General features: G+C 55.1%; 36 protein-coding genes, 2 pseudogenes and 2 riboswitches. Of the genes and pseudogenes, 17 read left to right on the top strand and 21 right to left on the bottom strand.

Annotated elements, in window-relative coordinates; all coding sequences use genetic code 11:
* The 8 genes from purF to DWZ82_RS07690 all read left to right on the top strand — a co-directional run.
* Positions 1-1,229, top strand: a 1,229-nt coding sequence (gene purF, locus DWZ82_RS07725) for an amidophosphoribosyltransferase (RefSeq protein ID WP_243022912.1), incomplete at its 5' end; no start/stop codon positions are given.
* A gap of 89 nt (positions 1,230-1,318) precedes the next feature.
* Positions 1,319-2,359 carry a phosphoribosylformylglycinamidine cyclo-ligase gene (purM, locus tag DWZ82_RS07720; RefSeq protein ID WP_117752103.1) on the top strand — a complete coding sequence of 347 codons (1,041 nt, stop codon included), beginning with the start codon at positions 1,319-1,321 and terminating at the stop codon, positions 2,357-2,359.
* 143 nt (positions 2,360-2,502) lie between these two features.
* Positions 2,503-3,126: a phosphoribosylglycinamide formyltransferase gene (purN, locus tag DWZ82_RS07715; protein WP_118360631.1), complete on the top strand. Its 624-nt coding sequence runs from the start codon at positions 2,503-2,505 to the stop codon at positions 3,124-3,126.
* 17 nt (positions 3,127-3,143) lie between these two features.
* Positions 3,144-3,857: an IMP cyclohydrolase gene (locus tag DWZ82_RS07710; RefSeq protein WP_117492078.1), complete on the top strand. Its 714-nt coding sequence runs from the start codon at positions 3,144-3,146 to the stop codon at positions 3,855-3,857.
* Between the two features lie 30 nt (positions 3,858-3,887).
* On the top strand, positions 3,888-5,063 hold the full coding sequence (locus tag DWZ82_RS07705; RefSeq protein WP_118360630.1) for a phosphoribosylaminoimidazolecarboxamide formyltransferase: 1,176 nt from the start codon (positions 3,888-3,890) through the stop codon (positions 5,061-5,063).
* Positions 5,063-5,596, top strand: coding sequence for a hypothetical protein (locus tag DWZ82_RS07700; RefSeq protein ID WP_118479925.1), 534 nt, complete (start codon positions 5,063-5,065; stop codon positions 5,594-5,596). Before DWZ82_RS07705 ends, DWZ82_RS07700 begins: the two co-directional genes overlap by 1 nt.
* Positions 5,597-6,847: a phosphoribosylamine--glycine ligase gene (gene purD, locus DWZ82_RS07695; RefSeq protein WP_118479923.1), complete on the top strand. Its 1,251-nt coding sequence runs from the start codon at positions 5,597-5,599 to the stop codon at positions 6,845-6,847.
* A 76-nt stretch (positions 6,848-6,923) separates the two neighbouring features.
* Positions 6,924-7,448: a hypothetical protein gene (locus DWZ82_RS07690; RefSeq protein ID WP_110435875.1), complete on the top strand. Its 525-nt coding sequence runs from the start codon at positions 6,924-6,926 to the stop codon at positions 7,446-7,448.
* A gap of 292 nt (positions 7,449-7,740) precedes the next feature.
* Here DWZ82_RS07690 and DWZ82_RS07680 read toward each other — a convergent pair.
* Both DWZ82_RS07680 and DWZ82_RS07675 read right to left on the bottom strand, forming a co-directional pair.
* Positions 7,741-8,058 (bottom strand): annotated as a pseudogene (locus DWZ82_RS07680) (MobA/MobL family protein); the annotation flags it as partial.
* A 17-nt stretch (positions 8,059-8,075) separates the two neighbouring features.
* Positions 8,076-8,789, bottom strand: a complete 714-nt coding sequence (locus tag DWZ82_RS07675; RefSeq protein ID WP_118479919.1) for a M23 family metallopeptidase — start codon at positions 8,787-8,789, stop codon at positions 8,076-8,078.
* Between the two features lie 357 nt (positions 8,790-9,146).
* On the opposite strand from DWZ82_RS07675, the gene DWZ82_RS07670 reads away from it, so the two are divergent.
* A complete protein-coding gene (locus tag DWZ82_RS07670) occupies positions 9,147-9,812 on the top strand; it encodes a GTP pyrophosphokinase (protein WP_118286174.1) in 666 nt (221 codons plus the stop codon).
* Between the two features lie 11 nt (positions 9,813-9,823).
* Positions 9,824-11,287, top strand: a complete 1,464-nt coding sequence (gene rmuC, locus DWZ82_RS07665; protein ID WP_243022911.1) for a DNA recombination protein RmuC — start codon at positions 9,824-9,826, stop codon at positions 11,285-11,287.
* Between the two features lie 663 nt (positions 11,288-11,950).
* Here the strand turns inward: rmuC and DWZ82_RS15610 are convergent.
* From DWZ82_RS15610 to DWZ82_RS07615, 12 genes and pseudogenes are all read right to left on the bottom strand, one after another.
* The gene (locus DWZ82_RS15610; protein ID WP_243022910.1) at positions 11,951-12,235 is read right to left on the bottom strand and encodes a hypothetical protein; all 285 of its coding nucleotides are present in this window, start codon (positions 12,233-12,235) and stop codon (positions 11,951-11,953) included.
* Positions 12,223-12,399 carry a hypothetical protein gene (locus tag DWZ82_RS15605; RefSeq protein ID WP_243022909.1) on the bottom strand — a complete coding sequence of 59 codons (177 nt, stop codon included), beginning with the start codon at positions 12,397-12,399 and terminating at the stop codon, positions 12,223-12,225. The genes DWZ82_RS15610 and DWZ82_RS15605 overlap by 13 nt, the downstream gene beginning before the upstream one ends.
* A complete protein-coding gene (locus tag DWZ82_RS15600; protein ID WP_243022908.1) occupies positions 12,396-12,554 on the bottom strand; it encodes an alcohol dehydrogenase catalytic domain-containing protein in 159 nt (52 codons plus the stop codon). Before DWZ82_RS15600 ends, DWZ82_RS15605 begins: the two co-directional genes overlap by 4 nt.
* Complete coding sequence (locus tag DWZ82_RS15370; RefSeq protein ID WP_199667423.1) at positions 12,539-12,700, bottom strand: hypothetical protein; 162 nt, start codon at positions 12,698-12,700, stop codon at positions 12,539-12,541. The genes DWZ82_RS15600 and DWZ82_RS15370 overlap by 16 nt, the downstream gene beginning before the upstream one ends.
* Positions 12,701-12,773: 73 nt before the next feature.
* The gene (gene pfkB / locus DWZ82_RS07655; RefSeq protein ID WP_118479917.1) at positions 12,774-13,703 is read right to left on the bottom strand and encodes a 1-phosphofructokinase; all 930 of its coding nucleotides are present in this window, start codon (positions 13,701-13,703) and stop codon (positions 12,774-12,776) included.
* A gap of 227 nt (positions 13,704-13,930) precedes the next feature.
* Positions 13,931-14,423: pseudogene (locus DWZ82_RS15595) on the bottom strand (IS3 family transposase); the annotation flags it as partial.
* Positions 14,424-14,662: 239 nt separating this feature from the next.
* Positions 14,663-18,253, bottom strand: a complete 3,591-nt coding sequence (locus DWZ82_RS07640; protein WP_118479911.1) for an S-layer homology domain-containing protein — start codon at positions 18,251-18,253, stop codon at positions 14,663-14,665.
* Between the two features lie 181 nt (positions 18,254-18,434).
* Positions 18,435-19,568 (bottom strand): ABC transporter substrate-binding protein, encoded by a 1,134-nt coding sequence (locus DWZ82_RS07635; RefSeq protein ID WP_118479909.1) that lies wholly within the window; start codon positions 19,566-19,568, stop codon positions 18,435-18,437.
* 149 nt (positions 19,569-19,717) lie between these two features.
* Positions 19,718-21,277 (bottom strand): response regulator, encoded by a 1,560-nt coding sequence (locus tag DWZ82_RS07630; RefSeq protein WP_118479907.1) that lies wholly within the window; start codon positions 21,275-21,277, stop codon positions 19,718-19,720.
* Positions 21,274-22,710, bottom strand: coding sequence for a sensor histidine kinase (locus DWZ82_RS07625; protein WP_118479905.1), 1,437 nt, complete (start codon positions 22,708-22,710; stop codon positions 21,274-21,276). Before DWZ82_RS07625 ends, DWZ82_RS07630 begins: the two co-directional genes overlap by 4 nt.
* Positions 22,703-23,647: a substrate-binding domain-containing protein gene (locus tag DWZ82_RS07620; RefSeq protein ID WP_118479903.1), complete on the bottom strand. Its 945-nt coding sequence runs from the start codon at positions 23,645-23,647 to the stop codon at positions 22,703-22,705. The genes DWZ82_RS07625 and DWZ82_RS07620 overlap by 8 nt, the downstream gene beginning before the upstream one ends.
* 534 nt (positions 23,648-24,181) lie before the next feature.
* Positions 24,182-25,087 (bottom strand): DUF4349 domain-containing protein, encoded by a 906-nt coding sequence (locus DWZ82_RS07615; RefSeq protein ID WP_118479901.1) that lies wholly within the window; start codon positions 25,085-25,087, stop codon positions 24,182-24,184.
* Between the two features lie 418 nt (positions 25,088-25,505).
* On the opposite strand from DWZ82_RS07615, the gene DWZ82_RS07610 reads away from it, so the two are divergent.
* The gene (locus tag DWZ82_RS07610) at positions 25,506-28,325 is read left to right on the top strand and encodes an ATP-binding protein (RefSeq protein WP_158575136.1); all 2,820 of its coding nucleotides are present in this window, start codon (positions 25,506-25,508) and stop codon (positions 28,323-28,325) included.
* A gap of 51 nt (positions 28,326-28,376) precedes the next feature.
* Here the strand turns inward: DWZ82_RS07610 and DWZ82_RS07605 are convergent, their stop codons facing one another.
* Positions 28,377-30,029 carry a putative manganese-dependent inorganic diphosphatase gene (locus tag DWZ82_RS07605; RefSeq protein WP_118479897.1) on the bottom strand — a complete coding sequence of 551 codons (1,653 nt, stop codon included), beginning with the start codon at positions 30,027-30,029 and terminating at the stop codon, positions 28,377-28,379.
* Between the two features lie 229 nt (positions 30,030-30,258).
* Complete coding sequence (locus DWZ82_RS07600; protein WP_158575134.1) at positions 30,259-30,738, bottom strand: L-2-amino-thiazoline-4-carboxylic acid hydrolase; 480 nt, start codon at positions 30,736-30,738, stop codon at positions 30,259-30,261.
* 362 nt (positions 30,739-31,100) lie between these two features.
* Here DWZ82_RS07600 and DWZ82_RS07595 point away from each other — a divergent pair, with 362 nt between their 5' ends.
* Together DWZ82_RS07595 and mgtE are read left to right on the top strand one after the other, a co-directional pair.
* On the top strand, positions 31,101-31,325 hold the full coding sequence (locus tag DWZ82_RS07595) for a hypothetical protein (RefSeq protein WP_118479893.1): 225 nt from the start codon (positions 31,101-31,103) through the stop codon (positions 31,323-31,325).
* Between the two features lie 386 nt (positions 31,326-31,711).
* A complete protein-coding gene (gene mgtE, locus DWZ82_RS07590; RefSeq protein WP_118479891.1) occupies positions 31,712-33,106 on the top strand; it encodes a magnesium transporter in 1,395 nt (464 codons plus the stop codon).
* 59 nt (positions 33,107-33,165) lie between these two features.
* Here the strand turns inward: mgtE and DWZ82_RS07585 are convergent, their stop codons facing one another.
* Positions 33,166-36,990 carry a leucine-rich repeat protein gene (locus tag DWZ82_RS07585; RefSeq protein ID WP_118479889.1) on the bottom strand — a complete coding sequence of 1,275 codons (3,825 nt, stop codon included), beginning with the start codon at positions 36,988-36,990 and terminating at the stop codon, positions 33,166-33,168.
* Positions 36,991-37,353: 363 nt separating this feature from the next.
* Between DWZ82_RS07585 and srtB the strand changes: the two genes are divergently transcribed.
* On the top strand, positions 37,354-38,157 hold the full coding sequence (gene srtB, locus DWZ82_RS07580; protein ID WP_118479887.1) for a class B sortase: 804 nt from the start codon (positions 37,354-37,356) through the stop codon (positions 38,155-38,157).
* A 50-nt stretch (positions 38,158-38,207) separates the two neighbouring features.
* Here srtB and DWZ82_RS07575 read toward each other — a convergent pair whose 3' ends face one another.
* On the bottom strand, positions 38,208-39,098 hold the full coding sequence (locus tag DWZ82_RS07575) for a LysR family transcriptional regulator (protein ID WP_118479885.1): 891 nt from the start codon (positions 39,096-39,098) through the stop codon (positions 38,208-38,210).
* Positions 39,099-39,480: 382 nt separating this feature from the next.
* Here DWZ82_RS07575 and DWZ82_RS07570 point away from each other — a divergent pair, with 382 nt between their 5' ends.
* Genes DWZ82_RS07570 through sdaAA form a run of 3 tightly spaced genes read left to right on the top strand, consistent with a single transcriptional unit; the run spans position 39,481 to position 42,267 of the window.
* Positions 39,481-40,701 (top strand): dicarboxylate/amino acid:cation symporter, encoded by a 1,221-nt coding sequence (locus DWZ82_RS07570; protein ID WP_118479883.1) that lies wholly within the window; start codon positions 39,481-39,483, stop codon positions 40,699-40,701.
* 12 nt (positions 40,702-40,713) lie between these two features.
* The gene (sdaAB, locus tag DWZ82_RS07565) at positions 40,714-41,382 is read left to right on the top strand and encodes an L-serine ammonia-lyase, iron-sulfur-dependent subunit beta (RefSeq protein ID WP_110435608.1); all 669 of its coding nucleotides are present in this window, start codon (positions 40,714-40,716) and stop codon (positions 41,380-41,382) included.
* A gap of 15 nt (positions 41,383-41,397) precedes the next feature.
* A complete protein-coding gene (sdaAA, locus tag DWZ82_RS07560; protein ID WP_118479881.1) occupies positions 41,398-42,267 on the top strand; it encodes an L-serine ammonia-lyase, iron-sulfur-dependent, subunit alpha in 870 nt (289 codons plus the stop codon).
* Between the two features lie 158 nt (positions 42,268-42,425).
* On the opposite strand, the gene DWZ82_RS07555 is transcribed toward sdaAA, so the two are convergent.
* The 3 genes from DWZ82_RS07555 to DWZ82_RS07545 form a co-directional block, all read right to left on the bottom strand.
* The gene (locus DWZ82_RS07555) at positions 42,426-43,433 is read right to left on the bottom strand and encodes an ATPase P (RefSeq protein ID WP_118479879.1); all 1,008 of its coding nucleotides are present in this window, start codon (positions 43,431-43,433) and stop codon (positions 42,426-42,428) included.
* Between the two features lie 83 nt (positions 43,434-43,516).
* On the bottom strand, positions 43,517-45,022 hold the full coding sequence (locus DWZ82_RS07550) for a carbon starvation CstA family protein (RefSeq protein ID WP_118479877.1): 1,506 nt from the start codon (positions 45,020-45,022) through the stop codon (positions 43,517-43,519).
* 257 nt (positions 45,023-45,279) lie between these two features.
* The gene (locus tag DWZ82_RS07545; protein ID WP_158575132.1) at positions 45,280-48,603 is read right to left on the bottom strand and encodes an S-layer homology domain-containing protein; all 3,324 of its coding nucleotides are present in this window, start codon (positions 48,601-48,603) and stop codon (positions 45,280-45,282) included.
* A 55-nt stretch (positions 48,604-48,658) separates the two neighbouring features.
* Positions 48,659-48,752: riboswitch (cyclic di-GMP riboswitch) on the bottom strand.
* A gap of 137 nt (positions 48,753-48,889) precedes the next feature.
* Positions 48,890-48,985: riboswitch (cyclic di-GMP riboswitch) on the bottom strand.
* Between the last annotated feature and the right edge of the window lie 251 nt (positions 48,986-49,236).

The raw sequence follows: 49,236 nt of genomic DNA, 5'->3' as shown, positions 1-49,236 counted from the left end.
TGGACAACATGCCCGGCTCGATGGCCATCGGTCATGTGCGCTACTCCACCACCGGCGATACCCGCCGCGAGAACGCGCAGCCGATCTCCATCACCCATGTAAAGGGCAATCTTGCGGTTGCACACAACGGCAACCTCGTAAACGCAGGCGAGCTGCGCCGCGAGATCGAGCTGGACGGCGGCATTTTCCGCTCCTCGAACGACACCGAGGTTCTGGTATACACCATTGTTAAGGAACGCCTCAAGTGCGGCTCTATTGAAGAAGCCGTTATGAACACTATGCGCCGCATTGAGGGTGCCTACTCTCTGGTCGTTATGTCTCCGCGCAAGCTGATCGCGGCACGTGACCCGCACGGCTTCCGTCCGCTGTGTATCGGCCTGTTGGACAACGACTGCTACATTTTCGCTTCCGAGACCTGCGCTTTGGACGCGCTCGGCGCAAAGTTCATCCGCGATGTAGACCCCGGTGAGGTCTGCGTTGTCGAAAACGGTGAGCTGCGCTCCATGCACTGCGGTATCGAGTGCAAGTCCTCCGCGTGCGTATTCGAGTACATTTACTTTGCCCGTCCGGACTCCATCATCGACGGTGCATCGGTTGAGCTGGCCCGTCAGGAGGCCGGCAAGTACCTGTCCATCGAGCATCCGGTCGGCGCTGACGTGGTTATCGGTGTACCGGATTCCGGTATTCCGGCAGCGATCGGCTACGCAAAGTTCTCCGGCATTCCGTACGGCGTGGGTCTCATCAAGAACCGCTATATCGCCCGCACCTTTATCCAGCCGGGTCAGGACAAGCGCGAGCGCTCGGTGCGTCTCAAGCTGAATGCCCTGCGCACCGCTATTGAGGGCAAGCGCGTGATCATGGTCGATGACTCCATCGTCCGCGGTACGACCTGCGGCCGTCTGGTAAAGCTGCTGCGCGACGCAGGCGCGGCTGAGGTTCACATGAGAATTTCGGCACCTCCGTTCCGTCATCCCTGCTTCTTCGGCACGGATATTCCGGAGCGCAACCAGCTGCTCGCCCACAACCGCACGGTTGAGGAAATGCGCGAGATCATCGGCGTGGATTCGCTCGGCTTCCTGTCGCTCGAAGCCTGCCGCAAGATTGCAGTCGGCTGCAAGCTGGGCTTCTGCGATGCATGCTTCTCCGGTGAGTACCCGATTCCGGTACCCGAGCAGGTGGATAAGAACATGTTCGAGATCGAGATTCCGCTCCCCTCTAACAAAGACTAAACCTGAATGGAAAATGATGATTGATAATGAAGGTCACACGCCTTCATTATCAATTTTCCATCTTTAATTATGAAAGTGAGATGTTAAGAATGAGTGTAAGCCGTTCTGAAAGCTACAAGGCTGCCGGCGTTGACGTTACCGCAGGCTACGAAGCGGTCAAGCTGATGAAGCCGATGGTAGAAAGCACCTTTACCAAGGGCGTTATGGGTACGCTCGGCGGCTTCGGCGGCCTGTTCCGTCCGGAGTTCAATGGCATGAAGGATCCGATCCTCGTTTCCGGTACGGATGGCGTCGGCACCAAGCTCAAGCTGGCGTTCCTGATGGACAAGCACGACACCGTTGGCATCGACTGCGTTGCCATGTGCGTAAACGACATCGCCTGCTGCGGTGCACAGCCGCTGTTCTTCCTCGACTATGTTGCAGTCGGCAAGAACCACCCGGAGAAGATCGCACAGATGGTTTCCGGTATCGCAGAGGGCTGCCGTCAGGCAGGCTGCGCGCTGATCGGCGGCGAGACCGCTGAAATGCCGGGCTTCTATCCGGAAAACGAGTACGATATGGCAGGCTTCTCTGTCGGCATGGTCGATAAGGAAAAGATGATCGACGGCACCGGCATCAAGGCCGGCGACGCGCTGATCGGTGTTGCCTCCTCCGGCGTACACTCCAACGGCTATTCTCTGGTTCGCAAGACGCTCGGCATCAACGAGAAGTCTGTCCGCCGCTACATCGACGAGTTCGGCAAGACTCTCGGCGAAGAGCTGCTGACCCCGACCAAGATCTACGTTAAGGCGATCCAGTCCCTGATGGGCAAGGTTGAGGTCAAGGGCATCAGCCACATCACCGGCGGCGGCTTCTATGAAAACGTACCGCGCATGCTGCCGGCAGGCATCGTTGCCAAGATCGAGAAGGCTGCTATGCCGGTTCCGCCGGTATTCGACCTGATCGCAAAGACCGGCAAGATTCCGGAGCGCGACATGTACAACACCTTCAACATGGGCGCCGGTCTGGTTCTGGCCGTTGCCGCTGAGGACGCTTCCCGCGCGGTTGCAGCAATTTCTGCTGCAGGCGAGCAGGCTTATGTGATCGGCGAGTGCGTAAACGGCGCCGAAAAGGGCGTAGAACTCGTTTAAGTAAATTGAAAATGGAGAATTGGCGCTATCCTTGCGCGGGTTTTGTCCGCGCTGCGTGGTTCAGTGCAAAGCGATGTGTTGAATAATCGCGTTCTGCACGAATCCGCAATTCTCCATTTCATTTGTTTTTTGGAGAAAAATAAATGACAAAAATTGCAGTTTTGGTTTCGGGCGGCGGCACGAACCTGCAGGCGCTCATTGACGCACAGCAGGCGGGCAAGATCGAAAACGGACAGATTTCGCTCGTGGTTTCGTCCAACCCGAAGGCGTATGCACTCGAGCGTGCCGCAAAAGCGGCTATTCCCTCCGAGGTGCTGCGCCGCAGGGACTTTTCCGACGCGGAAGAGTACGGCAAGGCGCTTACCGCTCTGCTGGAGAACGCAGACATCGGTCTGATCGTGCTCGCAGGCTTCATGACCGTCCTGCCGGACAGCTTCTGCCGCCATTTCGAAAACCGCATTATCAACGTACATCCCTCGCTCATCCCCTCCTTCTGCGGAGAGGGCTTCTACGGTCTGCGCGTGCATGAAGCCGCGTTGGCAAAAGGGGTAAAGGTTACCGGTGCGACCGTGCATTTTGTATCCGAAGTGGTAGACGGCGGCGCAATCATCGCGCAGAAGGCCGTTGAAGTGGAAGATGGCGACACACCGGAGACCTTGCAGAAACGCGTCATGCAGAACGCGGAGTGGATTCTTCTGCCGCAGGCAGTATCCGACTTCTGCGCAGGCAGACTGCGCGTGGACGGCGCTATCGTCCATAAAAACTGAACAGGAGTGACAGCATTATGAGCAAGAATGTTTTTGACATCAGCCAGGAGCTGATGAGCAACGCATATCCCGGCCGCGGCATTATTCTCGGCCGCACCCCGGATAATAAAAAGAATGTTATCGCCTACTTCATCATGGGCCGCTCGGAGAACAGCCGCAACCGCGTGTTCACCGAAACCGAGGACGGTATCCGCACGGAGGCATTTGACCCGTCCAAGATGGTCGATCCCTCGCTGATCATCTATCATCCGGTGCGCCTGTACAACGGCACCCTGGTCGTTACCAACGGCGACCAGACCGATACCATCGTGGACTATCTCAAGCAGGGCAAGAGCTACTTTGAGGCGCTCCGCACCCGCCAGTTTGAGCCGGACGCCCCCAACTACACCTCCCGCATTTCGGGCGTTGTCAATCCGGACGGCTCCTACAGCCTGTCCATCCTCAAGAACTTCACCTCGGACCGCACCGCCAACAAGCGTTTTTTCTATGAGTACGATAAGCCGGTTGCCGGTCTGGGCCATTTCATCCATACCTATCAGTGCGACGGCGATCCGCTGCCGCCGTTCCGCGGCGAGCCGAAGTGCATCCGCATCGAGCTGCCCATTCACGAGTTCACCAACCTGCTCTGGAACAGCCTGAACGAGCAGAACAAGGTTTCGCTGTTCGTGCGCTACGTCGATCTGGAGACCGGCGAAGTTGAGCAGGAAATCCGCAACAAGAACGCAGAATAACTGCGGCCTGATGAGCAGAAAGGACTATTTATGAAAGAATTAGCCTTAAAGTACGGCTGCAACCCCAACCAGAAGCCGGCCCGCATTTTTATGACCGAGGGCGAGCTTCCGATTGAGGTACTCAACGGCAAGCCGGGTTATATCAACTTCTGTGACGCATTCAACTCTTGGCAGCTCGTCCGTGCGCTGAAAAAGGCGACCGGCCTGCCCGCAGCTGCGTCCTTCAAGCACGTTTCTCCGGCCGGTGCCGCGCTCGGCAAGCCGCTGACCGATGTTGAGCGTCAGATGTACTTTGTTGACACCGACAAGGAGCTGTCCCCGATTGCATGCGCTTACATCCGTGCACGCGGCGCTGACCGTCTGTGCTCCTATGGTGACTGGGCGGCTCTGTCCGATACCTGCGACGCAGACACCGCTTCCTACCTCGCACACGAGGTTTCCGACGGCATCATCGCGCCGGACTTCACCGCTGAGGCCCTCGAGATCCTTAAGACCAAGCGCAAGGGCGGCTACAACGTTGTCAAGATCGACCCGAACTACGAGCCAAAGCCGATCGAGCAGCGCGACATTTTCGGCATCCGCTTTGAGCAGGGCTACAACAACTACGAGATTAACGAGAGCCTGCTCACCAACATCGTTACCGAGAACAAGAATCTGCCGGAGAGCGCAAAGCACGACATGATCCTTGCGCTCATCACCCTGAAGTACACCCAGTCTAACTCGGTCTGCTACGTCAAGGACGGCATGACCATCGGTGTCGGCGCAGGTCAGCAGAGCCGCATCCACTGCACGCGACTCGCCGGCAACAAGGCCGACAACTGGTTCGTTCGTCAGCATCCGAAGGTTCTCGGTCTGCAGTTTGTTGACGGCATCCGCCGCCCGGACCGCGACAACGCGATCGACGTTTACACCTCGGACGAGTACGAGGACGTACTGGCTGAAGGCGTATGGCAGAAGACCTTCAAGGTAAAGCCGGAGGTGCTCACCGCTGAGGAAAAGAAGGCGTGGATTGCAAAGAACACCGGCGTAACCGTTGGTTCGGACGCATTCTTCCCGTTCGGCGACAATGTAGAGCGCGCACGCAAGTCCGGCGTGGAGTACATCGTACAGCCGGGCGGCTCCATCCGTGACGACAACGTAATCGAGACCGCGAACAAGTACGGCATCACGATGGCGTTCACCGGCATGCGTCTGTTCCATCACTAATGAAACTGCTGAAAGGCTATTATGCCTACTTAGCCGTATCCGGCGGACTGCTGCTCAGTCTGGCCGCGCAGCACAACTGGGCACTGCAGATACTGGCGTTCGCGCTGGTGTCTGCCGGTGCGCTGTCCGTGCAGAATGCGTCCCGCTGGTATATGCGCGCGAGCATTGCCGCGGACGTGACGATGGCGTTCAAGCTCATCCTCGGTCCGGCAGTCATCCCGCCCTGTCTGCTGCGGATTGTGCTGCAGTATGCGGCGCTCGTGCCGCTGCTGCTCACCGGCTGCATGCTGCTGATGGGTGTCAAAGACCAGATGCACAAGATCGAGCACAGCACCCTGCCCGAATGGGTTTTGCTGGTGGTCTGGAGTGCGGGCTACATTCTCGTGCTCGTGAGCGCACCCGGCTGGCTAAACGACTATCTGTTTAACACCGTCTGGACACTGGCGAACAGCCTCATCTCCATCGGCACAGTAGCACTGATCGTAGAAATGTTCCGCGCACAGCGCATATACCTACAAACGGAGGAACAATAAATGAAAGTTTTGGTTATCGGCGGCGGCGGCCGTGAGCACGCCATCGTCCATACATTGAAGAAGAGCCCCAAGGTTGACCACATCTGGTGTGCACCGGGCAACGGCGGCATTGCCGCTGAGGCGGAGTGCGTTGCCATCAAGGCGACCGACATCGACGGCATGGTGGCTTTCGCCAAGGAGCACAAGCCGGATCTCGTTATGGTAGCACCGGACGACCCGCTTGCACTCGGCATGGTAGACGCGCTCGAGGCCGCAGGCATCCGTGCCTTCGGTCCGCGCAAGAACGCCGCTATTATTGAGGGCAGCAAGTCCTTTGCCAAGGATCTGATGCAGAAATACAGCATTCCGACCGCTGGCTACGCCGTTTTTGAGAACTCGGCGGATGCCATCGCGTACATCAAGAAGAACGGCGCGCCGATTGTTGTCAAGGCGGACGGTCTTGCACTCGGCAAGGGCGTTACCGTGGCTATGACCGAGGAAGAAGCCATCGAAGCAGTCAAGGACGCGATCGACGGCGGCGCATTCGGCGGTGCCGGTGCGCGTGTCGTTATCGAGGAGTTCCTCACCGGCCCGGAGGTTTCCGTGCTGGCATTCGTTGACGGCAAGCACCTCAAGACCATGCCGTCCGCGCAGGATCACAAGCGTGCCTACGACCATGACGAAGGCCCGAACACCGGCGGTATGGGCGCATTCTCGCCGTCCCGCTTCTATACCGACGACATTGCTGCCGAGTGCATGGAGACCATCTTCAAGCCGACTGTTGCAGCCATGGAAAAGGAAGGCCGTCCGTTCAAGGGCGTGCTGTACTTCGGCCTGATGCTGACCCCGAAGGGCCCGCGTGTTATCGAGTACAACGCTCGTTTCGGCGACCCGGAGACGCAGGCTGTCCTGTCCCGACTGGACACCGACCTGTTCGACATCTTCAATGCCGTTATCGACGAAAAGCTCGAGGATATCGACATCAAGTGGGCGGACAACGCCGCCTGCTGTGTCTGCATGGCGTCCGGCGGCTATCCGAAGGCCTACGAAAAGGGCAAGGAGATCACCGGTCTGGACGATGTGAGGGATTCGTTCGTATTCCACGCAGGCACCGCTGTCAAGGATGGCAAGCTGGTCACGAACGGCGGCCGCGTGCTCGGCGTAACGGCAGTTGCCCCCACGCTCGATGAAGCGATCCTCAAGGCGTATGCCGATGTGAAGAAAATTCACTTCGATAAGGCGCATTATCGCACCGATATCGGCGTAAAGTAATATTTTACGTTTATTGTAGGGCGGGCTGACCTCAGCCCGCCCTACATTCTGCGTGAATGGAAGAAAGGAAAAAAGAATGAAAATCGAACAGCAAAATCAGATTTTAGGCTGCATGAACGATGTTCTCAACCAGAACGGCTTCCGTGCGGAAATCATGCAGAAGGACGGCGCACCGACCATTCTGCGCTGCGAGGCAATGCGTCAGGGCAAGGTTGCCAAGGACGTTGTGATTGAAGCCTGCTTCATCCCGATGCAGCTGCCCGCAGAGGACATGGGTCTGCTGCAGTTCTTCGTTACGCTGTTTCAGGGTGCCCCGGAAAACAACAAGGTGCAGCTTCGTCATGCGTGCGATTACTGCAACAACTTCTGTGCGCTCGGCTCGTTCGGCTTCTTTGAGGAGGCCGGTCAGATTTACCTCAAGCACAACACACTGGTGGACGGCTCTCTCGAACTCGAGAAAATCATTCCGTTTGTGGCGGATAACATTTCCGTGCTGATTGCGGCAGTCTCCCGCTTCATCGACGGTCTGGCGCAGATTGCCTATGCAGGCATGACGCTCGACGCTGTTATCGAGCAGGACTTGTTCCCGAAGCTCGGCTGAAAAGCATAAAAACACCGCAGAGTAAAGCTTAACCGTCGTAAGGAACGATAAGTCCTGCGGTTAGGGCAGAGAACGGTGTGACCGTTAAGGTCACGCCGTTTTTTTGCGTCCAAGGGTAGAGTCTGCAATCATGGGTTCTGCCAGTGCGGGGATTTCCACATGGTCCCTTTCAAGAATCCGCGAAATCTGCTCCGGGCCTTTGCCGTCAATGCAAAGGTCAAAGACGCGCTTGACAATCTGGGCAGCATCCTCATCCAGAATCCACTTGTCCTTGCCGCTGCTCGTTGCCCTATCTGCCGTGTTCGTCCAAAGGGTGAATGGGGCACATGACATGAAAGTGCGGATTGAAAATGCCGCCGTCCTCCTTGTCGAGAGAATGAACGGCAAAGTCCACTACCATACCCCGGCTCACAAAGTTCTCCAACAAAAATTGCCTTGCCAGAGCGATGTTCTCCTGCATGGAAAACTCGTTCTGCAAGGCAATGTCAAAGCTGTACGCAAGCTGCGCTTTCTTTCCGCGTTCGACTTTCTCCACCGCGTTCCAGAGGGTTTCTCGGTCTGCATACTCCGATGGCGCATGCGATGGCAGCAGGATTTCAGAGCAGATCACGCACAGTCTGTGTCGATTTACTCCGGCTCATCCTCATCGAGCAGCGTGAGTACATCAATCGGCGCGTCATTCTGCGTCACCTGCACATGCACATGGGTGCCGAGTGCGGATTCTGCAGGAATGCTGTCCGCGCACACGCCGAGCGCCTCACCGGCGGAGACAACCTGTCCTTCCTGCACGCGTACATCGTCCATGCCGCAGTACGACGAGGTCAGGCCGTTATTGTGCGTCAGCGTCACGCAGGTGCCGTACAGGCCATCCTCGGCAATCTGCTGTACAGTGCCGTCGGTCAGTGCGAGCACGGTTTCGCCGGCTTCGGCAGAGAAGTCCGTGCCGGCATGAACACGCCAGTCACCCATGGTCGGCTGGAACAGCAGCGTGTCACCCGAAAACGGCGTCAGCACGGCTCCGGACACCGGCCGCACATACACAGGGGCGCTGACCGTCACCGCCGGTTCCGGCTCTGCCGCCGCGACCGGCTGTTCCTCGATCACCGGCTCGGGTTCCTGCTCCTGCTGCGGAACAGTGGCCGGTTCGGTCGGTGCTTCGGCGGTCGAGTCGGCCGGTGCGATGATAGGCATGCCGGTGTCCGGCTCGACCGCGTTCTGCCGGTGTGCATTGCCCCAGATCACCCATGCGGATGCGGCGATGATGAGCGCACACAGCGAAAGAATGGTGTAGAATCCGCGGGTAGAGAGCACCGCGGTGTGTTTGGATTGATATTGCTTCATGTCCCTTTACCTCCGTTGCTGACAGTATGGTCGGCTGCCGCGGAAAATATACGCGTCAATGAAAATTTGCCGCACAGCGGACACTTCATCGGCAGATGCCGGATAGCCCACAAAAGGGGGGACGTCTGCGGATTGTACCCAATCGTCGAATGTGGTATACTATAGCAGTTCAGACAAATACTGCAGCAAGTGTGCGCATACAGCACGCAAATACCATCGTCAATTTCACTTGACATGCAACAGCATGCCTGCGTAAAATTTCCTTGCTCTTTACGCGCTGTACACGCTGCTTTTGCTGCATTATTTATCTGAACTGCTATAAACAAAGAAAAGAGAAACGCAAGGAGGGTAAAGACTATGGAACTGGCTGACTTTTTTGCAATTGACCGGCTGTCGCAGCACGACGAGGAACTGCTGATCGAATCCGCGATGCAGATGCAGCAGATGATGCTGCTGTACGAATCCGGCATCCGTGAGATCAAGACCAAGCTGGATATTCTAAGCGATGAGTCGCGTATTTCGGGCAAGCCAAGCCCGATTGATTCGATCAAAAGCCGCATCAAAAGCCCGCGCAGCATTATCAGCAAGCTCAAGCGGCGCGGATTCCCGATCACGCTGCAGTCCATGATAGACAATCTAAACGATATTGGCGGTATCCGCGTGATCTGTCCGTTTATCGAGGATATTTACACGGTAGCGGACATGCTCATGCGGCAGGATGACTTGACGCTGATCGAGAAGAAGGACTACATTGCCAATCCCAAGCCGAACGGCTACCGCAGCCTGCATCTGATCCTCGAGGTGCCGATTTTCCTCGCGGAACGCACACAGCCGGTACGCATCGAGCTGCAGATTCGCACGATGGCGATGGATTTCTGGGCCAGCCTGGAGCACCAGCTACGCTATAAATCCGATGTGGAGATTCCGGAGCATGTATCCGATGATTTGAAGAAGTGTGCGGATGTTATTGCGGAGACCGATCAGGAGATGCAGCGCATCGCAAAAGAACTGAAAGTGCTGTAAAAGGAGAAATTATGCAATACATACCCATTATAACCCTGATTCTGGTTGTTATTCTGCTGGGACTGGTCATCGTTCTGCTGACCCGCAAGCCGGAAAAGCCGGAGCTTCCGCAGCAGATTGACCCAACCGCATCCATTACTGCGCTCGGTACGCTCGTGACACAAAACCTGCGCGAAGGCCGGGAAGCACAAAGCAATCAGCTTTCCGCGATGGACAAGAGCCTTGGCGACAAAATGAGCGGTCTGACCGATCAGCTCGGTCGGTTTGAGACGCGTCTGCAGGGCTTTACGGCGGAAACAACGCAGAATCTGACCAATATCCGCGAAACCGTGGACAAAAACCTGCACACCTTCACGGGTGAGACAAAACAGAATCTGGAAACCATCCGCAGCACGATGGACAAGAATCTGCACACGTTCACCGGCGAAACCAAACAGGATTTGGAAACTATCCGCGAAACGGTAGATAAAAATCTGCACACCTTCACGGGTGAGACCAAGCAGGATTTGGAGAACATCCGCGTTACAGTGGATAAAAACCTGCGTGCCATGCAGGAGGACAACAACAAAAAGCTGGACGATATGCGTCAAATTGTAGACGAAAAGCTGCAGAAAACGCTGTCTGAGCGCATGAATGAGTCATTCAAGCTGGTCAACGAGCGTTTGGAGCAGGTTTACAAGGGCCTCGGTGAGATGCAGACGCTGGCACAGGGTGTCGGTGATTTGAAGAAGGTGCTCACCAATGTCAAGACCCGCGGCATTGTGGGCGAGATTCAGCTGGGCGCGATCCTCGAGGACATTCTCGCGCCCGAGCAGTACGAGACCAACGTGGCGACCGTGCCGAACAGCCGCAATGTAGTCGAGTACGCGGTCAAGCTGCCCGTTGAGGACGGCAGCTTTGTCTGGCTGCCGATCGACTCCAAGTTCCCGGGAGACACCTACGGGGCGCTCCGTGATGCGTACGAGGAAGGCTCGCGCGAGCAGATTGACGCATGCGTCAAGCAGCTGATCGCCACTCTGAAATCCGAGGCGAAGGACATTCACGACAAGTATCTTGCACCGCCGCATACGACCGAGTTCGGCATCATGTTCCTGCCCTTCGAGGGACTGTATGCCGAAGCTGTCAGCCGCGGCATGGTGGAGATTCTGCAGCGCGACTATCATGTTAATCTGGCAGGTCCGAGCACGATGGCGGCGCTGCTGAACAGCCTGCAGATGTCGTTCCGCACGATTGCGATTCAGAAGCGCTCGGGTGAGGTCTGGAGCGTTCTGGGTGCGGTCAAGACCGAGTTTGACAAGTTTGAAGCCTGCCTGACGCAGACGCAGAACCGACTCGATCAGGCGAGCCGCGAGCTGGATAAGCTGGTCGGTACGCGCACGCGCGCTATCCGCCGCAAGCTGAAGGGCGTTACCGAACTCAGCGAGAGCGAAACGCAGAAGGTTCTGGATATCGGCACTGATTCGGAAGAAGAGTGAAGAGATTCTTAACCGCTTTCTCGGCAAAGGAAAACACCGCAGAGCAAGACTTAATAGTGATAAAGTACTATTTAGCTTTGCGAAGGGCAGAGAACGGTGTGACCACAATGGTCACGCCGTTTTTCTGCGTCCAGGGGTAGATTTCGCAACGACTCCATCCCAAACTTTCTGTGTCTACGATCTCTACTACGCCGCAATCTAATTTCCCTCGCTCTATCATTTTGCATTACCTATTTCATTTACCTCATATACGAGAAAAAGCCCAGCTTTTGCTGAGCTTTTCGACTCTCGTACTTCGTGCGGCAGCACGCATAAAATAGAATTTGCGGAGCAAATTCATAAATTCCGAGAGCATGTATCTCGGAATTTATACAAGGGAAGAAAAAATGTGCCTGCAAGGCGCGGTTTTTCTTCGGAATTCGATCGAAAGCGTGGTTTCGATCGAGAGGCTGCTCGGAAAACGTTAGTTTTTCGACAGCCTCCGGTTATTTCGTTTGAAATAACCGGTTTTTCTTATTTTCCAATTCTGTTAAAAGTTTTTGTTCCGATTTGCGAGGGGCAATATACAGATACTGCCGCCGTATCGGCGTATGAGCCGAATATCTGACTTTAACCCCAAAAGAAACCCTGTCTGTTCCAACAACAGACAGGGTTTTCTCACTGTTACAGCACCTTTTTTTGCCGCCCGGAATCTTTGGCAGATTGAGCGTAGTCGCGGCCGAGCACGGCGCTACACAGCTCTACCACGGCTGTGACCGGCGCGTAGCAGAATACATCGTCGAAGCCGGTGCCGCCGGTCATTTCGCGCAGCTCTGCCGCCGAATTTTCCATCTTGCCGGTGTTGACAAAGTGCAGGTCGATGCCGTCCTTCTCCTTAACCTCTGCGGGCGGGAACAGCGCCTCGGTGCGTGCCAGACGGTCCTCGTTCACATCGGTCACAACGTCCATGGACGGACGTCACGGTGCAGCGCATACGTCAGCGCACTCAGGCCTATCGGACCGGCGCCTGCCATGATGACCAGCTTGCCTCCCTTTTTAATACCCATTTCGCGGTGATAAACACCTATCTTGGTGTGATAAGCGGCGTTAAACGCACCGACCAAGTAACTCATCGTCTCCGCAAGAGACGCCTCGTAGTAAGCGCGGGCTGCAGCGTGAACTTCATGCCCGGCTTGAATTTATCCTGATGCTTCGCGCCAACCTTGACGATATCGCCCGCGAACTCGTGCCCCATGACGGCCGGATGCTCAGCTACATCGGAATGCACGCGCTTGTGCGCTTGTGCTCGGTGCCGAGGATGGCACACTTGTAGGTGGACATACAGATGCTGTCAGATACGACCTTGACCAGAATCTCATCATCGCGGATTTCCGGCAGTTCAAAGGTATCCAGACGCAGGATCATTCGCAGCATGCAGACGTACAGCTCTTGTTTTCATAATAAAACTCTCCTTCACCATATCTTAAAACACGATAGATTTCAACAATTACAGCTTGGAAAAGCGTACTTTCGGAAGCAGCGCCTCGATAACCGAGCGCTCGGCGGCCTGTGTGCCGCTGCACATGACATTCGCGGCTCCGGCTGCAGTCGAGAGACGGACCGCATTCTCCTCGCTCATATCCTGCGACTCGGCATACGCCAGCGCGGCCACCACGCTGTCACCCGCACCGACCGTACTGCCGACCGGAACCTTGAGTCCCTCAGCGTAAATCGTGCTGCCCTTGCGCAGATACAGCGCACCGCGGCCGCCCAGCGAGATAACCACCCGTTCGATACCGCTCTCCAGCAGCTTTTGACCTTCTGCGGTCAGTTCTTCGATGGTTTCCAGTTTTCTGCCCGCCAGACGCGACAGTTCATCATCATTCGGCTTGATGAGGTACGGCGCGGCCTTTAAGCCTTCCGCCAGTAAAGCGCCGTCCGCATCGAGGAACACCCGCGCACCTGCGTTTTTGCATGCGCTCGTCCACACGCGGTAGGTATCCTGCGGTGCGCCCTTCGGCAAGCTGCCCGCCAGCACCACAATGTCGCCTGCGTGCACCTCAGCCAGAAGGTCGTTCAGCAGCGCATCTAAATCTGCATTCGTAACGGTCAGACCCGGCTCGTTGATGTCGGTATTCGTGTGGCCGACCCGGTCGATGATTTTGATATTCGTGCGGGTCTGCCCCTCAACGAACCGGAACTGCGTGGTGAAATTCTCGTTTTCGAGCAGCTTTTCAAGCGTTCTGCCGCTCTCACCGCCCAGAATGCCGACGGCGCGGCTCTCGCCGCCCAGCTTGGCAATCACTTTGCTCACGTTAATGCCCTTGCCGCCGGGATCCGTGCGCATTTCCGTGATGCGGTTGACCGTGTCAAGCGCAATACCCGGAATTTCTACCGTTTTATCCAATGCAGGGTTGAGTGTTACCGTATAAATCATGGAATGACTCCCTCCAGATATTTGAAACTACTGAAACAAAAGCTATAATCAAAATAACAACAGACCGTATAAGCGTCAATCTGTTATTTCAACAAATAATCCCTTTCGTTTTTGTAAGGAATCACAAGAGCACATTCTCCCTGTAAATTCTGTTCTGCGTGCAAAAGGAGCGGCAATGCAGATGAAGTGCCCCAAAAAGTTAGATAATCTTTTGAAGTAAAAATTGTTCAAGCTGCCGAAAGGGCTTGTTGGCTGTGAACCGCAGGCGACAAGCCCTTTAATTTTGCCTTGATTCTGCGGTTGTTGTAGTAGTCCGGATAGTCAATGAGTTCCTGCTTGAAGTGCTCCATGGACTGAATTTTTTGCAGATACAGCAGTTCACTCTTGAGCAGTCCGAAAAAAATCTCAATCACAGCGTTGTCTAAACAGTTGCCCTTCCGGCTCATGCTTTAACGGATACCCTTTTTCACGAAGCATCCACTGGTATTGCTTGTGCTGGTACTGCCAACCCTGATCCGAGTGCAGGATTAGATTTGTGTTGTCCGGAATTTTTGCAAATGCCTTGTCCAACATCGTTGTCACCATGCTTAACACAGGTCGATCCGAAATCGTATAACTAACCAAATCACTGCTGTGCAAGTCAAAAATGGGCGACAAATACAGCTTTTCTCCGAACAGGCTGAACTCCGTCACATCCGTTACCCATTTCAGATTTAGCTTCCGCTGTGATACAGCGATAGCCGTACCTCGAGCATCGTTTCGACCACCAGTTTCTTGAATTCTGGTGTGTATCGTTTGTTCGGTACTCCTTTTGGCATTAAAATCACCCCATCTGTTAGATAGTATATCACACTGTCTAACAAATGGGGTGCTGTTCAATAACCTCTCCCGACTTTTCCTGTTCTGAACGCAAAGGGTCTCCCGCCATTCGGCGGGAGACCCTTTCTCATCTTATCGGCTTATTTACCGGTCTTTTCACACAGATTCTGCATGATAACAGCTACCTGTGCACGGGTGGCCGTGCCCTGCGGGTCAAAACGGTTGCCCGATTTGCCGCTCAGCAGACCAGCCTTCTGCATTCTGGTTACAGCGTCCTTCGCGTAAGCGCGGATGCTTGCGCTGTCGGCAAATGCAGCTGCACTGCCGTTCTCCTCTACCTTGGTGCCGGTGGCGGTCAGGTAATTGTCCATGATAACCGCAGCCTGCTCACGGGTGATGAGCGCATTCGGATTGAAATGCGAAGCGTCCACGCCGGAAACAATCTTGTTGGCTGCTGCCCAGTTGACGTATGCGTTGTAGTACATTTTGCTGTCTACGTCGGCAAACTGGCTCTGGGTGTTGTACGCGGTGATATCTGCGCCTGCCATACGGCCAAGCACGGTGACAAACATGCCGCGGGTCATGCCCTCGTTCGGGGAGAAGGTGGTTGCGGTCGTGCCGTTGAACAGCGCCTTATCGGTCACATATTCGATGGCATCCTTTGCCCAGTGGCCCGCGATGTCGGTAAAGGTGCTTACCGTACCCTCAACAACCTTGACATTCTTGCCCACGGTGCCGTAGTTGTCGTAATCCACAGAGTAATCGTTGAATACATCATCGGATTCGTAGCCTACTGCATCGGTGAAGGTGCCCTCGTTCCAGTCTGCCAGCGTTGCCCAGGTATTGGTATTGCCGGCCTTGACGGTGTACGCGTTGATAATCGGAATATCGGTGGACTTCTCTGCAACAGAGGAGTTCAGTACGGTAGTAACGCGAACATACTTTGCACTGCCCAGTGCGGAAATATCAACCGTGTTCTTGCCGTTCTTCAGCTCTGCGGACTGGGAAGCCTTTACGGTCTTGCCGTCGTCCGAGGTCTCAACGGTTGCGGTTGCAGAAGCCGCGCCGGTAATCTCTGCGTTATAGGTAAACTGTGCTGCACTGCCGGTCATTGCGCGCCACTCGGTGGTGTGCGTGCCCTTGGTGACGATATTCTCCGGTGCGTAATCCAGCCATACGACCAGCTTGTCGCTTTCCGGACCCTTTGCAGTCGGATTTGCGTAAATCTGCTTGTTCTCCTCTGCGGTCAGCTTGGTGGTATAGAAGCGGAGCTGACCGATGTCACCTGTCAGCATGGTGTGCGTCTTGCCGCGGCCGCGGTCTGTCAGCAGATGACGGTGGAATGCAAAGCCGGAGTACATGGACTTGCCTTCCCAGTTGCGGATCTCAGAATCAAAATCCGGTGCATCGATGTGGCCGCTTGCCTTGGTATCCTCGTAGCTGTCGCCGCCGGTTGCACGATCAAAGCCGCCGGTGTACTGTACCCACTTGCCGAGGGTAACGCCGCCGCCCATATTCTCGTCGTCGTTCCAGAAGTACTCGCCGTTATCGTTGTTAAAGCCAATGCCATAGGTAACCATGCCGGTCTTGCGGACTGCCATGCGGAACAGGTAGTTGGTGCCGTAGCTGATGGAAGCGCCCTTCATCAGCAGCGGGTTGTGGTCCCACTCATCGCCCGTTGCCAGACGGTCGATGTTTGCCCAAACCATGCCGGTAACGCCGTTGTCTACCACATAGTTCTTGTTATCCGGAATTTCCACATAATCATCCACGCCGTCCAGGGACAGACCCCAGCCGCCGTTGTACTTAACGAGCGTCGGATTGCCGCGGATGATGCCGTCGTTGCCCTTGCCGGACTTATCCTTTACGATCGGGGTGCCCTGCATGGAGCCGAGCACGGCAACGGTCTTCTCTGCCGAGTTGCCGACCTTGACGGCATAGCTGCCGCCTGCCGGTGCCTTGTAGGCAAACTCAACCGTGCGGGTCTCGCCTGCCTTGAGCGCAGTCTTCTGCGAGGTAACGGCTGCGCCGTTGATGTACAGCACTGCCTCTGCGGTGCCGTCCTCATTGCCGATGTTCTGCACATCCGCCTTGGTGTAGATGACATCGCTGGTCGGCTCGCTTACCGTGCCGCCGCCGAGCTGCAGGCGCAGGTTGCTGTAGGTGTAGGTTGCCTTGCGGAAGGTAACATTGACGGTCTTGGTGTAGCTGTCCAGCTTGAGGGTATGCGTGCCGAGTGCAGAAAGCGTCAGCGGTGCGCTCAGCGTTGCGGACTCGCCGGGATTCAGACCGACAACACGCTCCTTGCCGCTCTTGCCGAACTCATACAGCCAACGGTCGGTGCCGTTGTCCTTGACACACATGGAGGCGGTCGCCAGACCCTTGCCGACATTGGTCACCTTTGCGGATACCGTGACAGTGCCGTTGGACTGAACGGTGTCCGGGGTGATGGAAATATCGCTGTACGCCAGCTTGGCGCCGTCCTTGGACAGCGTAACCGTCTCAAATACCTTCTCGCCGTCGCTGCTCAGGCCCAGATTCTTATAGGTCATCAGACCGTCCTTGACGGTTACTTCGAGCATATCGCCCTTGCCGGTTGCAAGCAGGTTGGGATAGTTGTCATTCAGGCGCTGATCCGGCTTGCCAGTGTCGATCTTGCCGTCGCCGATGCGGGCATCGCCCTGGGTTACATACAGGGTATCCGCGCCGCGCTTCGGATCAGCAGAAGCATAGCGGGAATACAGATGGGTATGGCCGCTGAACATGATATTTACGTTGCCGTTCTCCACGATGGAGGGAACGTACTTGCGGGTCAGGTCATCCTCGAACGGATGGTGCATGGTAACAACGCGGAAGTCAGCCTTCTTGGCATTGTCGGTTGCAAGATCAGCCTTGAGCCAGTCGAGCGACTCGTTTACAACGGCCTTGGTTGCCGCATCTGCCTCGCCGCCGCCCGCAGTGGAGTTCAGCTCGAACAGGGACCACGGGTTGCTGTCCAGCATATCGAAATGCACCGGACCGCAGTCAAACGCTACGTTGCGTCCGGTCTCGTTGGACTTATACTGCTCCTTCTGCACCTTGGTGACATACTCATCAAAGTAGACACCGTAATCGTGGTTGCCGCTGTTGTAGATGACCGGCACATTGTGCAGGAACGAGCCGACATTCTGGAACCAGTACGGGAACTGATCCTTCTGAGAGCCGGTGCCCTCTACCATATCGCCGGTATGCAGGATAAAGTCCGGATCGAACTGTGCGATCACGTCGGAAACCTTAGTTGCCGTTTCAAAGCGATGGCTGTCGCTGACAACCACAAAGCGGATCTCATTCGAATTTTCGGGCAGCGTGCGGAAGTGACCATCCATAGTCTGTCCGTCCTCGGTCTCAACCTTGTAGGTATAGGTCGTACCCGGAGTCAGATCGGTCAGGCGGGCACGATACATGTGCATGCTCTCACCCTTAAACTTTTCGCCCTCCTCTACCGGAACCTCGAGCGTTTTCTTGTCCGCATCGCTCGTACCGTAGGTAATGGTGGACTTCATCGGTTTATCCAGTTCCCAAACGACAACCATGCCGTTTGTTTTCGGGGTCATCAGGTACGGACCCGTCAGGAAGGAGCCGGTATCCGTCCTTCCGATTGCGAAAGCAGTGCTCGGCACCAGTGTTGCCAGCATCACGGCCGACAGCACACCGCTGAGCAGCCGCCGCATACGCGAAGATTTTTTAGCCATTTTCTTTTCTCCTTTCTCTTCACGGTACGGCTGCCGCCATACCGCCGCGTCTATGTTAAACCTTTTAAGTTAAGGCAATACCGCATAATTGAACAAGAGTGATTTGCGAGTAAATTTTGCGTACTGACGAGGCCCAGTTTTGCGGTAATACTTGATGTATTACCGTGAAACTGCAACAAAGTCAGGACACAAAATTTCCGCAAAGCACCGCCGCTTTAATTGTGCGGTGTTGCCTTAAGGTTCGCGCGCTGTAAATATGCGTGTCGAAGTACGAAATCAGCCGCGTGCGGTTCTCGCCTGCCCACTCCAGATCGTAGGTGATGAGCTTGACCTCGTCCAGCGACGGCAGTCCGTCCGCTGCGCGGGCGGTGCTGTTTGCCGGAAGACGGCAGCTTTTCGCTTCGATGTAGCATTCCTCTCCGCGGGAAGAGGTCAGCCAGTCGATAAAGGTGCGGGCGTTTTCGCGCTCCTGCTCCGGTGCACCACGCACAAGCGCGCACGCGCCGATCTCATAGCCGGTGCCGTCTGCCGGACTGCGCACCTCAATGGGATAGCCATCCAGCGCCGCACGGAAGGCGTCGTGCGAGAACACGATACCGACGGCGTATTCGCCGTTTTTTACCCGCTCTGCCGGCTCCACACCCGAACGGGTGTACAAACCGACGTTTTGGTCTAATTTTTGAAGATACTCCCACGCCTTGTCCTCGCCGCGCATCTGCACAAGCGTTGCCAGCGTGGTATACGAGGTACCCGAGCTTTTCGGAGTTGCCATCACAATCTGCCCTGCCAGTGCAGGCGACAGCAAATCGTCCCAGCAGGTCGGCATCGGCGTTCCCGTCCGTGCAAACCAGTCGGTGTTGCAGGCGAAGCACAGCGTGCCGATGTAGATCGGATTCCACACGCCCTGCTCATCCTGATAGGCTTCGGGCACATCGGTCAGCTCGGGACTTTGATACGCCTCCAGCAGACCGGCCTCTCGCAGCTGAATATAGTTATCCGCCGATCCGCCCAGCAGCACAGAAGCCTGCGGGTTGTCCCGCTCCTGCTCGAGCCGCGCGGTCATTTCTCCGGCAGGAAGATGAATACAGTCCACGGTGATGCCGGTATCCTTGCGGAAGGCACTGCAGTACAGCAGCGTTTCCGACTCCGGCAGCGGACTGTAAACGGTAAGATGGTCATATTTCGGTGTTTCTGTCCCCTCCTCCATCGCATGATTGTGCTCCTGCGGTGAGGGATCGTTCTGCTGCTGACCCGTACAGCCGCAGAGCAGTCCGGTCAGCAGCAGAACAACAGGAAGAAAACATATTCTTTTCATAGCTTCCACCTCGATACAAAAGGCGGGCAGCTTTTCTCTGCCCCTATACTATAACAGTTTAAGCGGCTTCGCTCTACCGTCCATCATCCGATAAAATTTTACCATTCAAGAAGGCCGTTCCTAAACGGTGAATTTCTTACGATATTATTTTACCCTTCTTCCGACCGGCTGCGGTACTCGCGCGGCGAAACGCCGACGTGCTTTTTGAACAGATAGCTGAAATAGTGCGAATCCTGATAACCGACGTCAAACGCAATATCGCTCATGCGGCTGTTGCCCTCGGTCAGCAGATGCTTTGCCGCCTCGATGCGGACAGCGGTCAGATATTCGACAAAGGTCTGACCGGTCTCCTGCGAAAACACGGTGGAAAAATGGTTCGGACTAAAGCCGACCTCTGCCGCCACCATGTGCAGTGAAATACCGCTGTCCGCATAGTTTTCGCGGATAAACTCCTTTGCACGGCTGATCTCCGCGCTGTATCGCACATTCTGATGGCGATAACACAGACGAGTCATGCGGCCGAGCACCTCGGCGGCACAGGCCTTTGTGCCCTCGAGCGTCGCCGCCTGACCGAGCACCGCCTGCGGATCCTCCGGAGGCGGAATGCTGCCTGCCTGCACCTCATCAGCCAGCTGAGAGGCCGTGACGAGCAGGTTCATCAGCAGATAATACCGGTACAGCACGCTCTGCATGTCCTGCGCCGCAGAGTCGCCGAAATAACCCTCGACAATACGCGGCACGTCCTCGGGAGCGGCATGCCGCAGCTTGTCCGCCAGTGAGCCGCCTGCCGAGAAATCGAACTCGTGCTGCACACCGGCAAAGTCCGTGCTGCCGAATACGCCGTTGTCCGCACACGCGGAGGCCTGCAGCAGTGTATCCTTCGCTGTGCGATAGCTTTCCGGCAGGGCGCTGACACGGGAGACCGGTGCGCCGATCGCGCACAGCGCGTTCCAGCCCAGCACCTGACAAAGCTCGTGCCGCAGGTTCTGACAGAACTCGTAGGCGGTTTCGCGCACAGCTTCCTCGGTCTCTCCGCGCAGCAGGAGCACCAGCCGGCGGCTGCCGCGGAAAAAGGCGCAGACCTCGCTTTCCTCGCCGCACAAACGCTCGGTCAGCGCACGCACCTGCTCCTGCACGGCATTTTCCGGCAGACGCACGATGCACACCAGATACTGCTTTGCTGTCAGCAGCAGCCCCCAGCGTTCTCCCTGTACAGCCGCCTCTGCAGTCGGTACGCTGCCCGAGAGCAGGTCGTTGAGAAAATGCTCACGCAGTACGTCCTCCTCGCGCTCACTGCGGCTGTTTGCGCCCGCCGAGCGAAGCTGCTGCTGCTCCTGCTCAATCTGCTCGGCAACCTGTCCGAGCGTTTCGAGCAGCTGCGCCGAGCTGACCGGCTTGAGCAGATACGCATCCGCGTGCAGCGAAACCGCCTTCTGTGCATACTCAAATTCATCGTGTCCGCTGAGGAACACAATACGCAGCCACGGCATGGTGCGCCGTACAACCTTTGCCAGCTCCAGGCCATCCATAAACGGCATGCGGATGTCCGTAATGAGCACATCCGGCTTCATTTCCATCAGCATAGGCAGTGCCATTTCGCCGTCCGGCGCTTCACCTGCAAACAAAAAGCGTTCCTGCTCCTTTTCAATGCAGTTGCGGATGCCGTCCCGGATGATCTCCTCATCATCCGCAATGAATATACGCATCATAGCGTTTTCCCCTCCTGTTCGTCCGGTACGGTGAAGCTGATGCGCGTGCCGTGCCGGTATTCACTCTCAATTGTCAGTCCGCAGCCGTAATACAGCCGCAGACGCTGTTCTACATTGCGCAGACCGTAGCCGCCCTTGCCGTCCGGGTCCAGCGGTGCGCCATTCTGCAGCGAGGTCCGTACCTCGGCAAGACGCTCAGGTGTCATGCCCATGCCGTTGTCCTCCACGGCGAAGTACATGCCGCCTGCCTGCCTGCGGCCGGTCACGGTAATCTGTCCTCTGCCGCGCCTGCGCTTAATGCCGTGATAAATCGCGTTTTCAACCAGCGGCTGCAGCACGATTTTCAGCATATACCGCTCGTGCAGCGCGGGATCAATATCAATCGTATACCGCATGATGCTGCCGTACCGCACCGACTGAATCTGCAGATAGTTTGCAACGTGCTGTTCCTCGCGCTCGACCGTGATGTAATCCGCGCCGCGGCTGAGCGAGATGCGCAGAAAGCCGGTGAACGCCATCGTCATCTCGACAACCTCGCTGTTGCGGCCCTCTTCGGCCAGCCAGACGATGGTTTCCAGCGTATTGTACATGAAATGCGGCGTGATCTGTGCCTGCAGCGCCCGCAGTTCAGCTTTTTTAATGGTCTTTTCCTGCTCGACCCGCTCATGAATGAGCGCCCCCAGCTGCTCCGCCATTGTATTGAGATCGCGCGTCAGCAGATGCAGCTCGTCGATCTCGGTCGGCGGGACGCGCTCGGTCAGCTCACCGGCGGCAATGCGGTTGGCAAACTGCTCCAGCTGCCGCAACGACGCGCCGATCGCACCTTCCAGATTGTCAGATGCCCGAATAGTCAGCCAGATCATCACGCCGACCAGCGCAATGAGTGCAAGCGCTGCCGCACCCAGTCCGTGCTGAATGCGGGCGTTGAAACGCCCCATGCGGGCGATTTCATTCTCGATATAGCGGTCAAGCATGCTGCCCGCCAGATGGCCGACGCTGTGAATCTCGCGGTACAGCGATTCGTTGCGGCTGACCGCGGCACCGGCGTCCATCTGCGTTTCCAGCTGATCAACGTAGCTGTCGATCGTGCGGATAGCGCGCAGCGCCGCGTTGAGATACTGTGCCTCGTCCTCTCCGGCACTGTCCAGCATGTCGTTCAGCTCGTGCAGAGAGCTGTCAATCAGCATCCGCTGCCGTCCATCCTCGAAGGAAATGCGGCCGGAAACCACGTTCCACACCTCATCCGGCAGGTCCTGCACCAGCACAGTACGCACTTCGGAGGCTCGGGTCGTCAATGCAATATCCGCGCCATAACGCTGTGTCAGCACAACCAGCAGACCGGCCAGCACACACACCGGTAAAATCATGCAGACCACGCTGCGCAGCAGCGACTGCCGCAGCAAGCCGTGCAGGCTGTGATGGGATTTACGCATCGGCTGTTCCCTCCTCCGTCAGCACGGCGGTATCCGCCAGAGCGATATAGGGCTTCCACGGTGCCTTCGCAATCTGCTGGGCTGCGTCTGCGGTCAGTTCAGCCAGCTGCGTATCATCCAGTGCGCCGATTACGGCAACCTCCCCTTTTTTCTGCAGCGCGCGCAGCTCCGCACCGCCGCCAAACGCACAAATCAGCACATCCTTGCCCGGTTTACGGCCGTGGCTGTGCAGATAATCCACCGCACCGAGCGCCATGGCGTCATTCTGGGCGAAAATGTAGCCGATTTCGTCCAGATGGTCCTCCATCTCCTCCAGTATTTCGCAGCCGCGCGAGCGCATGCCGTCGCCGCACAGGCTGTAGGTTACGGTCAATCCGTGTTCCTCCAGAGCCTCGCGGCAGCCGCGTGCAATCTCTCTTGCGTCCGAAGCATTTACCGTGCCGTAAAGCTCCAGTACACCGTCCCGCGGCATGCGCTGCTGCAGAAGCGCATCCGCCGCCTGCTCGGCGAGCGACGCATAATCAAATCCAATATGCTGCAGCGGCACATCATCCACGCCGCGTATCGCGCGGTCTATCGACAGCAGCGGCACAGAGGCGGATTTTGCTTCGCGCAGCACGTTGTCCCAGCCGCTTTCCACCAGCGGCGTAAATGCGATTGCGTCCACCTGATACACGATCAGCGCACGCACGGCTTCAATCTGTGCCTCCTGCGTGCGCTCGACCGGCATTTCCAGCACTTTGAAGCCATGTTCCTCCGCCGCATGTACAAGCGCTTCGGACTGCGCTTCGCGCCGGTCATCCTCTGCCGCCGTGGTGACAATGCCGAGCACCGGCACATGGGCATTCTCTTTTTCCGGCTGTGCCAATCCCTGCAGCAGCCGCAGCATCACAACTGTGCAGAGCAGCAGCAATGCCGCCCCTTTCCATCGTTTCATGGTTTTCTCTCCGTTTCTCTTTCTCTCCTGAATGATTTAATCATATCATACTTTGGAGGAATGAGCCAAATGTATTTGACAATAGTATAAAAACTATCCAAATAAGTGTCCATGATATTGTGCATATTTCCTCGCTTGGACAGAGAAATATCTTCCGGCGCAGTCGGATCCACTTGCATTGGCTGTTGATATGCGGTATAATATCAATAAGTAAAAGATAAGAATGTGCGCAACGCGCACGAAAAGCCTCGGTGTTGCAGCACCGAGGCTTTTCTATTCCATTAGAGCAGGCGGCTTAAACCTGAGGCTCACTGCCAGTTACCGCTTTCCGTCCAGCCATTTGCAAATATAGTAAGCAACTACACTTGCCTCAACAGAAAGTAAAAAAGATAAGAAAATATGCACAACGCGCACCCCCTTTCCTGCCGGTATGGGGAGTGGCAGCATAATCAGTATATCATAGCCGCAGTAAATCGACAAGTATCGACAAAAGGAGCGCAGATTGCAAACATCTGCGCTCCTTTTGCACCTGTATTACCGATCATCTTTTTTTGTCGGAATCTCCGTCTGCTCGGCTTCGCGCGCCTTCCTGCGCCGACGGCGCAGGACCGCAACAGCGCCGCCTCCGGCAGCAGCCAACAGGAGCACCGGCCAGAACATCACCGCGCCGACGATGAGCGCACGAACCGCGTCAACCAGACCGCGTGTTCCGGTCTTAGCCGCCTGCGCGAGCTGTGCGCCGAAGCCGCTGCCTTCTGGCGTTGCGGTCAGCGTCTGAACCTCTTTCAGATCCACATAGAAGGTCGAAAATCCGACCAGATCATCGTAATGACGCTTAGAGCCGGTCAGCGAGTCGATCTCGTATTCGCAGTCGGCCAGCGCGTTCTCGAGAGAGATAATATCCTCCATCTTGTCCGCCTGATTGAGCAGCACCAGCAGCCGCTCGTGCTTGGTGGTCAGCGTTGCCAGACGGGTTTCGATATCGGTATACTGCTCGGTCACGTCCTCGCTCGAACGCGAGCTGTACACCACATGCACGCTGCTGCCGAGTTGCTCGTAAAACGCCTCAAACTTCTCCTGCGGAATGCGCAGGACATAGCTCGCATGTCGGCTGCCCGCATCGCCGGAAAGACTGCTCGATTCAAGATAGCCGCCTGCATCCGCTGCCATTTTCTCAATATCTGCAGAGGTTTTGTCGAAATCCTGCGTTTCGAGCGTCAGATTAGCGTTCAAAATCAGCTTGGCATTCTTTCTCACCGCAGAAAAGTCCGCACCGCTCTCAGCGGTATCTGCCGACGCTTCCTCGGTCCAGCCATTCATGTCACCCGGCATACTGCCGCTGTCACCGGCTGCCGCCGATGCCGAATTGCCGACGCTTGCTCCGCAGGCGGAAAGCAGCAGCAAAAGTGCAAGGAACAGGGGGAACAATCGTTTTTTCATAACAGACACCTCGTTTCTTGAGCGGTACGGCGCACGGCCGCTGTATTTTCTCTTGTTACTTAATTAGACGAGATGCCGTGCGATTTGGTTCCCTCTGTTCTGTATATCAATCAAACAATTTTTAATACCGCATTCTATTGAAATCGCGGTCGATTTTGCGTCTTTCTCTTGCAACCCTGTCGTTCTTCACCTATAATAGAATATAATAACCGAATAAATATTCAGCAAACCAGGCGAAAGCCTGCGGCGCAAAGCTAAGAAGCCGCTTTCGCAATGACTGCGAAACCGACTTCACAGGGCCTGTAAAATGGCAGCCAGCTGCCTCGTTTGAGATGCACAGATGCATTACCGATGCAGCAGTGCATCTTTTTTCTTTTACAGAGAAATGCCGGACGCATTCCGGCTCACGGAGGGGTATATGAACAGAATTACAACCAGACTGAAACGGTACAGCTGTCTGCTGCTGTGCCTCTGCCTGCTTATGCCGCTGCTACAGGGCACAGCCGCCGCTGTGCAGGATTCCTCTGTCGTGCGAGTTGCATGGTATCCGGATTCCGCCTACAACATCACCTGCGAAAACGGCGAACGCAGTGGCTATGGCTACGAATATCAGCAGTCCGTCGCCGCATATACCGGCTGGACTTATCATTACATCGAAGCAAACTGGCCGGATTCACTGAACATGCTGCAAAAGGGCGAAATCGACCTGATGGCCGGCGTATCCTACGCCGAGGGCCGTGCCCAGACCATGCTGTTTTCCGATCTGCCGATGGGCGAGGAAAAATATTACCTGTATGCAAATCTCGCCGCTGCCAACATTTCCGTATCCGATTTGACCACCCTGAACGGCAAGCGCATCGGCATGCTGTCCGAAAGTATCGCGACCACGCAGTTCTGCGAATGGGAGACGCGCCACGGTCTGCACACCGAGCATGTGACCATCACCAGCGACGAGGACGCAGCCGCCAAGATCGCCAGCCGCGAAATCGACGGTTTTATCTCGGTCGAGAGTCCCCAGTGGCAGAAATACGGCCTGTCCGCGATCACCTCGTTCGGCAGCTCGGATGTTTACTTCGTGATCAGCAAAAGCCGTCCCGATCTCAAGGAAGCGCTCGATAATACCATGCGCCGTATTGCACACGACAAGCCGTTCTATCAGGATGATCTGTATCAGCGCTATCTGTCTGCCCAGTCGGTCGAGCTCCTCTCGACTGAGGAGCAGGACTGGCTCCGGCAGCATGGCACCATCCGCATCGGTTTTCTGAATCATGACACCGGCATCAGCAACTTTGATATCCGAACCGGTGATGTTACCGGTGTTCTCACGAATTATGTCGTATATGCGACGAATTGTCTGGGGGATAACGCCTTGCATTTCGACCTGCACGGCTTTGACACGCAACTTGAGCAGCTGCAGGCACTGCAGAACGGTGAGATCGACCTGATTTTTCACACCAGCCAGAACCCGCGTGCCGCCGAAGAGAACGGTCTTGCTCTGTCGAACACCGTCTTGAGCTTCAGTCAGGCGGTGCTTACCACGAAGAACTATTTTAATGAGCTTGAGCCAAACACCGCTGCCATCCCCAAGAACGATTTTTCGCTCAAGCAGTACCTTTCCTATAATTATCCCAAGTGGACGATCCTCGAATACCCTTCGGCGAATGACGCGATCAAAGCCATGCGTACCGGCAGTGCGGACTGCTATGTAATGCGTGCCGGTCAGCTGCCGCGCTATATGAAGGACAAAACGCTGTACCGCGTGTTCCTCACACAGCCGAGCAAGACCTCGTTCGCCGTACGGCAGGGCGATACGGCTTTGCTGTCCATCCTGAACAAAACGCTCAAAACCATGCCTTCTTCCCTGCTGACCGGTGCACTTGCCATGTACGACAGTGCGCCCGAAAAGGTCACCGCTGCGGACTTTGTCAAGGACAATCTGACCACTGCCTCTGCTGTGTTCATCCTGCTCTCTCTGCTGCTGTTCGGTCTGTTCCGCAAGGCCCGGCAGTCCGCCAAACAGGCGCAGGAGCTGAACCTCAGGCTGCAGCAGAGCCAGACAGAGCTGCAGGAAGCGCTCACGCAGGCCAAGGCTGCCAACGCCGCCAAAACAACGTTCCTGAACAACATGTCGCACGATATCCGCACACCCATCAACGGCATCATCGGCATGCTGACTATCATTCGCAAAAATAAGGACGACCACGCGCGCGTGCGCGACTGTCTGCATAAAATCGAGCTGTCCTCTCAGCTGCTTCTGTCTCTGGTGAACGATGTTCTGGATATGGCTCAGCTGGAAAACGGCACCGTCGTTCTGCGGAGCGAATCCATGAATCTGGATGAAGTCTGCGGCAGCATTACCAATTCGGTGCTGTTTCAGGCGGAAGCCGCCGGTCTTACCGTCATCGGTGAGCATGACGATTTTTCCGGTATTTACGTCCACAGCAGTGCGCTGCATCTGAAAAAAATCCTGATGAATCTGTTCACCAACTGTGTGAAATACAACAAGCCCGGCGGTTCCATCCATATGCAGATGCACATGCTCGAACGGACGGATACGAAGATCACCTGTCAATTCATCATCGAGGACACCGGTCTGGGCATGTCCGAGGATTTCATCAAAAACCATCTGTTCAATCCGTTTGAGCAGGCGGACAAGTCCCCCCGCTCAAGCTATATGGGTACCGGACTCGGCATGTCTATCGTGCATCAGCTCATCGAGCAAATGGGCGGCACCATTTCGGTGGAGAGCAAACTCGGTGAAGGCAGCCGGTTTACCGTCGTACTGCCTTTTGAACTCGATCGTGACGCGACCGCAGCAGCAGCTTCGCCGCAGACACCGTCAGATATTTCCGGCGCGCGGCTGCTCGTTGCCGAGGATAATGAGCTCAATATGGAGATTGCAATCTTCCTGCTGCACGACAGCGGTGTGCAGACCGTGCCGGTGCAGAACGGCAGGCAGGCGCTTGCAGCCTTCCGGGACTCCGAGCCGGGCAGCTTTGATGCCATTCTCATGGACGTGATGATGCCCGAGATGGACGGTCTGGAGGCTGCAAAAGCTATCCGGGCACTCGACCGGCCGGACGCGAAAGCCATTCCGATTATCGCCATGACAGCCAACGTCTTCAAGGAGGACCGCGAGAAGTGTCTCGCCGCAGGCATGAACGCGCATCTGTCTAAGCCGCTTGATGCCGAGACGATGAAACGAACCATCTCTGAGCAGCTGAAAAAGCTGAATTAAATACAAAAAGCGGGAGAAACCAAGGTTTCTTCCGCTTTTACTCTGCAAATCTTACTCTATTTCCTCATCGTGCTCCATGGCTCCGACAAGCGGCGCTACCATCTGCTTCTTGCGGCTGACGACGCCGGGCAGGACGACCGAATGCTCGCCGCAGTCGGTCTTGAAGGCTGCACGAACCAGCTGCTGCGCGCCCTTGCCGACGTAGAGCAGCTCTGTCTTTTCCTCGATAATGTTGGTCAGCATAGCGAACAGCATGGACAGACCGCTCGATGCCAGGCAGCTTTCCATGTACTCGAGCATTTTATCACGGATGCCGGACAGCTCGTTCTCACTGACACTCGTCACCTGCGAAATCGCAATCTTCTGATTATGCACCTGAAAATACTTGAAATCCATGTGGAACAGCTCATCCATCGAGCGATCGAGCAGACGTGAGCTGGAACGGAACATTTCTGTTGCATACTGCTTGATGTCCAGACCGGCGATTTTCGCCAGCTCTTCTGCAGCCATGCGGTCAAGCGGCGTACACGTCGGCGAGCGGAACATCAGCGTGTCCGACAGGATTGCCGAGCACAGCAGACCCGCGATTTTCGGTTCGATCTCCACGTTGTGCTCATGGTACATCTGCGTGATGATGGTCGCGGTGCAGCCGAGCGGCTGATTGCGGAAGTAGATCGGTCCGCTGGTTTCCACCGAGTCAATGCGATGGTGGTCGATGATTTCAACAATATTGGTCGAACGAATGCCTTCGGCGGCCTGATCGCGCTCGTTGTGATCAACCAGAATGACCGACGGACGCTCCAGATCCAGCAGGTTGCGCTGTGAGAACATACCGACATATCGTCCCTGTTCATCCATCAACGGGTAATAGCGGATACGCTTCTTGGAAACCGTGCGCTTTACATCCTCAACCGTTTCCTCCGGCTCGAAGGTGATAAGTCTCTTTTTCCGCATCACATGCCGCACCGGAACCGCCTGACCGATCACCTTGACACAGGTGTAGGTATCATACGGGGTGGCGATGATAGAAACGCCGTTTTCCGAGGCCAGCTTTCGGATGGTGCGCGAAACCTTGGAGCCGAGACCGATGACCATGCAGCCGGCGCTCATCTCAATGGCGCACAGCTGGCTTTCGTAACGGTTGCCGAGAATGACCATATCGTTTTTGCCGATGTAGTCCTCGAGCACGTCCGGATTAGCCGCCGCAACGACCACACTGCCCTGCTCAAACCGCTGGTCAATGTCGCCAACCTCGAGCGTGCCGTCAAGCACATCGACCAGATTGCGATAGCTGGTCTTGGCCTCCGCCAGCGCATTGGCGTCCTGATCCTCGATGTAGAAGCGCGCGATGTCGCCCAGCGTCAGCAAACCCTTCAGATGGCGATCCTCATCGACAACGGCCAGCGTCTGAATATCATTTTCGTTCATGTAATCCCATGCACGGCGCAGTGACAACTCCTCGCTGATGCCCGGCACCTCACGGTACTGCACATCGCTCAGGCGCGGCTCAAACGACTTGATGTAGCGCGGCGGCTCCACACCGAAGCGTTCGAGCACAAATTTGGTCTCCGCATTAACGTGACCCGCGCGGCAGGCTATGTATTCTCCGCCGGTCAGTCTGCGCTTGAGGTGCGCGTAGCAGATTGCAGAGCAAATGGAATCCGTATCCGGATTGCGATGTCCGATAACAAAAACTGGGTTCATGCACTGATGCTCCTTTATGTGATAAGGGATGGCTCCCCTTCGGAATCCGTTTGATGGAATGAAACCTTGTGGTTTGATTGTATCATTTAACCGGGGAAATCGCAAGGTATGGAAGAGGAATCCGACTCAAAACCATCTGCGGCCGCACTGCGTAGGCGATGAATCTGACAGCACGGATTCCGCCGCTGCACCGAAAATCCTGCCGAAGTCCGCTTCTCCGTCTGCTCACCTACCTTTTGAAAAAACGAAAATCGCAGCAGTCACCGCCGCAGCCCAGCGTTTTTGTGCGCGAAAAGCCGAGCTTGTGCAGTCCGCCATAGGTCACGTCATCCACATCGCAAAACAGCGGACACAGCTCCGGACAGCCGTTTTCCCGGCACGCCGTGTGCCAGAGACACTTGGTAATCGACGCGGAAAAGTGCGTTTTGTCGTGTGCCTGTGTACTCTCCCACAAGTCGGAGGTGCGCATGACTTTGAGAAAACAATAGCTGTAAATCCGATAAAATCCCGGCACAAGCTCCATTTTCGCCGTGAAAGCGTGCTTTTCTGCCGCCACCCAGTCCATCATGTACGTCCGCATGTGCGCAAAGGTTTCCTCTGCAGGCAGCTCTGCCTGCAGCACCTTGTACAGCGCAATGCGCGGCAGAATGGTCTGCACCAGTGTTTTCATCTGGCTTTTGGACCTGTTTGCTGCGGTTTTGATTAACATATCCAGCGTTTTTTCCTGCTGTGAAAACAGCAAGCCGCCCCTGCTTCCGCCAAAGGTCTGTACCAAAAACTCCTTAATTTGCTTTTGCTGTTTGCTTTGCATAATTTCTTCATCTCTTTGCTTTTGCGGGATTCCAGTGTCAATCGTCAGTTAGTTCATCCTAACTATATCACACCGGCTTTCAATATGCCACCTTAATATACGAAAACCCTGCCGTTAATCGACACGGGATTGCTTTTCGCCAGTCTCGTTTGCTTTGTTATTCCGCGCAGAAATACGCAGTCTGCAGTTTCCCAGGGTGCTTATACCGTACCACTCTCGTTCCGCGAGCATGGCAGAAATGGAAAACCACCTGCAAAAAATTGAAGGAAATAGAAAGAAAGACAAGTCTGGGCAAGTACAGCAGACGTGACAAGGAGAACCTGCAGATTGCAGAGAAGGTGGAGCAGATACCTATGCAGCATCCGGACAAAGGTTATCGCCGTATCCGAGATGACATCGTTGGTATCCTGCTCAGTGAGCCGGCACTCGACGGCAAGGCGTCTGCTCTGTCCACCGAAGCGTTTCGGTGGGATCGGTTTGGGTAATCTTCCAAAATCATCCGTACGCCCAGACAATCCCATTGCTGCATCGTCAGCTTTTTGTCTCCCCGTGCGCGATATTGTCCGCAAATTTCATCCATATTGTTAAAACTGCGAAAAATGCCTTGCATATTCCACATAAAAAGTGCTATAATCATTGCGAAAAAATAAAAAGGAGGCAAGCCCTATGGACAGTTGTGACAGACGAAATGTACATATGACGATGGATACAGACTATACTGCTGTTTCGAGTGTCCGTAAGCATCCTCTTTTGAAATAAGCGCTGAGCCTTGCTCCATCGTGATGAACAAGTCCACAACTGATGTTTGTGTCACTGTATCTGTTACGGTGGATTTTTTGTGCCCTTTTCCGGGCACAGAAGGAGGCTGATTATGAAAAAAGCAACATGGAAAAAAACATCTTTTGCCGAGAAAATCGTTGAGATCATCCGCACCTCCCCTTCGATCAATGAGATGCGGGAACAGCTGCAGGATTATCACGACAACGATATCGCACAAAGTCTGCAATTCCTAAACCGCGCGGAACGCAATCTGCTGTACAGCGCACTTGATGCGGAATGGCTGGCGGAGATCATCTCCTATCTGGATGATCCGGCAGAATACATTGATGAAATCGGCATTGACAAGCTGGCCGAAATTCTGAACGAAATGGATGCGGACGACGCGGTCGATCTGTGGGAGAACATCGACGAGAGCGTAAAAGTAAAGCTGCGCCCGATGATCGATGACGAAACCAAGTCAGCCATCCTGCTTATCAATTCCTATGACGACAGCGAAGTCGGCAGCCTGATCACGACCAACTACATCTGCATCAAGCAGAACCTGACCATTCGGCAGGCCATGCACGAGCTGGTAAAGCAGGCCGGTGAAAACGACAACATTGGAACGATTTATGTAGTCGATGATAAAAACCGCTTTTGCGGTGCAATCGACCTGAAGGATCTCATCGTTGCCCGAGAGAACGTTCCGCTGGATTCCATCATCAGCTACGCGTATCCGTATCTGCTCGACCACGAGAAAATCTCAGAGAGCATCGAGAAGATCAAAGATTATGCCGAAGATTCCCTGCCGGTGCTGAATAAGGACAGAAGGATCATCGGTATCATCACCGCACAGGACGTTGTCGAGGCCGTGGATGACGAACTTGGCGAGGACTATGCAAAGCTCGCCGGTCTGTCCGCCGAAGAGGATCTCAACGAAACCACCAGGGAAAGCATGAAAAAGCGCCTGCCGTGGCTGATCATCCTGCTGTTCCTCGGCATGGGCGTTTCGACCGTTGTCGGTGCATTTGAAGGCGTTGTAGCCGTGCTGCCGGTCGTTATCTGCTTCCAGTCGCTGATTCTCGATATGGCCGGCAACGTCGGTACGCAGTCGCTGGCAGTTACGATTCGTGTGCTGATGGATGAAAAACTGAGTGCTAAGGACAAGCTGCACCTCACCTTCAAGGAAATGAAGGTCGGCACCTGCAACGGCGCGCTGCTCGGCATTATGGCACTTGTCTTTCTCGGTGCATACATAGCGCTGTTCAAGGGTTATGCCGCTGGACATGCGTTCCTGATCTCCGGCTGCGTCGGCATATCACTGCTTGTAGCGATCGTGATTTCCAGTCTGGTCGGTACGCTCGTGCCGATCCTGTTCCATAAAATCAAGGTAGACCCGGCGGTTGCGTCCGGTCCGCTGATTACGACCGTGAACGATCTGGTTGCCGTTGTAACCTATTACGGTCTGGCATGGCTGCTGCTGATTCAGCTTTTGCATATTGTTTGAGCGAAAAAACACCCTCTATATCGGATGATATAGAGGGTGTTTGTTATCTGTTTTTGCTTTTAATCGTGCTTTCTGCGGATACCGAAGTATGCCAGTCCCATTGCGGACAGGCCGCACAGAGCCGCCCACAGACCGCCGATATCGCCGGTTTTCGGAACGCTGGACGTCGGAGTCTTGCTGTCGGGAATGTTCACTGCCTTCGTTTTATCCGGCGTCTTGGTCTGTGTTTCCGGCTTGGTCGTCGGAACCTTGCCGTCCGGGATGTTCTCCGTCGGCTTCAGCGGATCAAGCGGTGTAGGCTGATCCGGAATGTCAACCGGAGGCTTCGGATCGGGATCAGGAGTCGGTTTCGGGTCCGGCTTGTGGTGACCGCCGCCGCCACCGCCGCCGCCGGATCTCTTGCTGTTGGTGATGGTAAAGCCATCTGCCATGCTGCCGGTAATCGAGATATTAAAGCCGTCAACGGCCTCCTCTTCGACGGTATAGGTGTAAGCGCCGTCCAGATTTGCAAAGGTGTACGACCAGGTCTTGCCGTCCTTGTCGGTGGATCTTTCGCTCAGAAGCACCGTACCGATCGCGGTTCGCGTGCCGTCCTTCGCAATGCGGATAAGGTTTACGGTAACAGCGGTCGGATACGCGCTTGTGCCGCTCCAAACCTTGTGTACGGTGAGGGAAACCGGATTTTCCAAGGTGTCCTCACCCGGAATGATCACTTCGCCGTTTGTGCCGACACCGCCGCCGCGTTCTGCGGTATTGCCCATAATCTTGAGCGGTGCGGTTTCAGCCAGTGCCTTGCTCTCTGCGGAAACAACAGCCTTGAGACCGTAGCCCTTGATCGCACCGGAAGCCGGTTCAACCGGAGCACCCGGGTTCGCTGCATCGTAGCGGTCGCCTGCGAAAGCGCCGTAGTTTGCATCACCCGCGCCGATTGACGTATCGCGGTACCAGGTTACCAGTCCGCCGCCGTACATTCTGCCGCTGAAGCTGGTGGAATACGCCTCGCTCCACTTGAGCAGGAAGGCCGCATCATCAGCAGATTTGCCTGCCGTATTGCCGAATACAGCTGCATCCGTGCCAAGGCTTACCGTGCCCACCGGGCAGGACCAAATGCCGCCGCCCTGAATGGCTGCCTTGTTTGCGGTGATCAGCGCATTCTTAATCGTGATCGACCACGGTGCATGGCTGACGTAAACGCCGCCGCCCTGTCGATACGCCGTATTGTTTACAATATTGCCGCCTTCGAGTACAACGCGGTCTCTGCCGGACCAGCTGTATACACCGCCGCCGCAGGATGCCATATTGTCCGAAATCGTGCCGCCGGTCATGTGGAACCGGCCGCCGCCAACCGTGTCATTCTCGCTCAGAACGGCCGTTGCAACGCCGCCGCCCATGCCGTTGGTCTTGTTGCCGGTAATCGTGCCGTTTGTCATTTCAAATGCTGCGTTATCCTCTACGAAGACACCGCCGCCGCCTGCATTCGGCTGCTGAATTGTAGCGGAATCGACTGCCGTGCTGTTGCCGGAAATCGTACCGCCGGACATGGTGAACGTGCCGTTCTCACGCACGCATACACCGCCGCCGCGCTTTGCCGTATTGTCAGCAATCGTGCCGCCGCTCATGGTGAGAGACGAAGTGCCGTTTACGAGTACGCCGCCTGCCGCGTTATACTCCGATGCGGTATTGCCCGAAATCGTGCCGTCGGTCATCGTCATGTTGCCGTCTGCGAGGGCAACCGCGCCGGAATACTGGTTCTTGAACGTACATCCGGTGATTTTGCCGCCGTTCATGGCAAATTTGCCGCCGTTCTTCACATAAACCGCGCCGCAGTTTGCGGACGAAGCGGAAATGCTGCTGAGCTCGCCGTTCCCCATGGTGAAGGAGCCGCCGTCCACCGTAATCGCACCCATGTTCGAGCCGCTCAGGCTCATACGGGTGATCGTGCCGCCGTTCAGCGTCATTGCGCCGTTTACCTCGGCAAACGAGCCGTTAGCGATGCGGAAGCAGGAGAAATTGAAGCTGCCGTCCAGAATCAGCGCCGCGCCTTGCTCCACGCGGAAAGCCGGACCGGCGAAGCCGTTCTTGAACACAACCGAAAGGCCCTTGCCTTCATCGGTCAGCGTGATGGTCTTGCCGGACGGAATCGTAACCGTGCCGTCTACAATGAAGCTCTTGTTTGCGGTAATGGTGGTGTTTCCCTCTGCCGCGTCAACGGCCTGCTGCAACGTGCTTTCTTCGCCTTCGCGGATGTTTTCGCCATCGACAGTGACCGCAAACTTTACAGCAACACCGGCAGGAATCGTCAGCGGATTCGAGTCAATCGCAACATCTGCCGAGCATGCTTCGATATAGAAGTAGGTGATATTGGTATCTTTGTTAAATGCCTTACTGTCGATGGTCTGCAGCTGGCTTTTGCCCTTGCCCTGTTCGCCAATCTGCACGGAAGTCAGCTTGGCGCAGGTGCTGAATGCACCGGCCGAGATGGTCTGTACGCTGTCGGCAAGCTCCAGCTTTTCGATACCGGTGTTCGTAAACGCTGCCTTACCGATGGAAACAACCCCTTCAGGGATGATCAGCGTGCCGGAAAGATTCGAGCAGCTGTAAAATGCGTAGCTGCCAATATTTTTCAGTGTGCTTGGGAACGTAACACTGCTGATGGCAGTGCCGCTAAATGCCTCGGTACCCAGAAAAGTCAGCGCACTCGGCAGCTGTAATTCTCCAGTCAGACCGCTGTCTTCGAATGCACTTTCTCCAATCGACGTAACAGAATCCGGCAAATGCAGCTCGGTCAGACCCTTACAGTTGCTGAACGCACTCTTGCCGATGACCGTGATATGAGACCAGTCAACGCCGGTAATTCCGGTGCTCGAAAATGCGTTTCTCGGAATTTCGGTAATGCTTTCCGGCAGAACGACCGTGCCGGTGATACCGGTCATATTCATGAACGCCCCGGTACCCAAAGACTCGAGCGCATCAAAGGTATGCTCACCCAGCTCCAGCGAGAAGGACTCCATATTATTGAAGGCTTCCTGACCAATGCTCGTCAGTGCGGAGAAATTCAGTCCTTCCAGCGTAGTCAGCGAAGAACAGTTCATAAATGCCATAACCCCGACAGAAGTAACCTTGGACAGATCAGCGACCGAAGTCAGCGCCGAGCATGCCGTGAACATATAGTTGCCGATTGCGGTAATATTATCCATGCCGTCAACAGTCGTCAGCGACTTCTGACCGCGGAAGGCATACTCGCCGATTTCCAGCGGCAGACCGCCCAGATCAACGGTTTCCAGTGCGAGACTGCGGTGATTTGCCCAGTCAAACGCATGCTCCTGAATGCCGACAACCTTGTATTCCTTATCGTCATAGGTTACGGTTTCCGGAATAACCAGCTTAGTCACGCTGTCTGCGCAGCCGGTAACAACGGCATCGCCCGAGGAAACATCATACCGGATGCTGTCCTGCGTAAACGCGGTGACTGCATACGCCGCAACCGATGCCTGCTCGGCAGATTTTTCTTCAGCAGGCTTCTCCTCTGCCGGAACCTCAGCCGCAGGCGCTTTCTCCGCCGGTGCGGACGGTGCCGCCTCGGCCGGTGCTTCAGGTGTACTCGGCGATGCAGACTCGCCCGGTGCAGACGGCTCGCTCGGCACAGACGGCTCGGCATTCTCGCCGGTGCTCTCTGTCGGAGCGGGGCTGCTCGTGTCCGGTGTGTTTTCTATACCGCTGTCCTCTGCTTCCGGAGCGGATGCTGCGGGATCGCCGCTCTCGGAGTAACCGGTGCCGGTGCTGCCGTCTTCCGCTTCAGCCGCAAATGCTGCAAAAGTACCCGTGCCGAACGTCAGATTAAGCGACAGCAGGATGGACAGCAGCCTTGTAAACTTTTTGCTCATACTACTCAGTCCTTTATCATGAAATCAGGAAATATATCCTCCTCGCCAGTGGTCCGTATCCGCGACAGACGAGGTGTTTTCTCTGTATGGTATAGCTTACCATACAGAGGGTACAAAAAAAGGATATATTTTGGCAGAAAGCCTTCCATACTATATCGACAAAACGTAGAAATTATTGCTATGCGATTGTACAATGTGATGAAAAGCACGGTCAGCCATGTGAAAACAATCAAAATCTGCACGAAATATCCAGTATCAGCGCATCTGACAGATATAATTTTTTCTGTCAAACGAGGAAATATATCCAATTTTACAACTTAAATCAGATATACTATAATAATATGCAAAAAACGAGGTGAGCGTATGAAGTCCCAAATACGGACTGTGATACTGTTTTTTCTGACAGCGGTGTTTGCCGTCAGCGCATTCATGCTGGTGCACCAAATGACGAGCTACCGTGCAGGCGATGAAGCCTACGCCGAGGCTTCCGAGATTGCCGCGATACCCGAAGTGACAGAGACGGAAACCGTTCAGCAGCCGACCGAACAGCCGCAGCAGGAAACGCAGACCGAACCCGAACCCGCTCCGTCTGCCGACCCGTATGCACAGGCGCTGGAGCAGATGGACCTGCCTGCTCTGCAGCAGGTCAACAGTGATGTCATCGGCTGGATTGCCATTCCGGGCACCGAGATTTCCTATCCGCTGGTGCAGGGCACGGACAACGACTATTATCTGACACACACCTGGAACAAAAACAGCAGCGCAGTCGGCGCGATTTTCATGGACTGCCGCTGCTCTGCCGATTTCAGCGGCTTTAACACCATCGTGTACGGTCACCGGATGAACAACGGCTCGATGTTTGCCGCGCTGAAGCACTACAAAAAGCAGGATTTCCTGCAGGCACATCCGCAGGTATATGTGACCAATGCAAGCGGAACCCATGCGTACAGAATCTATGCGGCCTATGAGGCAGCGCTTGACGGAACCGCGTATTACAGTGCGTTTTCCGACGAAACGATCAAAAAAACCTTCATTGACGAAGGCATTTCCCTGTCGGTGATCCGCACCGGTGCAGTACCGACCGTAAACGACCATATCCTCACGCTTTCCACCTGCACCGGCAACGGGCACGCAACCCGCTGGGTAGTGCAGGCGGTCATGGAATAAAAAACATCCCACTTGCTGTGCTTCAACAAGTGGGATGTTGTTATATGCTCCTATTCTTCCGCGTCCGCCAGCTTTGCCACGCGGACAAATTCATCCATTTCGCGTGTGCGCCATTTCTCCTTGTGGCTGAAAATCTGGCGGTAGAGCGAAATATAGCAGTCCTCGACCGACAAACGGATCAGCCTTCCCTCTTTTACGCTGTTCTCGACTGCGTACCACGGCAGAAAGGATACACCGCGGTCAATCTCAAGCATGCGAATGAGCAGCGAGGTATCACCGCACTCGAGCGACGGCGTAAGGATGGTCCGCCGCGCGGCAAGACGGCGGTTGAGTACACGGCGATAGTTATCCTGCTCGGTGAGGAAAAACGGCTGCGTAAGCAGTTCCTCAATCGTCAGCTCTTTTCCGCCCAGCTTCTCGCGCAGCGATGCAGACGCCACAAATACGATCTCCTCGCGCTGCTCCATCAACTTGTTCCAGTTGTTGCTGTACAGCGGCTCATCAAGCACATAGATCATGTCCAGCTCGCCGCGTTCCATGTGCTCGATCAATTCTTCCGGCTCACCGACCGTGATACGGATAGACACTTTCGGGTTGAATTTACGGTACAGATGCAGCACTGTCGGCAGCTTGAGACATGCAAGCGACTCAATCGTGCCGATATGCAGCGAACCGCGCAGCTCTGCCGTGGATGTGACCGACATGCGCGCCTGATTGACCTGATTCATCACGTCGCACGCGTGGCTGAGAAAACGCTCGCCCGTGTCGGTCAGCGCGATACGCTTTCCCATGCGGTCGAACAGACGTGTGTCCAGTTCCTCCTCCAGCTGGCGTATCTGCACCGTTACCGCCGACTGTGAGTAGCCGAGGCTCTCTGCTGCGCGTGAAAAACTCTTAAACTGTGCTACCCGAATAAAGGTTGCAAGCTGCCGAAGCTCCATGAATTTCCCTCTCTCCCCTATATTATCAATATTTTGAATCGAAATGATAAAATATATGAATTTGACTTAACCCATTAAACAGAATATACTAAATCTGCAAAGAGGTCAAGAAAGAAATTGGAGGTTTACCACAGATTTTTTAATTATCCTTTTTACACAAAAACCGCGTCCTATTTTACAGCATTTCGCCTAAAATAAGCGGTTCTTTTTGTGTCCGGAGGCAGAAAATCTCGGCAGACTTCCACGGCAGCAGACCAAAGAGGGGCAAACAAACGGCCTGCGCCGCAAAGGGTAACATCGCATAACCGAACAGGTGCACTTTCCGCAAAGTGCCGCAGTTCAAATTGTGTGGTGCTGCCCGCCAAAAAAGGAGGAAAAAGAAATGGAAGAAAAGAAAAAATTCAAACTCGGATTACTGCCCAAGCTCATCATCGCCATTATTGTCGGCATCCTGTTCGGCCAGTTCCTGCCGGAAGGCTTCTGCCGCTTTGTGGTAACGCTCTCGTCGTTCTTCAGTCAGTTCCTGTCGTTCATCATCCCGCTGATGATCCTCGCGTATGTTACCATGGGCATTGCTAACCTCAAGAGCGGCGCGGGCAAGCTGCTGCTCATTACGGTTGCCATCGCCTACTGCTCGACCCTGATCGCAGGCTCGGCTTCGTTCTTTGTAGCCGACACCCTGTTCCCGCACTTCATGAGTGCGGATGCGCTCGACAAGATCGCCGCAACCGCAGGCAACTCGCTGGAGCCGTACTTCAGCCTGGAAATTCCGGCGCTGATGAACACGCTGTCCGCTGTTGTTACGGCGTTTGTACTCGGTCTGTGCATGTCCAGCCTGCGCGGCAAGACCATCGGCGACACGCTGTACAACGGCGTTTCCGACTTCTCCGGCATCATTGACTGCGTACTGCACAAGGTCATCATTCCGCTGCTGCCGCTTTACATCTGCGGCACGTTCACCGATATGACCAAGTCCGGCAAGACCTTTGCCATCCTCGGTATTCTGTGGAAGGTATTCATCGTTGTTATCATCATGCACCTGATCTGCATCTGCATCCAGTTTGTCATTGCAGGTCTGGTCAGCCACAAGAACCCGTTCACGCTCATCCGCAACCAGATTCCGGGCTACGCAACCGCACTGGGCACCCAGTCCTCTGCGGCTACCATTCCGGTCAACCTGCAGTGCGCTGAGGCAGACGGCGTTTCCTCGGAAATCCGCAACTTCACCGTTCCGCTGTGCGCGAACATCCACATGGCAGGCTCGATGATCACCATCACAGCCTGCGCTACCGCAGTCTGCCTGATGAACCAGCTGCCGATCTCCATCGGCACGGTCATTCCCTTCATCATGACCCTCGGCATTGCCATGGTGGCGTCTCCCGGTGCGCCGGGCGGCTCCATTATGACCGCCCTGCCCTTCCTGTACATGATCTTCGGCACCGAGGCCGGCGACCCGAGCGGCCCGATCTGCGCCATCATGGTTGCACTGTACATCACGCAGGACTCGTTCGGCACTGCATGCAACGTCTCCGGCGACAACGCGATCGGCGTGATCGTGGAGACCATCTACCGCAGGTTTATCTGCAAATCCTCCGCTCAGTAAGGAGAATCCCCTATGTCCTTTATCAGTGTTTTTGATGTGCTGGGACCGAATATGATCGGTCCCTCCAGCTCCCATACCGCCGGCGCAGCCGTTATCGCGTATCTGGCGCACAAGATGATCGCGCCGCCGCTTAAAAAGGTAGATTTCACGCTGTACGGCTCGTTCGCCAAGACCTACCACGGTCACGGCACTGACCGTGCGCTGCTCGGCGGCATCATGGGCTTTTCGACCGATGACACCCGCATCCGCAATTCGTTTTCGATTGCGACCGAGCGCGGTCTGTCCTACTCATTCACGCCGTGTGAGACCGAGACCGATGTTCATCCGAATACGGTGGACATCCGCATGGAGAACGCCGCCGGTCAGGTGATGACCATCCGCGGTGAGTCGCTCGGCGGCGGCAAGTGCCGCATCGCGCGCATTAACGGCGTTGAGGTTGACTTTACCGGTGAATACAGCACGGTCATCGTCGTTCAGCAGGACAAGCCAGGCGTCGTGGCGCACATCACCAAGGTCCTGAGCGACAAGGGTGTAAACATTGCGTTCATGCGCCTGTTCCGCGAGTCCAAGGGCAACACCGCTTACACGATCGTCGAATCGGACGGTCATTTCCCCGAGGGCATTGAGGAACCGCTCAAAAACAATCCCAACGTCCACGATGTCATGATCATCGAACCGTAAGGAGGAGAGCAGATTATGGATTTCAAAAACGCATCCGAGCTGCTTGCACTCTGCACGCAGCAGCAGCTCCCCATCTCCGAGATCATGCGCCGCCGCGAGTGCCAGCTGGGCGAAACCACGCGTGATGAGGTCACGCACCGTATGAAGAAGGCACTCGAAATCATGCGCTCATCCGCGCTGACACCGCTCAAAACGCCGGTCAAGTCCATGGGCGGCCTGATTGGCGGCGAGGCAAAAAAACTGGCGCAGCACGCGGCCAAAGGCCACTCTATCTGCGGGGATGTGCTGCACAAAGCAGCGCAGTACGCGATGGCAGTGCTTGAGGTAAATGCTTCTATGGGGCTGATTGTCGCAGCACCGACCGCAGGCAGCGCCGGTGTTCTGCCGGGCATGCTGTTTGCCCTGCAGGACCGCTACAACATCTCGGATGAACGGCTGATCGACGCCCTGTTCAACGCCGGTGCGATCGGCTACCTCGCCATGCGCAACGCAACCGTTGCAGGCGCGGTCGGCGGCTGTCAGGCTGAGGTCGGCATCGCTTCCGCAATGGCGGCCAGCGCAGCTGTCGAGCTCATGGGCGGCAAGCCTGAGCAGTGCCTTGACGCGGCCTCCACCGTGCTGATGAACATGCTCGGTCTGGTCTGCGATCCGGTCGGTGGTCTGGTCGAGTATCCGTGCCAGAACCGCAACGCGGCAGGCGTAGCCAACGCGCTCGTTGCCGCTGAGCTCTCGCTCGCAGGCATTCACCAGTTTATCCCGTTCGATGAAATGCTCGATACCATGTACGCGGTCGGTCGCCGCATCCCTATCGAGCTGCGCGAGACTGCCCTCGGCGGCTGCGCTGCCACACCGTCTGCATGTGCCAAATGCGGACTGTGCTCTTAAATCAGATCATATCGATACTCTTTTTCGCAGGACATTCCCACCCCTCGGGAATGTCCTTTTCGCTTACAGAATAAGCTCTTATCATGAAAGCAGAACCGCCCAAATCGAACTATCCCTCCCGGGCTGTAACCGGGAGGGATAGTTGTATCATCTGATTGTTACTGATACTCCGCATTGAGGAACATGGGCTTGATGGCGACAATCTCATCGTATTCCTCCTGCGAGACGGTGACATCCGCATTCAGCGCCTTCAGGTCAGCCTTCACAACGTCGAGCGCCTGCGCAGCGGTCACTGCGCGGCCATCCATGACAGCACGCTGCATGCGGCGCAGCACAACCGGATGTGCATAGCGGGCCGGCAGCGGGAAATTCAGATAATCCGCAAGGTAAGCCTGCATTTTCTCCTGTGCCTGCGCATCATTCTGCATGATAGAGGCACGGTTGTTGCGTGCTGTCGGCAGGACGCTGAAACCTGCAAACGTGAATATCGCGGCAAGACCGAACAGCGTAAAATAAATCGAAAACGAGCCGTGACGCACGAAAGAAACGATACCGTAAGCCAGCGCCGCAAATCCCAGCAGTGTGATCGCCATAGCGGCCCAGCGGTAGCTGCCGTTCGTACACTGAAAGTTCCGGCGGCGTTTTGCGGCTGCGCTCAGTCGTTCGGCCAGCTCAGGACGGCGCTCCAGATAGTCGATTGCGTTATCGAGTGCCTGCACGGTTTTCTCCGCCTGTGCGCTCATCGGCGGACGATTGCGCTCTTCTTCCTCCCGACGGGCCTTCTCCTCGGCAATGCGCTGCTCTGCCGCCGCGCTGACACACGGAATAGACGGGTGCTCAGCTCGGATAACGCTCAGAAACTCATCGACCTGCTGCTCATACTTGAAATTGCACACCTTCTGTCCGCCGTCGAACTCCACGACCAGATAGGACAGCGTGGCGAAAATGCCCTTGCCGGAAAAGCCGCCCTTGCTCATCGCAACGCGCTTGTACACACGCGTTACCATGGAAAACGGAACATAATACCACCGGTCAACAAAAAAGCTGTTCAAATAGAGGGCATGCCTGCCGATGCCGCACGGACCGATTTTCCGACAGGTTTTTTTATCCTCGGCAAGCGCCGCGTCATCAATGCGCCCCGCGCTGAGCGGATAAGGTTTCAACATTTTCCGTCACCCCGCAATTATCGTTATGGATGGCCGCAGCCGACCGCACAAAGAAACGGCCGGCTGCAGCAATGTTATTATATTCAAGCAGATTTCTTTGCGCTGCGCTTCTTGGTCGCACGAATGAACAGTGCGAGCAGCAGTGCCGCGAATACAATACTGATCGGGTACGCCACTGCGGTATTGTAGTTTACCGTGCCGTCCGCTGTCTTGCTGTTCAGCAGGCTGCCGAGGCACTCCGGCGCGAGGATGAAATAGGTGCAGGAAACTGCACTCATGAACGTAGCCGGAACAGCTGCCATCCAGAAGTTCTTCTTTTCGGTGAACAGGTACATAGCCGCTGCCCACAGAACGATCATAGCGAGCGTCTGGTTGGTCCAGCTGAAGTAACGCCAGATAACCGTGTAGTCGATCAGACCGGTTGCATTGCCGATGCCGAGGATAGCGCCGATACCGAGTACCGGGATGCACAACTTCAGGCGGTTTGCGTACGAACTCTGATCCATGTGGAACCAGTCGGACAGTGTCAGACGAGCGGAACGGAATGCGGTATCACCGGAAGTGATCGGGCAGATAACAACGCCGATCATGGCCAGAGCAATACCAACGCCGCCCATGGTCTTGGAGCATACATCGTAGATCGCTGCGGACTGACCGCCTGCCAGCGCTTCCGCCAGACCGGTGTTGAGACCGCCGGTGACCTCATACAGAGCACAGCCGGCTGCCGCCCAGATCAGTGCGATAATGCCTTCGGCTACCATTGCGCCGTAGAATACGAAGTGACCCTGCTTCTCGTTCTTCATGCAGCGAGCCATCAGCGGCGACTGCGTGGAATGGAAGCCGGAAATTGCACCGCATGCAACCGTGATGAACATGAAGCTCCATACCGGCGTACCGGACGGATGCATATTGTACAGGTGAGACCAAATCTCCGGAATGGTGTAATTCGGGTTGGTGAAGATACCGATGATAACACCGACCGCCATGATGATCAGGCACATGCCGAACAGCGGGTATACCTTACCGATGATCTTATCGATCGAAATAAAGGTTGCAATAAAGTAGTAAACCAGGATGAGGATCAGCCAGAACAGCGTGGTCGAAAGCACGCCGGACACACCGTTGCTCTTGCACAGCGTAACGATCAAACCGGCCGGACCGACTGCAAATACCGTGCCAACCATGATCAACAGTACAACCGAGAACACACGCATGATATTCTGCATGGTGTGACCGAGGTACTTGCCGGTAACCTCTGCGATGGAGGCACCGTCGTTTCGCTCACTGATCATGCCGGAGAAATAATCGTGTACGCCGCCGGCAAAAATGGTACCGAATGTGATCCACAGGAATACGACCGGACCCCAGAGCGCGCCCTGCAGTGCGCCGAAGATCGGGCCAAGGCCGGCGATGTTCAGCAGCTGTACCAGAAACAGCTTCCACTGTGGCATGACAACGTAGTCAACGCCATCGTTAATGCGAACTGCCGGCGTTTCCCGGTCATCCGGGCCAAAGGTTTTGTCTACAATTTTACCATAAGTAAGATAGCCGGTGATCAATAATAATAAGCATACGATAAAGCTGATCATATTATCTCCTCCTCTATACCGGCTGCAAAAGCATGACTTTCGCATAAAAATCACCGAAAAGCCTACTTTTTGAATTCCTCTTTTTCCCTTTCGGCAATCCCTATTATGAACCTATGATATAAAAACCACAAGGGCAATATGTTATAATTTTGACAAGAAAAATTTGCCGAAATTTGTTTCCTTTAGAAAAAACTATCAGAGCAATAAAATCCCCCGACCAATGGCCGGGGGATTCGTTCGCCCTTACAGGAAAGTATTTACTTTTCCAGTTCGGTCCAGTCACGAGTTTCGCGCAGCTTGCTCCACTTCTCGTGCTTGTTTTCCTTGATGTCGTAATAGTGGCTGTTCGTAGCCTCCTGTACGGCCAGGTAATACCATGCGGAAGTATCGGAGTTGTCGCTCCACTTGATCATGTCGTTGTGCAGGTCCTCTGCAGTCTCCGGAAGGCGCTTGAGGACGCGGTTTACGAGCGTCATTGCCTCGGCACGGGTGATCTTGTTATTCGGACGGAAGGTGCCGTCGGTATAACCGTTGATCCAGCCGTTGTTGGCAGCGGCGCTGATTTCGTTCTTTGCCCAGTGGGATGCAATGTCGCTGAAGTCAACAGCGGCCGTGTTGGCCTTGTCGTCAAAACGAGCTGCGATCGCAGCGAACTCCGCACGGGTGATCGGCGCATTCGGATTGAACTTGCCCTGGCTGTCGCCCTTTACGATGCCCATAGCACTCAGCGTAGAAACAGCGTGGTTGTACCATGCGCCGGCTGCTACGTCAGAGTAGCTGTTGGACTTGGTGGAGTTTGCATTGCGGGTCTCGTCGGTGAGCAAACGGAAGAAAATGGTTGCTACCTCAGCGCGGGTAATGCCGTTCTGCGGACGAACGGTGCTGTCCGGATAGCCTACAATGTAAGCATAGTGGTCATCGCCGTTCAGACCGGTCGGTACATTATCCGGAATGGTAACGGTGGGCTTGCGGCTGCCGCCGCCACCGCCGCCGGAAGAAGATCTTCTTGCGTAGGTGTAGGTGAATACGGTGTCCTTCTCAACCTTTGCATTACCGACAGGAATCGTATCCCAGGAACCAGCACGGTAGCCGGAGTTCGGCTTGTCACCCACGGCCGGGATACGGGTGATCGGAACCACAACGTATTTAAGCTCATCGCCGTTTTTATAGTCCTTGAACGGAACGTAAACAACGATGTCAGCGTTGCCGCCGTTGTTCCACTCGCCGTTTACAACCTTGAATGCAAGACGGTACTCCCATGCGTCCGGGGTGCCATTGCCGGTCTCGTCCGGCTTCTCACCGCCCTTGACGTCAAGGTAGTAGTACAGGTCGATGGTAACGTCCTTGGTCAGCTTTTCAAGGTTATCGGTAACCTTGGTCAGACCCGGAACGTAAACGTAGGTCTTGCCGTCAACGGTCTGGTTTACTGCATCATCCTTGTAAAGCTCAGCAACCAGTGCATACTCATTGCCGGTCTTGGTCTCGCCGTTCTCTGCCTTAACCTCAACGTCCTTCTCGTTGTAGAAGTGCTTATTGATGGTGTAATGCTTCGTATTCTGTGTAAAGAAGCCTTGGATGATAACGTTGCTCTTGATTTCAAAATCCTTTGCAGCTTCGCTACCGATCTTCCAGCCAGAGAACGTATGGCCTTCCTTAACAGCGTTGCCACGAATCTTTACCAGAGTGCCGTAGTTATAAGTCTCCTCGTCACCCTGCTTCTCGCCGTCAACGTAGTAGGTTACGGTATACTGGCGGGTAATCGGCTTAAATACTGCGATGTAAGTTACGTCCTTAACCACTGCGATAGTAGTCGGGTCAACCAGTGCAGTATCTGCGGTGCCTGCCAGCTTCCAACCTGCAAACTCGTAAGTATACTGCGCGTCAGAAGCCTTGCTTGCCTGATCCTTCGGATCCTTAGTCGGCTTGTTGTTGTAAGCAACCGTCTGAGTATCGAGAGCATTTACAGCGTCATCAGCATTCTTCCAAGTTACGGTGTACTGGCGGGCAATCGGCTTAAAAACTGCAATGTAGGTTACGTCCGCAGTAACTGCTTGTTCCTTCGGATTAACCAGTGCAGTATCTTCAGTGCCTACCAGCTTCCAACCTGCAAACTCGTAAGTATACTGCGCGTCAGAAGCCTTGCTTGCCTGATCCTTCGGATCCTTAGTCGGATAACCATTGTAGTTTACCGCCTGAGTATCGAGAGGATCTACAGCGTCATCCGAGTTCTTCCAAGTTACCGTGTACTGGCGCGTTACCGGCTCGAATACCGCAATGTAGGTTACGTCCGCAGTCACTGCGCGTTCCTTCGGATCTACCAGTGCAGTATCTGCAGTGCCTGCCAGCTTCCAACCCTTGAACCTGTAATCATACTGAGCGTCAGAAGCCTTGCTTGCCTGATCCTTCGGATCCTTAGTCGGATAACCATTGTAGTTTACCGCCTGAGTATCGAGAGAATCCTCTGCGTCCTCAGAAATCTTCCAAGTTACAGTATACGGATTCGGAATCCACTTTGCGTACAGATGCAGGTCGGTCATCAGAAGATGCTTAGAGCCAACTTCATACTTGTTACCGTCAACATACCAGCCGCCGAAGCTGAATCCGGTCGGGACGGTGAACATGTTATCAAGAACGGTATATGTATCACCGCTCATTGCAGCAACTTCGCGGGAATCGTCGGTCGTGCCGGGGATAGTACCATAGTTAGAATGATAAGTAACCTTAACCGGAACACCGGCTACATAGCCGTCGACATGATAGCCGTCTACCTGATACTTAATGGTGTACCATACAACTCTAATATTATTCACATTAAAGTTTTCGCCCAGTACCGAGAACGGATCAGAGGGATTGGAATCCTTGATGTAGGTTTTGCCATCTTCCGACCAGTTGGCCTTGGTGAAGAAACCGAGGTTTTCCGGAGGATCCAGATATTCGCTTTCAACGCCATCAATCTTGGTATAACCGTTCGTGGCATCGTAGATGCTGTAATTCTTATCAGCAATCTTCTTGCCCTTCGCGGTCAGATAGCCTTTGTAGCCTTTGAAATTGTCGCGGTCGGTAACGCCGCCGTCCGAGGTGTCATTCGGCAGGTAGCTTTCTTGGCCCTGGCTTTCGCCGCTCGTCGGCTTATCACGGTTCGGCAGAAGCACGAAGTACTTGGCTTCCTGCTGCCAATTCCATGCGCGGTCGATTTGAACCTCCTGCACGCTAATTGTATTCGCCGGAGAATTGCTTACTGCATCATTATTCTGAGAATCATTTTCATTGGAATTGCTATTATTGCCAGTCTCCTCGATGTCCGTACCGCCGGACGGTGCCTGTGCAGGATCCGGATTCTCAATCTGTCCTGCCTGTGCAGTATCCTGAGGCTCAGTCTGCCCTTGGGTCTCGGCATCGGGAGTTTTTTGAATGGCGTCTTCTGCGGAAGTACTGTCAACAACCGACATCTGGTCTTCCGGTGACGGAAGGGTGGTGATGCCTTCATCGCCGGCCAGCGCCCAGGTCGGGCACATGGTCAGCGCCATGATAGTCGCAAGTGCTCCTGCGAGCAGACGTTTACGCATATTCTTTTTTAACATAGGAATACCTCCTTGGTCAGCGTGCATGCTGATCGAGAGGGATTGCAAATGTATTTCTGGCAACCGGCTGCCATGCGGAGAGAAAAAAACCTCCGTTTAGGCCCCTGGCTTTGCGAGACCGGCTTTCACCGATGGTGCCTTTGTCTGTACAACTTGCTCCTCAACGAGCCGCACAGATCATGTGTTTGTGGGTTTGCGATAATCTCAGAATGCAATGCAGTTTCAACCTCCAAATAAAATACCCCCTTTACAGCGCGCATAGCTCTGCAAGGGGGTACAAAGTACCTTCGGCAACCGGCTGCCATGCGGAGAGGAAAAAACCTCCGTTTAGGCCCAACTGGCTTTGCGACACCGGTTTTCACCGGCTGTGCCTTTGTCTGTACCTGTATCCCTTTACGGAAGTCATGCACAGAATTTTACGATCTTTTCTGTCGGCAGACACGCCGGACTGCATACACAGCCCTTTGCCTGAGCCGGACAGAAACCCTCCGAATCCTCTTCTTTAGTATACCATAAATGTCCGCGAATAACAAGCAAATACTGTAAAAACGAAGAAGAGTTTCAATCCGGAATCGTTTTTTATGCAAGAAATCGCCGCTGATTGGGCATAAACATACCCTATCAGGACCATTT

This window comes from Butyricicoccus sp. AF35-5AC, assembly GCF_003477715.1.
Lineage (GTDB): Bacteria > Bacillota > Clostridia > Oscillospirales > Butyricicoccaceae > Agathobaculum > Agathobaculum butyriciproducens.
The sequence above is the reverse complement of the archived record's forward strand: the minus strand, read 5'-3'. Positions and strand labels throughout refer to the sequence as shown.

Excerpts from the sequence above, each read along its gene's own strand:
- sdaAB (WP_110435608.1), top strand. The coding sequence starts at position 40,714 with ATGTCCTTTATCAGTGTTTTTGATGTGCTGGGACCGAATATGATCGGT.
- DWZ82_RS07670 (WP_118286174.1), top strand. The coding sequence starts at position 9,147 with ATGGAACTGGCTGACTTTTTTGCAATTGACCGGCTGTCGCAGCACGAC.
- pfkB (WP_118479917.1), bottom strand. The coding sequence starts at position 13,703 with ATGATTTATACGGTAACACTCAACCCTGCATTGGATAAAACGGTAGAA.
- DWZ82_RS07550 (WP_118479877.1), bottom strand. The coding sequence starts at position 45,022 with ATGATCAGCTTTATCGTATGCTTATTATTATTGATCACCGGCTATCTT.
- DWZ82_RS15605 (WP_243022909.1), bottom strand. The coding sequence starts at position 12,399 with ATGAGTTACTTGGTCGGTGCGTTTAACGCCGCTTATCACACCAAGATA.
- DWZ82_RS07610 (WP_158575136.1), top strand. The coding sequence starts at position 25,506 with ATGAACAGAATTACAACCAGACTGAAACGGTACAGCTGTCTGCTGCTG.
- purD (WP_118479923.1), top strand. The coding sequence starts at position 5,597 with ATGAAAGTTTTGGTTATCGGCGGCGGCGGCCGTGAGCACGCCATCGTC.
- mgtE (WP_118479891.1), top strand. The coding sequence starts at position 31,712 with ATGAAAAAAGCAACATGGAAAAAAACATCTTTTGCCGAGAAAATCGTT.
- rmuC (WP_243022911.1), top strand. The coding sequence starts at position 9,824 with ATGCAATACATACCCATTATAACCCTGATTCTGGTTGTTATTCTGCTG.
- DWZ82_RS07710 (WP_117492078.1), top strand. The coding sequence starts at position 3,144 with ATGAGCAAGAATGTTTTTGACATCAGCCAGGAGCTGATGAGCAACGCA.
- DWZ82_RS07555 (WP_118479879.1), bottom strand. The coding sequence starts at position 43,433 with ATGTTGAAACCTTATCCGCTCAGCGCGGGGCGCATTGATGACGCGGCG.
- DWZ82_RS07640 (WP_118479911.1), bottom strand. The coding sequence starts at position 18,253 with ATGGCTAAAAAATCTTCGCGTATGCGGCGGCTGCTCAGCGGTGTGCTG.
- sdaAA (WP_118479881.1), top strand. The coding sequence starts at position 41,398 with ATGGATTTCAAAAACGCATCCGAGCTGCTTGCACTCTGCACGCAGCAG.
- DWZ82_RS07545 (WP_158575132.1), bottom strand. The coding sequence starts at position 48,603 with ATGTTAAAAAAGAATATGCGTAAACGTCTGCTCGCAGGAGCACTTGCG.
- DWZ82_RS07625 (WP_118479905.1), bottom strand. The coding sequence starts at position 22,710 with ATGCGTAAATCCCATCACAGCCTGCACGGCTTGCTGCGGCAGTCGCTG.
- DWZ82_RS15370 (WP_199667423.1), bottom strand. The coding sequence starts at position 12,700 with ATGCTGCGAATGATCCTGCGTCTGGATACCTTTGAACTGCCGGAAATC.
- DWZ82_RS07570 (WP_118479883.1), top strand. The coding sequence starts at position 39,481 with ATGGAAGAAAAGAAAAAATTCAAACTCGGATTACTGCCCAAGCTCATC.
- DWZ82_RS07600 (WP_158575134.1), bottom strand. The coding sequence starts at position 30,738 with ATGTTAATCAAAACCGCAGCAAACAGGTCCAAAAGCCAGATGAAAACA.
- DWZ82_RS07700 (WP_118479925.1), top strand. The coding sequence starts at position 5,063 with ATGAAACTGCTGAAAGGCTATTATGCCTACTTAGCCGTATCCGGCGGA.
- DWZ82_RS07675 (WP_118479919.1), bottom strand. The coding sequence starts at position 8,789 with ATGAAGCAATATCAATCCAAACACACCGCGGTGCTCTCTACCCGCGGA.
- srtB (WP_118479887.1), top strand. The coding sequence starts at position 37,354 with ATGAAGTCCCAAATACGGACTGTGATACTGTTTTTTCTGACAGCGGTG.
- purN (WP_118360631.1), top strand. The coding sequence starts at position 2,503 with ATGACAAAAATTGCAGTTTTGGTTTCGGGCGGCGGCACGAACCTGCAG.
- DWZ82_RS07635 (WP_118479909.1), bottom strand. The coding sequence starts at position 19,568 with ATGAAAAGAATATGTTTTCTTCCTGTTGTTCTGCTGCTGACCGGACTG.
- DWZ82_RS07690 (WP_110435875.1), top strand. The coding sequence starts at position 6,924 with ATGAAAATCGAACAGCAAAATCAGATTTTAGGCTGCATGAACGATGTT.
- DWZ82_RS07615 (WP_118479901.1), bottom strand. The coding sequence starts at position 25,087 with ATGAAAAAACGATTGTTCCCCCTGTTCCTTGCACTTTTGCTGCTGCTT.
- DWZ82_RS07705 (WP_118360630.1), top strand. The coding sequence starts at position 3,888 with ATGAAAGAATTAGCCTTAAAGTACGGCTGCAACCCCAACCAGAAGCCG.
- DWZ82_RS07605 (WP_118479897.1), bottom strand. The coding sequence starts at position 30,029 with ATGAACCCAGTTTTTGTTATCGGACATCGCAATCCGGATACGGATTCC.
- DWZ82_RS07630 (WP_118479907.1), bottom strand. The coding sequence starts at position 21,277 with ATGATGCGTATATTCATTGCGGATGATGAGGAGATCATCCGGGACGGC.
- DWZ82_RS07620 (WP_118479903.1), bottom strand. The coding sequence starts at position 23,647 with ATGAAACGATGGAAAGGGGCGGCATTGCTGCTGCTCTGCACAGTTGTG.
- DWZ82_RS07575 (WP_118479885.1), bottom strand. The coding sequence starts at position 39,098 with ATGGAGCTTCGGCAGCTTGCAACCTTTATTCGGGTAGCACAGTTTAAG.
- DWZ82_RS15610 (WP_243022910.1), bottom strand. The coding sequence starts at position 12,235 with ATGGACGTTGTGACCGATGTGAACGAGGACCGTCTGGCACGCACCGAG.
- DWZ82_RS07585 (WP_118479889.1), bottom strand. The coding sequence starts at position 36,990 with ATGAGCAAAAAGTTTACAAGGCTGCTGTCCATCCTGCTGTCGCTTAAT.
- purM (WP_117752103.1), top strand. The coding sequence starts at position 1,319 with ATGAGTGTAAGCCGTTCTGAAAGCTACAAGGCTGCCGGCGTTGACGTT.